The following is a 57444-nucleotide window of genomic DNA, read 5'->3' on the forward strand; positions in this document are numbered from 1 at the left end:
GGCAACGGGGTCGGCGACGGGGTGCTCGGCAACAGCGTGGGCGCCTGCGTGGTCGACGGCGAGGGTGTCGGCGACGGCGTAGACGACGGGCTCGGCGAATCGCTCGGCGAGGTCGGTGGCTCGCTCGATGGCGACGAGGGCGAGGTCGGTTCGCTCGCCGACGTCGTATCCGACGCTGCCGAGGTCGTCGTCGCATCCGACGGCGGCGTGTCAAGCACGGTGACCGGGATGTCGGGGAACGTCGGCAACGGGGCGCCGGGCGGCACGGTCGCCGCCGGGTCCTGCGCCTCCACCTTCACCGTCAGCTCCTGCCACTGGGTGACGAGCTCTTCCTTACGTTCGGTGTCGCCGACGGTGGCCACCGTGGTGGTCAGCGTCTCGAGCTTGTCCTGGGCGGCTTGCCACTGCCCCTGGTCGATGAGCTGCTGCACCTCGGCCATCTGGGTCTGGGCGGCGAGCACGACGGCGTCGTCGCGCTGGCTGTGCTGTTCACCGAACAGCATCGTGCGCAGGCCGTAAAGCGCATCGCCGGGACCGGATCCGGCGACCACTGCGCCGAAACCGCCGAGGCACAGCACTGCGGCAGCGGTCGATCCCACGACTGCCAGCGAGAAGCGGGTGCGACGTCGCGATGCGGCCGCACGGTCGAGGGCCAGCACCGCGTCGCGCGGTGTCACCACCGCGGTGAGCGGGGCCTCGCGCACCTCGTCGCGCCAGCCGGCCAGCAGGTTCGCCAGTTCGGCCTCACCGGGATCGGTCGAGTACACCGGCTGCTGGTAGGCCAGCGAGTCGAGGAACCGGTCGGTGCGGTTGATCTCGTTGAGCGACGGGTCACCGCCGTTGGAAGTCCAGCGTCCGAAGTCAGGCATGGTCACGCCCCGTCGCCACGATCTCGGCCTTGAGCCGGGCCAGCGCACGGTGCTGGGCGACCCGGACGGCGCCCGCCGTGCTGCCGACCGCTTCGGCGGTCTCTTCGGCGCTCATGCCGACGACCACGCGCAGGATCAGGATCTCGCGCTGCTTCTCGGGCAGCACCGCAAGCAGCTTGTTCATCCGCTCGGATGCCTCGGAGTCCAAGGCCATCTGCTCGGGACCGGCGTCCATCGAGAACCGCTCCGGCACGACGTCGGTCGGGTCGGATCGATTCCTGGCTGCCGCGCGATGCGCGTCAGCAACCTTGTGGGCGGCAATGCCGTAAACGAAGGCCAGGAACGGTCGTCCCTGATCCTTATACCGCGGCAGCGCCGTGATGGCGGCCAAGCAAACCTCCTGCGCAACGTCGTCTGCTGAAAGCCCACTACGTTCAGTCGTACCGACCCGTGCCCGGCAGTACCGAACAACGATCGGACGAATGGTCTCCAGCACCTCCCGGAGCGCGTCCCGGTTTCCTGCCACAGCCTCAGCAACGACAGCATCGAGACGTTCTCCCGAAAATGTCATCGTGGGCGATCTCTCCAACGTTACGAACGACGCATCCCAGGCTGGGCGGCCAGCTAAACAATAACTTTCAGAACGGCGTTGACCCGGTCACCGCACCGACCACACGCCGCCCCGACGACGCACTGTATCGGCGCAGTCGTCTCGGATGGCCGCGGTGGCCGGTGTCGTATGGCGGGCGCTGCCGATGTCGGTCAGCAAGCAGGCTAACGCCCACTGCAGCGGAACCATTCCGAGCCGCTGCGTGTCGTCCAGCGCCGCATCGGCCACCGCCCGCGCAGTGTCGAGGTCTCCGGCGCTGCACCGCGCCGCCGCCAGCACCACGGCGGACTTGACGGTGTGGCGTGCCGATCCGAAGGCCTTCGCGTGGTCCACGGCGCGCTCCGCGTGACCGATGGCGGCGCTGCCCTGCCCGCGTGCCATCGCCAATTCGGCGGCCACCCAGGCCTCGCGGACCTGCAGTCGAACCTCGTCAGCGTCGGCGACCCGATCGGCCGCGCGGTCCAGCGCGCGCGCAGAGGCACCGAACCGGCCCACCCCGAGTGCGTCGGCGGCCAGCCCGATCAAGGCGTCCGCGGCCGCCTCCGGGTCCGGTCCGGCGAGCGCCAGTGCGCGCCCGTCCCACGCCCGCGCCGTCTCGTGCCAACCGAGCTGCCGGAGAAACGACGCCTGGGTGCTGCAGGCCAACGAGCCCTCGCGTCCCCCGCGGGAGTAGAGCGTCGCCAGTTCGGCGCGCGCACTCGCGTAGCGACCCTGGCCGCCCGCGGCGACGGCGCGCAGCCAACGTTGCCGCGGCGTCGCGGCGGCCGGCAGGGGCCACAGCGCCGGCGCCGAGCCGAAGGCCGCATCGGCCAACACAGTGTCTGTGGGGATGGACATCGAGTCGCGACGCTATCAACCGACCCTCGGCAGCGGTTAACAGTTGATGGGCGCGATGTTAATTCCATGTAAGCGGACGGAGATAGCTGTCGCGCGGTGAATTCGAACGAACAGGACAAATGGGCGCCGCAGTGAACCGCGGTCCGTTTGCTTAGCACCGAACTCGCTACGTGTAAGTCGCAATGATGAACGTGATGTAAATTCTGGGCCTGCGGTTATGTCTTTGAGCACATGATCGGGCTATTGACGGAATTTCGTGCTCCCCCATACTTTGTCACCACGAGTGGTCATCGGCGACTTGAGCTCGAATCGGTCTTGAGACTCACGCATCCGATTCATCGCGAAAAAGGTGCGCAGAGAGGGGTTTTCCAATGCCACAGCCGCAACAGCTTCCCGGACCCAACGCTGACATCTGGGACTGGCAAATGGCCGGACTCTGCCGAGGCGTCGATTCCTCGATGTTCTTCCACCCCGACGGTGAGCGGGGCCGCGCTCGCGCGCAGCGGGAGATGCGCGCCAAGGAGATGTGCCGGCGCTGCCCGGTGATCGCGCAGTGCCGGTCACACGCCCTTGCCGTCGGCGAGCCCTACGGGATTTGGGGCGGGCTGTCCGAATCCGAGCGCGAACTGTTGCTGAAGCGGGGTATTCGCCGCGCCTCGTAGGCTCGCGGCCTACCGGTTCACCGCGCCAGCTCCCGCAGCACGGATTCCGTGGTCGGCCAATCCATGCACTTGTCGGTGACCGACTGGCCGTAGGTCAGCGGACGAGCTTCGGGCGCCTGCGCCCCGCCGACCAGGAAGCTTTCGAGCATCACGCCACTGATGGGCGAGCCGTCCCGCACGAGCTGAGCAATCTCGGCTGCGACCTCGGCCTGTCGCACGTGGTCCTTCCCGGAATTGGCGTGGCTGCAATCGATCACGACGCGTGCGGGTAGCCCGGCAGCGGCCAGCTTGGCGGCGGTCGCGTCGATGGACTCCGCGTCGCAGTTCGGTCCGTCGGTGCCGCCGCGCAGGATCACGTGGCACTCCTCGTTACCGGCGGTGCTCACCAGCGCGCCACGGCCGAGGTCGTCCATCCCGAAGAAGACGTGTTGGGCGGCAGCGGCTTTCACGCCGTCGACGGCGACCTGGATGTTGCCGTCGGTGCCGTTCTTGAACCCGACCGGCATCGACAGCCCGGAGGCGAGCTGGCGGTGCACCTGCGACTCGGTGGTGCGGGCGCCGATCGCGCCCCAGGCGACAGCATCGGCGATGTACTGCGGGCTCGTCGGCTCGAGGAACTCGCAGCCCACCGGCAGGCCGATGTCGACGATGTCGAGCAGCAGTTGACGGGCCAGCCGCAGACCGCGGCGCACGTCGAAGGTGCCGTCCATGTCCGGGTCGTTGATCAGGCCCTTCCACCCGATCGTGGTGCGGGGCTTCTCGAAATACACCCGCATCACGATCTTGAGCTTGTCGCGGAGTTCGTCGGCGATCCGCACCAGCCGGCTGGCGTAGTCGAGCGCCGCGGCGGGGTCGTGCACCGAGCAGGGGCCCACCACAACCAACAGTCGGTTGTCGCGGCCGGCGAGGATGTCGGCGATCTCGGATCGGTCGCGGGCGACCCGCTCGGCACGCCGGGGACCGAGCGGGAACTCGGCGAGCACCTGGTGCGGGCTGGGGATTTCGCTGAAACTGCGGATCCGCCGGTCCGAGGTGGCGGGCGGGGTGGCGGTCTGCGCCGAAATCATGTCGAGGGTGCCTTCCTGGTTGTGGGCACCCGGGTGACTGCCCGGGGCCCTTGAATGACGAAAGGCAGCGACCTGATGGTCACTGCCTGGGCTCCGGGTGGATGCGTGCTTAGCGCTGCGCCTTATCGGCTCCGCCCGGAGCCTCGATAAAGCGCCAATAGCCGGCACGTCCGATGTTCACGTCGGACAGGGTATACCGCGACCTGGGCGCCGCCAAATCTGGTCCGCCGTTAGTTGCTTATGCAATCACTCACGGCAAACCTTTCGTACTCGGCTACGCAGAACGGGATTTCCCTGGCAGGCTGTGCACCGAGTGCACAACAATGGGGGGAACTATTCGCATGCCTACGCACAACCGCACCGCCGCAACCATTCTCTGGGGTATCGCCGCGGGTGCCGCCGTGGCCCTGGCGCCCGCCGCGGCCGCGCAGGACCCGCCGCCGGCCGAGCCGACACAGCAACAGCAACCGCCGGTGGATCCCGCGGGCGTCGCCACGTCGGCGATCGACGGCGCCATCGAGAACCTGCCGCCCGCCAGTCCGTATCCGACGAGCGGACCGCCCGGAGGGGTGTGCATGCGGATGAACGGCTTCCCGATCTACGTCCCGCCCGGCGGCCTGCCGAGCGAGCTCGTCGCATCCGGCGTCCCCAGCGGTCCGGTGCACGCGGGTAACTGCACCAGCGAGGACGGCCCGGTGGGCGCTGCGGCGGATGTCGCCACCGACGTGGTGGATTCCGCGATTCCGCCGGCGCAGAGTTCTACGCCGCCGCCACCGCCGCCTCCGTAGCGCCGGCTACTCCTCGGTGTAGCGGTAGGTGCCGATGCTGCACACGTCAATCCGGTTGCGCACCAGCTCTTCTCCGTCGTCGAACACCGCTTTGAAGTCGTAGAGGCATGCTTCGGTGCCGTCGTCGACGTTGATGTTGACCGACTGCCCCACCGGCAGCACCGACTCCCCGAGGATGTCCTCCTCCCAGGTGTCGCGCCCGATGTTGGAGGCGTAGAACTCCACGATCGTGTGTCGTGTCTCGTTGATGACCTCCACGTTGCGGTCCTGCGCGCCGGCCGGGGCGGCCAGCCCGACCATGACGACTGCGGCCGCCCCGATGCCGACGGTCAGCTTCTGCACGGTCTTGTCCATAAGAACCCCCTCTTTGAAAGGGAGCTGCGACTGCAGAGGCCCCCCACCACTGAGGACGGCTATCTCCCAGGCGGACGAATGTAGCCGACTAGCAGGTTCGACGACGCGGTTTCAGCATTTCAGCGAAATAATGATCTAGATTCGCGGCGCAGGCTTTACGCGGCCGCCGCCATAGAGCGGGGCACAACGCCGGGCGTCTACGGTGACCCTCCTCATTGCCAGCCTTGCGGCGACAATGTCGCTGAATTACGACTGGATGTAGTTCCGCGGGGGGTTGGTGTGCAGGGGTGGGTGGCATCGAATATGTCGATGCTGCAGGGTGTTTCGGGGGTTAGTTCGGTGAGGGTTTGTAGGGTTCGTACCACCACCATTCGGCGCGCTCACCCAGCGGCCCGTGCCAGGGCGGCACCGCCGGAGGTGGTTCGGTGGGTGGTCGGGCCAGCGAGGCGCTGGTGATCGGGTCGCCGTCGCGGTCGGTGATCACGAGTTGGTCAGCGGGGCCGCGGATGGTGATCTCGCCGCGGTGATGCATCCGGTGATGATGCGGGCACACCAGCACCAGATTGTGCAGCTCGGTCTGTCCACCGTCTTCCCAATGCACGATGTGATGGGCGTGCAGCCCGCGGGTCGCCCCGCAGCCCGGGACTGCGCAGGTGTTGTTGCGGTATTCCAGCGCCCGGCGCAACCGCCGGCTGATCACCCGCGTCGTGCGGCCGGCGCCGATGACCTGTCCGCGTTGTTCGAGCCACACCTCACAATCGGCGTCACACAACAAATACTGCCGATCCGCATCAGACAACGTCGGGCCGGCGTGGATCCAGCTGGCCCGTTTGTCGACATCCAGATGCACCATCACCGTGGTGTGCGCACTGTGCGGGCGCCGCGCGACCTCGGCGTCCCAGGCGGTTTCGACCATCCGCATGAACGCATCGGTCAACGTCGGAAACGGCGGCTTGGTGCCCTGGGCTTTTTCCCGTTCGTATTGGCCGCTGGCCGCAAAACTCGGCGCGTCAGGGTCACCGGCGGTGTCGGGGCCGTGATCGCGGCGATACTCATTGATCAACGCGTCGCGGTGCGAGGCCAACGCGGCATCGACCTTGGCCGCCTCCAGATTGGGCACGGTGATGCGGTAGGTCGTGTAGTTGTCGCCGGCGCTTTTGGAGAACGACCGCTTGAACTCGGGTTCGGGTTCGCGCTCGGGTTCAGGCCGCACCTCCAAGCTGAGCGCCTTGCGGATTTGGCGCACCGTGGCGACTGCCGCGAAATCGGCGTAGTGATCATCAGAGCCGTCGCCGGCCTGCTGGGCGATCACCCCGACCTGATCCAACGACAACCGCCCCGCACGCATCTCCGTGGTGCACCGCGGGAACTCCTCATACCGATCGGCGATCGCGGCCACATTGCCCGCGGTGGTATCCGACATCCCCAGTCTCCACGCCACCAACGCCTTGACCGACTTGAGCCCCGTGCCGGCCCACAAACCGTCGCGATCGATCTCGGCCACAATCTCCACGATCTGACCGTCGATAGCGTTGCGCTGGCCCGACAATTCCGCCAACCGCCCATACAACTCCAACAACCGGTCACCACGGCTCACCGCCGAAGCGTCATCAGAAGCCGTCACCGAAGCCATACCCGCATCATGCCAACGAGGTCTGACAAATCTTCGTCGCGCGAGCCCGGCCACGGATGAAAAAGGGTGTGTAGACGCGGTTGTCGACAGCCGCTGCTAGAGCGCGGTGCCCACCGGGGCTGACGCCACGAGGTTCACCGCGCGTTCGACGGCCGTCTGTCCGTTGAAGCTGCGCCAGTCGTGATAGTGGATGTGCGGGTTGCGTGCCAGGAAGTCGCCGACCACGATCGCGGTTCTGACGACTTTCGCGAAGGTCTCGGGAGCGTTGGCGAGGTTCAGAAGATCAAGGAACTCATTGCTCTGGATCAAGGTGAGGATCTTGAGCGCGAACGGCAGGTCGAGTTCCAAAGGGGTGAGCGCCTCGTAGCCGAGGTGCAACAGGGTGTCGTCGGTGGTTGTGGCGTACATGTCGCCGTCGAGGACGAAGTCGTATGTGCGCGCGCGGAATTGGTCTGGGGTGTAGAACCCGGCGATGCCGGCTCCCGGCGGGTTGTTGCCCACCAGCGTCGGGCCGGGCGGGCGGCAGGGACTCCCGAACTGGATGACACCGAGCAGGTCGCCGGCGCGGTGGGCCAGCGGTTGGCCGGGCAGCATCAGCCGCAACACTCGCACCACGACCTCGGCGCCCTGACTGTACCCACACAGATAGAAGCTGCCGGCGTTCATCAGTATCAGCCGGGTGAGTTCGACGACGCCGAGGGCGACCGATTCGTTGTAACTCATGAACGGGTTGGGATACAGGAAGCCGGCGGCCGGATAGCCGACCGGCTGGTTGCGCACCAGCCCGCGTTGCTCGAGTTGCCAGCCCGTGTCGAACGGGGGCCCCATGAAGGGCGTGGCCCAGGTCCCGGACGCGGTGTAGAAGAACGGACGATCTGTGGGCAGCGATGGCGGCTGATCGAAGTTGAGCCCGAGGCGGCCGAGCGTCGCGGGGCCCGCGATACCGTCGACCGCCAAGCCGGCGCGCCGTTGGAACTCTCTGACCACCGCCGTCGTCTGTGGGCCGTAGATGCCGTCGACGGTCAGCCGGGAATACAACGGGTAGTCGCGGTTCAGCCGGGCTTGAAGGAGCCGGACAAGATCATTGCTGTCGTTGGGCCGCAGTATCACCGCCATGATGCACTCCTCAGTTCGACGCGATCACCCCACAGTAGCGCTGCGCGCTGACACCAAATACTCTGCGGCTCAACCGAATATGTCGATGCATTAGCCAGCGCAGGTACGGTCAACGAGGTTCCGACCGAATAGGATCAGCTCACCGGCAGTCGATGCCCGTCAGAGCGAACGTACGCCGGATCGCGAAGATCGCACCCGGGGGTCGAGTCCGTACACCTTGACGGGAGTCGACTTTCCTTTGAGTGAGAAAGATCCCCTCTCGGTCAGTCCAGACTGTCCGGAACCTAGGGACCCGACCGACTGCTGAGTCATCAGAATCGAATCACCGGTGGTCTTGGTGAGCTGCTCCACACGGGCCGCGACGTTGACCGCATCGCCGATCAACGTGAACTCCAGCTTGCCCGCCGCGCCGATCGTGCCCGCGATCACCACACCGGTGTTGATTCCGATCCCGATCCGCAACTCTGCGCCGAAGCGCTCTGGCACCAACCGCTGAATGCTCACAGCCGCGCTCACCGCCGCATCGGCATGACCCACAAGCTCATTCGGAGCACCGAACACCGCCAATGCACCATCACCGAGGAACTTGTTGACGTGGCCACCAGCATCCACCACCGCAGGCACCACGATCCCGAGAAAGGCGTTCAACCGGGCCACCGTGTCCTCGGCGGTGTTCGACTCGGCGAACGGCGTGAAGTCACGCACGTCGACGAACATCACCGTCACCTCGCGCCGCTCGCCGGTGAAAACATCATCACCCTGCTCGAGCAACCGCGACGCCAACACCGGATCGACATAGGTCCCGAACGCCGCCTGAAGCCGTTGACGCTCAGCCAGACCCGCCTGCATCCGATTGAACGAGGCCGCCAATGCACCGAGATCATCGTCTTGGACCACCGGCAGCCGCTGACTGTAAACACCGGCCGCCACCCGCTCAGTACCCTCCGCCAGATCGCGAATCGGCTTCAGTGACGGTGAGAAGGCCGTTCCGACGGTGATCGGTACGGCGAAGCCGATAGTCAGGGCGGCGCCGTTCACCACCCAGTAGACGGGCGTCTCGCCGGCGCGTTCGAAAACGGCCGCCAGTGCCGAGCCCGCAACCGCGAAAGAGAACGCAACGGCAAGCACCGATGCGTTGGACCACGCAGCGAATGTCGGTCGCGACCGAGGCAGGTGGTCGCCGATTCCGGTATCACCGACCAGGGCAACCCTGGCCGGTCGCATCAACGCCTCCACGAGGCTGTGCACAGCGATCAGCGCCAGCGAAGCGCCCACCGACACACCGACGATTCCGTACTGGACAATCCGCGACCATGGCGCACCGGCGGCCGCGCCCACCAGTGGCCACAGCGCGCCCGACAGAATGGCGGTTCCCGCCACGCCTCTTGTCGCCGCTCCCCGCGCGAATGAATAGGTGCCCGCCAAGGCGGTGTTCCGATCGACGTTCTCACCGTCCGACCACCGCTCGACCATCCGGATGTCGCGACGCCCCGCAGGAAGGAACGCGTAACCCTGCACGAGCAGAACGATGACGACGACGACCGCGGCCTCCGGGTACACCGTCGAGTCCTCGAAGCTGACGATGAGAAACGCCACGAAGAGATAGACCGGCAACAACACCACGTACGCGATGGCCAAGATCGCCCACGAATACCTCGATGCAAACCGGTCCCAAGCCCACTGCCCGATGCGGTCCATGCCGACTACGAAACACCCCCGGCCGATTGCAGTGGGAGTGTTTCGTCGGACTGCTCGGCTGCGCTGACATTGCAACGTCACGGCGTGTGGCTGAAAACGAAAACACCCCCGGCCCAACCGGACCGGGGGTGTTTCGTCGGAACTACTCAGTGATGGTGGTGATGACCGTGGCCGTGGCCATGGCCGTCGTCCTCCGGCTCCTCCGGCTTGTCGACGACGGCGGTCTCCGTCGTCAGCACCATGCGGGCCACGGACGCGGCGTTGAGCACCGCCGAACGCGTCACCTTCACCGGGTCGACGACGCCGTCGGCCGCGAGATCGCCGTACTCCAGCGTGGCGGCGTTGAAGCCCTGCCCCGCAGGCAGTTCGGCGACCTTGCTGACCACGACCGAGCCGTCCAGGCCGGCGTTGGTGGCGATCCAGTACAGCGGGGCCGTCAGCGCGGACGCGAACACCTCGACACCGAGGCGCTCGTCACCGGAGAGGGTGTCGCGCAGCTTCTCCACCGCGCCCCGCGCCTTGACCAGAGCCGCACCGCCACCGGCGATGACGCCCTCCTCGACGGCCGCCTTGGCCGCCGCGACCGCATCTTCGACGGCTTCCTTGCGCTTCTTGAGGTCGGTCTCGGTGGCCGCACCGACCTGGATGACGGCGACGCCGCCGGCCAGCTTGGCCAACCGCTCCTCGAGCTTCTCGCGGTCCCACTCCGAATCGGTCGCCTCGATCTCGGCGCGCAGCTGAGACTTGCGCGCCTCGATGGCGTCCTTGGTGCCGCCGCCGTCGACGATGGTCGTGCTGTCCTTGTCCACGACGACGCGCCGGGCGCTGCCCAGCACCTCGAGGCCGACCTCGCGCAGCACCAGGCCGACGTCGGGGTTGATGACCTCGCCGCCGGTGACGATCGCCAGGTCGTCGAGGAACGCCTTGCGACGGTCGCCGAAGAACGGCGCCTTGACCGCGACGGCCTTCAGCGTCTTGCGGATCGCGTTGACGACCAGGGTCGAAAGCGCCTCACCCTCAACGTCTTCGGCGACGATCAGCAGCGGCTTGCCCGCCTCGGCGACCTTCTCCAGCAGCGGGAGCAGGTCCGGCAGCGAGCTGATCTTCTCGCGGTGCAGCAGCACCAGCGCGTCCTCGAGCACCGCTTCCTGGGCGTCGAAGTCGGTGACGAAGTACGCCGACAGGTAGCCCTTGTCGAAGCCGACACCGTCGGTGATCACCAGCTCGGTGCTCAGCGTCGAGGACTCCTCGACCGAGACGACGCCGTCCGCGCCGACCTTGGTCATGGCCTCGCCGACCAGGTCGCCGACGTGCGCGTCACGCGAGGACACCGTGGCGACCTGCGCGATGGCGTTCTTGTCCGACACCGGGGTCGCCGCGGCCAGCAGCGCCTCGGAGGCCGCGTCGGCGGCCTTGGAGATGCCCGCGCCGAGCGCGATCGGGTTGGCACCGGCGGCGACGTTGCGCAGCCCGGCCTTGACCAGCGCCTGCGCCAGCACGGTCGCGGTGGTGGTGCCGTCACCGGCGACGTCGTTGGTCTTGGTCGCCACAGACTTCACCAGCTGGGCGCCGAGGTTTTCGAACGGGTCTTCCAGGTCGATCTCGCGGGCGATGGTCACACCGTCGTTGGTGACGGTCGGCCCGCCCCAGGACTTGGCCAGCACCACGTTGCGGCCACGCGGCCCCAACGTCACCCGCACCGCGTCGGCCAGCTTGTCTACGCCGGCTTCCATTGCGCGGCGCGCAGTCTCGTTGAACTCAATCTGCTTGCTCATAGCTGTCTTTCTCTGGGGTGCAATAGCTACAGACGCATGCCGCCCCGGAAATCACCCGCGTAACGGGGATTCCCGGGGCGGAACACGGGTGCTTACTTGTTGACGACGGCCAGCACGTCGCGGGCCGACAGGATCAGGTACTCCTCGCCGTTGTACTTGATCTCGGTGCCGCCGTACTTGCTGTAGATGACGGTGTCGCCCTCCGCGACGTCCAGGGGGATGCGCTTCTCGCCCTCATCGTCCCAGCGGCCGGGGCCAACTGCGACGACGGTGCCTTCTTGCGGCTTCTCCTTAGCGGTGTCGGGGATGACCAGACCGGAAGCGGTCGTGGTCTCGGCCTCGTTGGCCTGTACGAGGATCTTGTCCTCGAGTGGCTTGATGTTCACGCTCGCCACGATGGAGCCCTCCACTAGTTCAGGTGTTCGACCCGGGGTCCCGGATCTCTCGATTACCAGGTGTTTCGGCATGGCGTCCGTGCCCACGCACCGTCGTCGCGGGTGCCGGCGCAGGGATTGGCCGCCTGCCACCTAGCACTCTATACATGCGAGTGCTAGCACTCAAGGCTAGCCCTCTGCCTATTTCCCGTAGGAGTGCGGGTCGATCATGAGGTGGGCCGACACGTCACCCACCATCTCGACGTCGACCCGGCGTTCGGTGAAGTACCAGCCGTCGTCATCGCAGCCGAAGGCGTCGGAGTACCGGCCGACCACGATGGGCTGCAGCGGGACCGACTCGGTGTTCTGCACGACGCAGAACGTGGACCGTGCGGTGGCCGTGCGGTCCTGGCTGATCTCGACAATCGGGTTGAGCACGAGGTGGCGGGTGCGCGGCGTATTGCCGTGCTCCGGGTAGCGCCGAGTGGTCGACGCGAACAGCCCGGCGATCGCGTCGGCGCCCGCGACCCCCATGAAGTTGCCCCGGCCGAGCAGGCGTCCGACCCCGCCGAAGTCGCCGGCGTCGATCAGCTCGGCGTAGCGGTACAGCAGTTCGGTGACGGCCAGCTTGTCGGCCAGCTTGTCTCCCGGGCTCACGCGACCTGTCCCTGCACCACCGGCAGTCCGGGATCGCTGACCGCGTCCAGCGGCGACGGCGCGGCGCCCGCGGCGATCAGGTGCGCAGCGAACGACGCGATCATCGCGCCGTTGTCGGTGCACAGCCGCGGCCGCGGGATCCGCAGCGTCAGGCCGTTGGCCGCGCAGCGTTCCTCGGCCAGCTCCCGCAGCCGCGAGTTCGCCGCCACCCCGCCGGCGATGAGCAGCGTCGAGACGTTGAGCTCCTTGGCTGCGCGCACCGCCTTGAGGGTCAGCACGTCGGCGACCGCTTCCTGAAAGCCCGCGGCCACGTCGGCGGGCGCGGCGTCGGGGTTCGCCTCGACGTACCGGGCCACGGCGGTCTTGAGCCCGGAGAAGCTGAACGCGTACGGGTCGTCGCGCGGCCCGGTCATTCCGCGCGGGAACACCACCGCATCGCGGTTGCCCTCGCGCGCCAGATCGTCGAGCACCTTGCCGCCCGGATAGCCCAGGCCCAACAGCCGCGCCACCTTGTCGTAGGCCTCCCCCGCGGCGTCGTCGACGGTGCTGCCGAGCTCGATGATCGGCTCGCCCAGCGACCGCACGTGCAGCAGGTTGGTGTGTCCGCCGGACACCAGCAGCCCGACGCTGTCGGGCAGCGGGCCGCGATCGAACACATCGGCCGCCAGGTGCCCGCCGAGATGGTTGACGGCGTAGAACGGCACCTGCCACGCCGCCGAATAGGCCTTGGCCGCTGCCACTCCCACCAGTAGCGCACCGGCCAGTCCGGGCCCGATGGTGGCGGCGACGATGTCGGGCTTGTCCAGGCCGGCCGCGTCCAGCGCGCGGCGCATCGTCGGCCCGAGCGCTTCGAGGTGGGCGCGGGACGCGATCTCGGGGACGACGCCGCCGAACCGGGCGTGTTCGTCGACGCTGGAGGCCACCTCGTCGGCGAGCAGCCGCACCGAACCGTCGGCGCCCAGTTCGGCGATGCCGACGCCGGTTTCGTCGCAGGAGCTCTCGATGGCCAGGATGATCGTCATGTCACTTCGCGCCTCATCGTATAGGCGTCGGCGCCGCTGGCCCGGTAGTAGCGCCGCCGCAGCCCGACGTTGACGAACCCGAAGCTCTCGTAGAGCTTGATCGCCGGCACGTTGTCGGTCCGGACCTCGAGGAACACCGTGCCGTCGCCCGCGTGTTCGAGCAGGTCGGTGAGCATCCGTCTGCCGATGCCGCGGCCGTGGTAGGCGGGGTCGACGCCGATCGTGTGAATCTCGTACTCGTACGGCTTCTTTCGGCCCAGGCGCGCGATTCCGGCGTAGCCGACGAGCTTTCCCTCGTCGCGTGCGGCGACGTAGCGGATGTGCTTGGCGGCGAGCTCGGCGAGGAACGCGCGTTCGGGCCACGGGTCGTCGCCGTCGAACAGCTGGGCCTCGAGCTCCGCGCACCGCGCCGCGTCGGCCGGCGTCAGCGCGCCGTAGACGATGCTCACCGCTTGGCCACCGACGGTTTGGCGTCCGGGCGCCGCAGATACAGCGGCACCAGCGGCGCAGGCGGGGCCGACCAGTCTGGCACGGCGCGCACCAGTCCCGCCGCGGTCGGATACTGCGGCTCCTGACGCGGTAGGTCGAACAGCGCGGCGTGGTCGGGCGATCCGGCGACGGCGGCGGCGCCGCCGGGGACGTCGGCCGGGGCGCAGACCGCGGGACCGTCGACGCGGCGCCCGTCGCGGTAACGCGCCCAGTACACCTCGCGACGCCGGGCGTCGGTCACCACCAGCACGTCTCCGGCGGTGTCGATGCCGATCGCGTCGAGGCTGCACACCCCGTGCACCGGGATACCCAGCGCGTGCCCGAACGCGGCCGCCGACGCCATCCCGACCCGCAGGCCGGTGAACGGGCCAGGCCCGCAACCGATCACGATCGCGTCCAGGGCGCCCATGTCGACCCCGGCGTCGCTCAGCGCGCCGACCGCGTTGGGGGTGAGTTGCTCGGCGTGCGCCCTGGCGTCGACGGTCACCCGCTCGCCGAGCACCGAGTACCCCTCGACGCGGACGACACCCGCGGTCACCGCGGGGGTGGCGGTGTCGATGGCCAGGACCAGGGTCACGGTGTGCTCCAATTCCACACCGCGGTACGCACTTCGGTATCCGAGGCGCGTTCCAGCCGCACGTCGAGGTGGTTGTCCGACAGCCGCTCGGCCAGCCCTTCACCCCATTCGACAACGACCACCGCGTCCTCCAGGTCAGTGTCGAGGTCAAGCGAGTCGAGTTCGGCGAGCAGGTCGACCGACGCATGATCGAGCAGCCGGTACAGGTCGACGTGGATCATTTCCGGCGCACCCGGCCGACGTGCCCGGTGCACCCGCGCCAGCACGAACGTCGGCGAGATGACCGGCCCGTCCACGTCGAGCGCCTGCGCGATCCCCTTCGCGAGCACCGTCTTTCCGGCGCCCAGTGGGCCGGACAGCACGACGACGTCGCCTGCGCGCAACTGCCGGCCGAGTTCGGCACCCAGCGCGATGGTGTCCTCGGCGGTCGGCAGCTCTGCGGTGCCCGCGGTGCGCTCAGCCATTTCGGACCCTCTCGCGCAGCCGGCGGGTCAGGGCGACGAGCTTGGACGGTGTCGCCCGCTCGACCAACCGGACCAGAGCCTCGTTGATCGCCTCGGGCTGCTCGAGCTGCACGAGATGCCCTGCACCGCCGACGATTCGGAGCTCCGCCTTCGGCAGTGCGGCCGCCATCGCCTGCGAGTACTCCTTGGGTGTCAGCAGATCGCGATCGCCGCACGCGACGAGCGTCGGGATCTTCGCCAGGGTGGCGAGGCCTGCGGTTTCGTTGTGCACCTCGAGTGCGTGCAGGAATTCGACCAGCGTCGCGATCGGTGTGCCGTGCATCATCTCCTCGGAGAACGCGACGACGCTCGGGCTGATCTTCTCGTCGCCGTAGGACGCGGCCCGCAGGATCGGGGCGACGACCGACTTTGCGGCGCCGCGGGTCCGGTGCACCAGCCTCGGCGCGTAGCGCACCGCGAACCGGACCGCCTCCAGCGCCGGGTTGCGCAGGATCTCACCGAGCGGCGAACGCGAAACCCCTTCGGCCGCAGACGCGATCAGCGCGGCACCCGCGATGCGCGTCGGGTACCGCTGCGGATACTGGCGCGCGTGCGAGAGCACCGTCATCCCGCCCATCGAGTGTCCGACCAGCACCACCGGCCCGGTCGGTGCGACCACCGCCAGCACGCTCTCCAGGTCCTGGCCCAGCTGGGTCACGGTGTAGGTGTCGGGTGGCGCCTCGTCGGACTGGCCGTGGCCGCGCTGGTCGTAGAACACCATCCGGACCTGGTCGCCCCACTGCTGCGTCAGCCGGACGCGCTGAAAGTAGAACGCCCCCATGCGAAGGCAGAATCCGTGCGCGAACACGACGGTCAGCGGCGCATCCTGCGGGCCGACCTCACGCACCGCCAGCGAGATCCCGTCCGGGGTGGTCACCACCGAACTGCGGTCGACGTCGAGCAGCTCGAAATCCTCGTCGGCGTACTGATCGTAGGCGGTGAGCCGGCGGCGCAGCGAGCGCGCGGCCGACAACCCGGCAGTGGCACCGACCGCGGACAACCCCGCCGCGCCCGCCAACCACCGCGCGTTCGAGTTCCGCCCGACCGGCAGCGGGATCACGGGTTCGCTCACCGGTCGCCCTTCGCGGCGGAGTCGATGTAGGTCCGCACGATCCGGTTGCGCGGGCTGGTCACCACCTCGTAGTTGATGGTGCCCAACAGATCTGCCCAGTCCTGCGCGGTGGGCTCGCCGCGGGTGCCCGGGCCGAACAGGATCGCCTCGTCGCCTTCGGCGGCCGCGCCGTCCGGCCCCAGGTCGACGACGAACTGGTCCATGCAGATCCGCCCGACATTGCGGTAGAGCCGGCCGTTGATCAGCACCTCGAAGCGGTTGCTCAGATTGCGGAAGATGCCGTCGGCGTAGCCGACCGGCAGCAAGGCGACGGTGGTGTCGCGGTCGGCGACCCAGGTGTGCCCGTAGGAGACGCCGTCGCCCGCGCGAAGCGACCGCACAAGCGTCACCGGGCATTTCACCGTCATCGCGGCACGCAGGCCCATGTCGCCGCGCTGCGGGATGGGTGTCTGCCCGTAGACCGCGATGCCCGGCCGGACCAGATCGAAGGCCAGGTCGGGACGCGTCATGGCGGCCGGGGAATTGCTCAGGTGCGCCACCTCGAAGTGCACACCCTGCTCGGCGGCGTAGCGCCGCATCTCGGTAAGCCGTTGCGCCTGTTGATCATTGAAGGGGTGCTCCGGCTCGTCACCGTGCGCCAGATGCGACATCAGCCCGCGCACCCGGATCGTGCCGTCGGCATGGGCGCGCTTGATCGCGGCGACGAGCTCAGGGAAGTCGGCGGCGCCGACGCCGTTGCGACTCAACCCGGTGTCGGCCTTGACGGTGACGGTCGCGGGGCGGCCGGCGCGCCGCACACCGTCGAGCAGTTCGCCGAACTGCCGCACCGAGGACACCGCGATCTGCACGTCGGCGCTGACCGCGGGCGCGAAGTCGGTGCCCGGCGGGTGCAGCCAGGCGAGCAGCGGGGCGGTGATGCCATCGCGCCGCAGCGCCAGTGCCTCCGTCACGGTCGCGACGCCCAGCTCGGCGGCGCCCGCGGCCAGCGCGGCCCGGCCGACCTGCGCGGCGCCGTGGCCGTAACCGTCGGCCTTGACGACCGCCATCACGTCCGCGCCGCCCGCGAGCTCACGCAGCAGGCGCACGTTGTCGGTGATCGCGCCGAGGTCGATCACCGCCTGCGGGGCGGCGATCGTCGCCGGTGTCGTCAGCTCGGTCGTGTGCATGGTCTCCTCACCACGGCCGATTGTCCCAGACGCGCGCTCGAGGCAGGTGCGTCGGTCAGTGCGCGAACGGCTGTTCGCCGTTGAAGTGACCCTGCGGCTTGAGCTCGTCGAGGTGGGCGATCACCTTGACCAGGTCGTCGTGCAGGGCTCTGGCCAGGTCGGCGGAGAACCCTTCACGCACCACGATGCGCAGCATCGTGACGTCCTCGGCGCCCTCGGGCATCGTGTACGCCGGCACCTGCCAGCCGTAGCCGCGCAGCGCCTGGGACACGTCGAACTCGGTGTAGCCGAAGTCGCCGGAGAGCTTGAAGCTCACCACCGGGATCGCCGAACCGTCGGCGACGACGTCGAAGTGCCGACTCTCGCGCAGCTGATCGCCGAGCCAGCGCGCGGTCTCCGACAGGCAGTGCATCACCTGCGTGTAGCCGGCGCGGCCCAGCCGCAGGAAGTTGTAGTACTGCCCCACCACCTGATTGCCGGGCCGCGAGAAGTTCAGCGTGAACGTCGGCATGTCGCCGCCGAGGTAGTTGACGTGGAAGACCAGGCCCTCGGGCAGGTACTGCGCGTTGCGCCACACCACGAATCCGATTCCGGGATAGGTCAATCCGTACTTGTGGCCGCTCACGTTGATCGACACCACCCGCGGCAGCCGGAAATCCCACTCCAGGTCCGGATGCAGGAACGGCACCACGAAACCACCGCTGGCGGCGTCCACGTGCACCGGGACGTCCAGGCCACCATCACCGGCCAGTTTGTCCAGCGCCGCGCAGATCTCGGCGATCGGCTCGAGTTCACCGGTGTAGGTGGTGCCCAGGATCGCGACCACGCCGATGGTGTCCTCGTCGACGGCGTCGAGCACCTGCTCGGGGGTGATGACGTAGCGGCCCTCGGCCATCGGCAGATACCGCGGCTCGACATCGAAGTAGCGGCAGAACTTCTCCCACACGACCTGGACGTTGGCGCCCATCACCAGGTTCGGGGTGCGTCCTTTCCAGTTCTCGCCGACCTTGTCGCGCCACCGCCACTTCATCGCCAGCCCGGCCAGCATCACGGCCTCGCTCGACCCGATCGTCGACACCCCGATCGCGCTCGACGGGTCGTCGCGCAGGTCCTCGGCATGGAACAGGTCGGCCACCATGCACACGCAGCGCTGCTCGATCGCCGCGGTCGCCGGGTACTCGTCCTTGTCGATCATGTTCTTGTCGAACGTCTCGGCCATCAACCGCTCGGCCTGCGGGTCCATCCACGTCGTGACGAATGTCGCCAGGTTCAGCCGCGAACTGCCGTCGAGCATCAGTTCGTCGTGGATGAACCGGTAGGCAGCGTCGGGATCCATCGCGTCGTCGGGCAGGCGCAGCGACGGCACGGGCGCCATCGCCAACCGTCCGGTGTAGGCGGGAGCAACCTGCGGCGCGTGACTGCGCGTGGGCGACATGGTGATTCCTTTCGTTGCGATTACAGACCTGCGATGGCGGAGCGGACGTGCGCGAGGATGCGGGACGACGACGTCGGTGCCGGACGGGGCCCGGGGTCGCGGGCGGCCAGGTCGGCGGCGCGGGCGTGGACGAACGCCGCGGCCGCGGCGGCCTCACCGGGCGGCAGGCCCGCGGCCAGTAGCGCGCCGATGACACCGGACAGCACGTCACCGGAACCGGCTGTCGCGGCCCAGGATTGGCCTGCCGGATTGAGATACACCGGGCCGTCGGGTTCGGCGATGACGGTGACGTTGCCTTTCAACAGCACGGTGACGCCGAGGCGGTCGGCCAGCCTGCGTGTGGCGGCGACGCGGTCTTCACCGGGCGGCGCACCGGCCAGGCGCGCGAACTCGCCGGCGTGCGGGGTCAGCACCGTGGGCGCGTCGCGGCCGGTGACGAGGTCGGGATGCGCCGCGACGATCGTCAACCCGTCGGCGTCCACGATCACCGGCAGGCCACTGTCCAACGCGAACCACAGCGCCGCCGCGCCGGTGTCGTCGGTGCCCAGACCCGGCCCGACGACCCAGGACTGCACGCGCCCGGCGGCACTGGGGCTGCTGGTGGCGATCACCTCGGGCCATTGCGAAAGCACTTGTTGGGCAGCGGTTCCCGCGTAGCGGACCATCCCCGACGTGGCGGCCACGGCGGCTCCGGTGCACAGCACCGCGGCCCCGGGATAGGTGGCCGATCCGGCGAGTATGCCGGTGACGCCCTGGGTGTACTTGTCGTCGGTCGGCCCGGGCATCGGCCAGCGCGCGGCAACGTCGGCAGCCTCCATGCCGACCATGGCCGGCTCCGGCAGGGTCAACCCGATGTCGACGAGCTCGACGCGGCCGCACTCCCCCAGCGCGTGCACGGGCTTGAAACCGCCGAAGGTGACGGTCAGCGCGGCCCGCACATGCGGCCCATCGGCGGCCCCGGTGTGCACATCGATACCGCTGGGGATGTCGACGGCCACCACCGGAATACCCGCATCGTCGACCGCGGCGAACACCTCGGCGGCGGCGGGTCGCAACGCACCGGATCCGGAGATGCCCACCACGCCGTCGATCACCAGATCGGTTGCCGCCGGGACGGTTTCGACGATGCGGCCGCCGGCACCGGTGAAGGCCGCCAACGCCTTCGCGTGGGCGCGTTCCGGATTGAGCAGGACCGCGGAAGCGCCGGCTCCGCGGCGGCGCAGGAACGTCGCGGCCCACAGCGCGTCGCCGCCGTTGTCGCCGGAGCCGACGACCGCGCACACCCGGCGCCCGCTGACGCCGCCGGTGCGCCTCACGAGCTCGCGGACGACCGCATTGGCCAGGCCGGTGGCGGCGCGTCGCATCAACACGCCGTCGGGCAGCGCCGCCAGCAGGGGTGCTTCTGCTTCCCGGATCTGCTCGGCGGAGTAGTAGTAGCGCATCGAGGTCAGGATTCCACGTCGAGCGCGTTTCGGGTCGTCGACAAGCCCAATACGTTTGACGCCGCCGTCATCCCCGCGCCGAACAGCAAATTCCGACGTCAAACGAAGTCGCTATCCGCTGCGCGAATTATAACGATTTGATAACAGCGCGCGACGGCGGGCCGCGCGTCGAAAATTTGCCCTTTGCGCTGGATGATCGCCGGATTCGCGATGGTGGCGAGCGTTAACTAGGCCCCCTCGTCGCTTGATCAGCAATGCGTAAGTGTGCTTTGGTCGGCCTACCGATGACGTGACGTAGTGGTTCGAGACTTTTGATCGGCGGTGAACAGCTAACTGTTATGAGCGTGCGTGTTCCCAAACCTGGGAAAACCGGCCTGCAAACTCCCGAAATTCGCCTGCGTCGGCCGCGAGCCGCCGACGCCCTGGCCATGCATCGCGTGGCGGAGGCGACCGAGGTGCTCGACCTCAACTCCACCTACGCCTATCTGCTCTGGGCGACCGACTTCGCCGACACCTCGATCGTGGCCGACGCCGACGGCGAACTGGTCGGCTTCATCACCGGGCATCGCCCTCCGCCACGCCCCGACGTGCTGTTCGTCTGGCAGGTTGCCGTCGACCCGTCCGCTCAGGGCAGAGGATTGGGCAGTCAGATGCTCGACGGTCTGCTCGCCCGGGTCCTTGCCGACCGCCGCGGACAGCCGGTGACGGTGGAGGCCACCGTGGCGCCGGGCAACGCGCACTCACGCGCGCTGTTCGGCGGGTTCGCGCGCCGTCTCCGCGTGCCGCTCGTCGAACACGAACACTTCACCGCCGACCTCCTCGCCGCCGATGGTGGACACGAGGACGAACCGATCCTTCGGATCGGCCCCATCGCCGAACCCCCCAACTGAAACGGAGACGCAGTGTCGCTTCTCGAAACCAACATCCCCACAACCGATTCCGGGCTGCCCGAGGTGTTCGCCTCGGTCGAGTCCGAAGTGCGCAGCTACTGCCGCAACTGGCCCACCACCTTCGAGACCGCGCAAGGGCCGTGGCTGACCGACACGACCGGCAGGCGCTACCTCGACTTCTTCGCCGGAGCCGGCGCGCTGAACTACGGGCACAACAACCCGGTGCTCAAGCGCGCGGTGCTGGACTACCTCGCCGGTGACGGCATCGTGCACTCGCTCGACATGGCCACCACCGCCAAGCGCGAGTTCCTCGAGACCTTCTCGGCACTGGTGCTCGAGCCCCGCAACCTCGACTACAAGGTCCAGTTCCCCGGGCCGACGGGCACCAACGCCGTCGAATCGGCGCTCAAACTCGCCCGCAAGGTGACCGGGCGCGAATCGATCATCAGCTTCACCAACGCGTTTCACGGTATGACGCTGGGCTCGCTGTCGGTGACCGGTAACTCCATGAAACGGGCGGGCGCCGGTATCCCGCTGGTGCACGCCACCCCGATGCCGTACGACAATTACTTCGGTGGGGTCACCGAGGACTTTCACTGGTTCGAGCGGGTGCTCGACGACTCGGGCAGCGGCCTGAACCAGCCGGCGGCGGTGATCGTCGAAACCGTGCAGGGCGAGGGCGGACTGAACGTCGCGCGCGTCGAGTGGCTGCAGGCGCTGGCCGAACTCTGCCATCGCCGCGAGATCCTGCTGATCGTCGACGACGTGCAGATGGGTTGTGGCCGCACCGGGCCGTTCTTCAGCTTCGAGGCGGCCGGCATCGTGCCCGACATCGTCACGCTGTCGAAGTCGATCAGCGGATACGGCTTGCCGATGGCGCTCACGCTGTTCCGCCGCGAACTCGACGTCTGGGCGCCCGGCGAGCACAACGGCACCTTCCGCGGCCACAACCCGGCCTTCGTCACCGCCACCGCGGCGCTGCAGACCTACTGGGCCAACGACAGCCTCACCGCGGCCACGACGGCCAAAGGCGAACTGGTCCGCGACCGGCTCGAGGTGATCGCCGACAAGTACGATGGCGTATCGGCCCGGGGACGCGGCATGGCGCAGGGCCTGAAGTTCGAGCAGGCCGACCTGGCCGGCGAGGTGGCGCGGGCGGCGTTCGACCGCGGCCTGCTCACCGAGACCAGCGGTCCCGCCGACGAAGTCGTCAAACTGCTTCCCCCGCTGACGATCTCGGAACACGACCTGATGTCCGGGCTGGACATCCTGGCCGAGTCCGTCGCCACCACTGTCTGACCCGAAGGGAGTTCATCGCATGATTGTCCGAACCACCGAGGAGATCACCGGCACGGACCGCGACGTCGACGGCGGGAACTGGCGGTCCAAGCGCATCATCCTGGCCGGCGACGGTGTGGGCTTCTCGTTCCACGAGACCACCATTCTCGACGGCGCGGTGTGCGAGTTCCACTACCAGCACCATGTCGAGGCGGTGTGGGTCGTCGAGGGGGTCGGCACCCTGACCAACCGGGAAACCGGTGAGCAGCACCAGCTTTCCGCAGGCACCATGTACCTGCTCAACGGGCACGAACGCCACACCGTGACGTGCGAGCGGCAGCTGCGGATGTTCTGTGTGTTCAATCCGCCGGTCACCGGCCAGGAAGTGCACGACGAGACGGGCGCCTACCCGCCGCCCGCACCGGCAGCGTGACCGCGATGCTGAGCACGCTCGACCACTACCCCACCCGGCTCGATCGGCCGAGCGCGCCGATCCCGCGGATCGAACCGACGGTCTGGGGCGAGCCGGTGCACGGACCGCTGGACCAGGCCGCGCTCAACAGCTTCGCCGAACAGGGTTACCTCGTGCGGCCCCAGACCGTCGGCGAGGACTGGCTGCCCGCGCTGAGCCGCGAGCTGGAGCGTGTCGGTGCCGATGTCGACGACGCCGATCCCCGGGTCATCCGTGAGCCCAACGGGGCCGTGCGCTCGGTGTTCGAGCCGCACCTGCTGTCGGATCTGATCGCCCAGGTGGTCGCCCTCGACACCGTGCTGCCCGTCGCACGCCAACTGCTGGGCAGCGACGTCTACATCCACCAGGCGCGGATCAACTTCATGCCGGGCTTCACCGGGACGGGGTTCTACTGGCACTCCGACTTCGAGACCTGGCACGCCGAGGACGGCATGCCCGCGATGCGTGCCGCTTCGTGTTCGATCGCGTTGACCGACAACTTCTCCTACAACGGTTCGTTGATGGTGATGCCCGGCTCGCACCGCACCTTCTATCCGTGCGTGGGCGCCACGCCGGAGAACAACCACAGCAAGTCGCTGGTCCGGCAAGAGCTCGGGGTGCCCGACCGCGCGGTGCTCACCGCTGCCGCCGAGCGGTTCGGGATCAACCAGTTCACGGGTCCGGCGGGGACCGCGCTGTGGTTCGACTGCAACCTGATGCACGGTTCCGGTTCGAACATCACCCCGTTCCCGCGGTCGAACATCTTCCTGGTGTTCAACTCGGTCGAGAACGCGTTGACCGAACCGTTCGCCGCACAGCGGCCGCGCCCGGAGTTCCTGGCCGCGCGTCAGATCCGGCCGGTCGGGGCCTCCGTCCCCGCGGACTGAGCCGACGCCGGCGGCGTTACTGTGGTGCGATGATGCGCGCGCCGCTCGCGGCTCTGGCGGCTGTGGCGGCCGTCGTGCTGGCCGGCTGCGCGCAAGTCGTGACCGGGATGCCGAAGGTGCCCGCCGCCGTGTTGCCGGCGATCACCTCCACACCCGCCCCCGACGCCGTCGTCGAAGCCGCGCGGCACAGCGTCGTGAAAGTGCGCGCGCCGGCGGGCGATTGCGGCAGGCTGCTCGGCGGCACCGGGTTCGTCGTCGCGCCGAACAGGGTGCTGACCGCCGCGCATGTGGTGGCCGGCAGCGACAGCGTCTCGATCAGTGCAGACGACACCGTCCTTGACGGACAGGTGATTTCGTATGACGCCGCCGCCGATGTGGCGATCATCGACGTGCCCGGGCTGGCGGCGGCGCCGCTGAACCTGGCCGGGCTGCCGGTCGCGCCGGCCACCGAGGCGGTGGCGCTCGGCTTCCCCGACGGCGGCGCGTTCACGGCACTGCCCGCGCGGGTGTCGCAGGTGGTCGACCTCACCGGCCCCGACATCTACCGGACGACGACGGTGACGCGCGCGGTGTACATCGTCTCGCTGCCGGGTGGCCTGCCGGCGGGGGCGAGCGGCGGTCCGCTGGTCGACCGATCCGGGCGGGTGCTGGGCATCATGTTCGGCAACGACGTCGAACACGCCGACACGGGTTTCGCGCTCACCTCGGTCGAGTTGGCCCGCCACACCACCGCGCTCACCGGCGGCCTGCCGGTGTGGACCGGCGACTGCGTCAGCTGACCGGGCGGTCCACGTCGGCCCAGAATGCGGCGGCGCGCTCGGCGATCTCGGCGGCGTATTCGCCGTTGATCGCGTGTGAGGCGTCAGGCCAGAGCTCGATCTGGCCGTGCCGCAGCGTCTCTCGTGCCCGCTTCGCAGCCTTGCCCGGATTGTGCATCACGCTGCGCCCGGCGATCAGGGCCAGCACCGGGATGTCGAGCCCGCGCAACTGCGCATCGGTGATCATCTTCGGCATCGCCTTGCGCAGCGCGTAATCGGTTGCCGCGGCGTCGATCAGCGTCGCCTCGGTCTCGGCGGTATCGAGGTCGGCGCCCCCGGAGATCCAGCGCAGCACCCGCTCGCGCACCGCCTTCGGCACACCCGGCACGAACAGGGCGGGTGAGGCCAGCACCGCCTTGACCGTGATCGGGGCGAAGGTGAACACGGGGTCCAGCAGGACCAGCGAGGCGGCCCGGCCCGGCCTGCGGACCGCGTAGTTGGCGGCCGTCCATCCGCCGATCGACACGCCCATCAGGTGCACGCGGTGCGATCCCAGCCCGGCGAGCGTCTCGTCGAGCCACTGGGCTTCGTCGTCGGGTCCGGTGATCGGGTCGTGCTGCACCGACATTCCCGCCTCACCGAGCAGGTCGACACCGATCACCGACCGGCGGGTCAGCAGCGGTCCGATGTTGCCCCGCCACATCGGGGTCGACGCGTTGCGTCCCGGCAGCAACACGACGGGCGCCCCGTCGGCGGGGCCGGTGAACCGGTATACCCGAACGGTGCCGAAGGACGTTGGCACGTCCTGTGTTTCGCTGATGGCGGGAAGTTCGGCCAGCGCGGCCCGGTACACCCTGAGGAAGTGGGCACGGGCCGACTCGCTCTTGAAGTCCCCGACCCGGCCCGGCACTACTCGACGGTGACCGACTTGGCGAGGTTGCGCGGCTTGTCGACGTCGTACCCGCGGGCCTGCGCGACGCCGGCGGCGAACACCTGCAGCGGGATCGTCGACAGCAACGGCTGGAACAGTGTGGAGACCGCGGGGATCTCGATGAGGTGGTCGGCGTACGGGCGCACCGTCTCGTCGCCCTCCTCGGCGATAACGATGGTCACCGCGCCGCGGGCCTGGATCTCGCGGATGTTGCTCAGCAGCTTGGCGTGCAGCATCGGCGAGTTCTTCGGCGACGGCATCACGACGATCACCGGCAGGTCGTCCTCGATCAGCGCGATCGGGCCGTGCTTGAGCTCGCCTGCGGCGAAGCCCTCGGCGTGCATGTACGCCAATTCCTTGAGCTTGAGCGCACCTTCGAGCGCGACCGGGTAACCGACGTGCCTGCCGAGGAACAACACGGTCTGGGATTTGGCGAAGCGGTGCGCCAGCTCGAACACCGGGTCGATACCGTCGATCACCCGCGCCACCAGCTCCGGCATGGCCTCCAGATCGTGGTACTCGCGAGCGACCTCGTCGGGGTACTTGGTGCCGCGCGCCTGCGCAAGCGCCAGCCCGACAAGGTAATTCGCGGCGACCTGCGCCAGGAACGTCTTGGTCGACGCCACGCCGATCTCGGGTCCGGCGCGGGTGTAGAGCACCGCATCGCACTCACGGGGGATCTGGCTGCCGTTGGTGTTGCAGATGGCCAGCACCTTGGCCTTCTGTTCCTTGGCGTGCCGGACGGCCTCGAGCGTGTCGGCGGTCTCACCGGACTGCGAGATCGCCACCACCAGCGTGTGCCGGTCCAGAACCGGGTCGCGGTAACGGAATTCGCTGGCCAGTTCGGCCTCGACCGGCAGCCGTGTCCAGTGCTCGATCGCGTACTTGGCCAGCAGCCCTGAGTGGTAGGCGGTCCCGCACGCGACGACGAACACCTTGTCGACCTCGCGCAGTTCCTGATCCGAGAGCCGCTGCTCGTCGAGCACGATCCGGTTGTCGACGAAATGGCCGAGCAGCGTGTCGGAGACGGCGGCCGGCTGCTCGGCGATCTCCTTGAGCATGAAGTACTCGTAGCCGCCTTTTTCGGCCGCCGAGATATCCCAGTCGATGTGGAACGGGCGAGCGCTTCCGGCGTCGTCGGTGCCGTAGAAGTCGGTGATGCGGTAGCCGTCGGCCGTGACGACCACGGCCTGGTCCTGCCCGAGTTCGACTGCGTCGCGGGTGTGTTCGATGAACGCCGCGACGTCGGAGCCGACGAACATCTCGCCGTCGCCGACACCCACCACCAGCGGTGTGGAGCGGCGCGCGGCCACGATCGTGCCGGGGTCGTCGGCGCTGGCGAACACCAGCGTGAAGTGGCCCTCGAGCCGCGGCAGCACGGCGAACACCGAGGCGACGAAATCGCCGGCGCTCGGCCCGTGGTGGTACTGCCACGACACCAGGTGCACGGCGACCTCGGTGTCGGTGTCACTGGCGAACTCGACGCCGGTCGTCTCGAGTTCGGCGCGCAGCGCGGCGTAGTTCTCGATGATGCCGTTGTGGACGACGGCGATCTTGCCTGCGGCGTCGCGGTGCGGGTGGGCGTTGCGGTCGGTGGGCCTGCCGTGGGTGGCCCACCGGGTGTGGCCCAGGCCGGTGCTGCCCGCCAGACCGGCGGTGTCGGTGTCGGCCAGCGCGGCCTCGAGATTGGCCAGCCGGCCGGCGCGCCGACGGACGGTGAGACCGCCCTGGCCGTCGAGCAGCGCGACCCCCGAGGAGTCGTATCCGCGGTACTCCATCCGGCGCAGCGCGTCGACGACGATGTCGCAGGCAGGGCGCTGCCCGACGTAGCCGACGATTCCGCACATAAGCCTTCAGGGTAGTGCAAGACCCCCTGGGGGCCCGGTGAGCTACGGTCATCGGGTGGCCAGCACGAAGAAGCTCTTCAAGGCGTTGACCCGCCGCGGCCCCCACCGCGTTTTGCGCGGTGACCTGGGCTTTGCCGGCCTGCCCGGCGTGCTCTACACCCCGGAGGCGGGGATGAACCTGCCCGGCGTCGCGTTCGGGCACGACTGGGTTGCCGCCGCGGACCGCTACGAGGGCACGCTGGAGCATCTGGCGTCCTGGGGGATCGTCGCCGCGGCACCGGCCACCGAGACCGGCCTGGCGCCGTCGGCGCTGAATCTGGCCTATGACCTGGGCACGACGTTGGACATCATCGCCGGGGTGCGGTTGGGCTCCGGCGACATCAGCGTGCACCCGCACAAGCTCGGCCTCGTCGGCCACGGATTCGGGGGTTCGGCGGCGGTGTTCGCCGCGGCCGGGATGCCGGTCAAACCGAAGTCCGTCGTTGCGATTTTCCCCACACTGACCGCCCCACCCGCCGAGGAGCCCGCGGCGACGCTGCAGGTGCCGGGGCTGGTGCTCAGCGCACCGGGTGACCCGATGACGCTGCGCTCGAACGCCGTCGAGCTGGCGCGGGTGTGGCGGACCGCGACACTGCGGACCGTGCACAAGGCCAAGGCCGGCGGTCTGATCGAAGGGCGCCGGGTGGCGCGGGCGCTCGGCCTGCCGGGCGCCGATCGCAGCACCCAGAAAGTGGTTCGCGCGCTGGTCACCGGCTATCTGCTGTACACGCTGACCGGGGACAAGACCTACCGCGATTTCGCCGATCCGGAAGCGGTGCTGCCGAAGGCCCCGCCGGTCGACCCGTTCGCCGAGGACCCGGTGGACCTGGAGAACAAGGTCGTCGCGCTGCTGAAGCCGTGACGCCCCACCGAGTGCCAACCAACCGGTTGGGTGTATAACTCGAGGATGCGCACCGGGATCTTCCTCAACTACACCGACGGCTTCCTCGACGCGGTGGACCAGGTCGTCGAACTCGAGAAGGTCGGCGTGGATCTCGCGCTGGTGGCCGAGGCGTACTCCTACGACGCGATCAGCCAACTCGGCTTCCTGGCCGCCAGGACGTCGCGCATGGAACTGGGCACGGGCGTGGTCCCGATCTACGTGCGCACCCCCACACTGCTGGCGATGTCGGCGGCGGGCCTGGACTACGTGTCGGGCGGAAGGTTCCGGCTCGGCATCGGCACCTCGGGACCGCAGGTGATGGAGGGCTTCCACGGCGTCCCGTTCGACGCGCCGCTGGGCCGCACCCGCGAGGTGGTCGAGATCTGCAGGCAGGTCTGGCGGCGCGAGCGGGTCCAGTTCGACGGCAAGCACTACCAGATTCCGCTGCCTGCCGATCGGGGCACCGGGTTGGGCAAGCCACTGAAGCTGATCAATCACCCTGTGCGGGACCGCATTCCGATCACCATCGCTGCGCTCGGCCCGAAGAATGTCCAGCTGACCGCTGAGATCGCCGAGGGCTGGCAGCCGGTGTTCTTCTATCCCGAGCGCGCCGACGACGTGTGGGGCGAGTCGTTGCGCGCGGGCTTCGCCAAGCGGGACCCGGCACTGGGCCCGCTCGATGTGATGGTCAGCGCCGCGTTGGCCATCGGCGATGACGTCGACGAGCGGCTGTCCTGGGTGAAGCCGCAGCTCGCGCTCTACATCGGCGGAATGGGCGCGCGGGGCCGCAATTTCTACCACACGCTGGCCACCCGGTACGGCTACGGCGAGGTCGCCGACCACATCCAGGATCTCTACCTCGCGGGCAAGAAGGCCGAGGCGATCGCGGCGGTGCCGGATGAGCTGGTGCGCAACGTGTCTCTGGTCGGCCCGCGGGGCTTCGTCAAGGAACGCCTGGCCGCGTTCGCCGAAGCGGGCGCGACGACGCTTCTGCTGCAACCGCTTTCGGTCGACCGTCGTGAGATCGTCGGTTTCGTCGAGGATCTGCAGGGCCTGCTGCCCTAGCCGGATTACGCAATACCGCCGCGCACCTGTACAGTGGTCGTAGCGGCATCTTCTGTTCTGCCTTTTGTCGCTTCTCGATCGTCACACCGAGCGCCGCGGATTCACCGCGCCGGGCAGGACGACCACACTACCTTTTTTCGGAGTATTTACTTGTCTGACCAAAACGTAAGTGGCACAACCGTGCCCACGTTCGCCGACCTCGGTCTCCCCCAGTCCGTCGTCAGCGTTCTCGCCGCCAACGGCATCGACGCCCCCTTCCCGATCCAGGCAGCGACGCTGCCCGACTCACTCGCCGGACGCGATGTGCTCGGGCGCGGCCGCACCGGATCCGGCAAGACGTACGCGTTCCTGCTGCCGTTGGTGACGAGGCTCACCAACAACCCGGCCAAGCGCGTTCCCGGCCGGCCGCGCGCGCTGATCCTCGCGCCGACCCGCGAACTGGTCGCGCAGATCAACGAGTCGCTGGCGCCGCTGGCGGCTGCCACCAACCTGCGGTCGGTGACCATCATCGGCGGTGTCGGACCGAACCCGCAGATCCAGGCGCTGCGCCAGGGCGTCGACATCGTCATCGCCTGCCCCGGCCGGCTCGAAGACCACGTGAAGTCCCGCCACGCCGACCTGTCGGCGATCGAGATCACGGTGCTCGACGAGGCCGACCACATGGCCGACCTGGGCTTCCTGCCGCCGGTCAAGCGACTGCTGGACAAGACTCCCCGCGACGGCCAGCGGATGCTGTTCTCCGCGACACTCGACGGCGGCGTCGACGTGCTGGTCAAGCGGTACCTGACCGACCCCGTCGTGCACAGTGTCGACTCGGCGCAGTCGCCGGTCGCCGCCATGGAGCACCACGTGCTGCACGTCGAGAAGGCCTCACGGCTGAGCGTGCTGACCGATCTGGCCGCATCGCCGGGCCGGACCATCGTGTTCGCCCGCACCAAGCACGGCGCCAAGAACCTTGCTCGCCAACTCAATTCGCGGGGCGTGCCGGCGGTCGAGTTGCACGGCAACCTGTCCCAGAATGCGCGCACCCGCAACCTGGCGGCGTTCTCCGACGGGACGGCCGCGGTCCTGGTGGCCACCGACATCGCCGCGCGCGGCATCCACGTCGACGACGTGAGCCTCGTCGTGCACGCCGACCCGCCCGTCGAGCACAAGGCGTATCTGCACCGGTCGGGTCGCACGGCGCGCGCGGGCAACGACGGCACCGTGGTCACGCTGATGCTCGACGAGCAGGTCTCCGACGTCCGGCAGCTGACGCGCAAGGCCGGCGTGAAGCCGACCATCACCCGGTTCAGCGGTTCGACGCACCCGGTGTTGACCGAAATCGCCCCGGGCGAACGCACGTTCGGCGAACCGATCGTCGCGGCCAGGCCCGAGCCCACGCGGCCGCACCGGCCGTCGGCGGGCAGGGGTCAGCAGCAGCGTCGGCGTCGTCCGACGCGGTCACGCCGCCCGGCCAACGCCTGACCGGCGCCTGACCGCGATCTCGGCCAGCAACGCGACCACCACGCCGAACGCGAAGTACAGCGGCACCAGCCACGGCCCGACGCCGAACAGGCCGTCGCTGGCTTCGTGATAGGCGAACACGTCGGCCTGCGCAAGCACGATCTCGACGATCGGGCCGATGACCGCGGCGAGCGCACCGCAGATCACCGACGGCCCGTCACCCAGTGCGCACCACGTGATGGCTGCCATCGCGATGATGAGCACGGTGGCCGGGACCGCCGGCGCGGTGTGCACCAGCGCCGTGGCGACATAGATGCCGAGCACCGCGGCCACACCGGCCACCCCCTGCCGGACCGTGACGTCGGTTCGCGGTCTGGGCAGATGGAGACGCAGTTCCGCCAGGGACGCCGTCGCCAACGCGACCAGTACCGGAAACCAGACCGGGCTGCTCCACACGAACGGCACGGCATCGGTGAAGTACACCGTGGTGCCGGTGACGACGTGGCTGTGATCGCCGACGAGCGACGCCACGGCGCCGACCACGAAGAGCACCAGTAACTCCGGCCAACGCAGTTTCACGCGGGCAACGCTATCGCGCGCGTCTACGTCTCCCTTCGCGAGTTCTACACCAGGGCTGTGAAAAACGCCGAAGCACGACCCTCATGTCGATCTCGCGGTCACTCGCCGACCTGCGGGAGTTCATCGGCGGCGATCTCGCACGGCGTCCCGTCGGCGACCGGCTCAGCCGGCGGCTCCGCTGGAGGCTCCTCCGGCGGGATCAGCGGTGGCTCGGGTGGCGGCGTCGCGGCGGGCTCCTCCTCCGGCGGTGGGCAGACAGGCTCGGCGGGTGGGTCCTCGACCTCGGCGGCGGGGTCTTCAACCGCTGCGGGGTCGACCGGCTCCTCATCCTCCGGTATTTCCTCGTCGAGCGCCTCCTCGTCGAGTTCTTCGTCGTCGACCACGTCCTCGGCGGGATCCTCGAGGGCCAGGTCGTCGGGTTCCGCGAGCGCGCCGTCGCCCATCAGGCCGCCGAGCAATTCGCCCAGCTGCTGCCCGAACGACGATAGACCGCCGCCGATTTCGGGCATCCCGCCACCCAGCGACGGCATCGAGGGCATCGACGGCCCCGACATCGGCGCCGCGGCCGCCGGATCCGCGGCTGCCGCCGGTGTGACCGGCCCGGGCTCGACGGCCGCCACCGGTGCGCTCGGCGGTGGCGCCGCGGGCGAACTCCATGACGCCGGCGTTGCGGGTGCCGCGGCCGGTGCGAATGCGGCGGGCGTCACGGGCGTCGGGGCGGTCGGCGACGTAGGGAGTTCAGCCGGTGCCGGCACAGGTGTCGGCCCGAGCTCATCCGGCACCTCGAACGTCGCCTCGGACGACCCGAATGACGCGACGGCCTCCCGGTATGCGGCCTCGACGGCCTCGGTGGCGGCCTGCACCGCGGTCACGAACTGGCCGCCGATCACGTTGTCCACGAACGGTTTCACCTCGTGGTCGACCAGTTCACTGGCCACCGCGCGGTCACCTGACCCCGTGTTCACGGTCTGCGCGGCCGCCAGCCAGTCCGCGCGCCGCGACTGCGCGCCGTCCCCGATCGCCAGCACCGTGCCGGCCTTCTCGTCGACCGCCTGCCACAGTCGATCGCGCAGATCGGCGAGCGCGGCGGCGGCAGCACGGACTGCGTCCGCGGCGCGCCGAGACGATTCGCCGTGCCGGGTCAGAAATGCCCGCGACGCGTCGGCACCGACGCCCCGCCATGCCGCGACGAGCACGCCCAGTTGGGCGTCCTGCCGAGCCAGCGCGTCGTCGGCAGCCGCCGCAACCGTTTGCAACGCGGCACAATCGGCGCCCAACGCCCGCAGATCCATCCCGTCCTCGCGCAGGTAGCGCTCGCGGACCTGGCCCGGATGCGCGGTCAGGTCCGGATGCTCATAGCCGAGCGACCGGCACGCCGACACGTACTGTTCGATGTCGGTGACGCCGGGCAGTCCATCCGCCAATCGCCCTGTGGCGTCGTATCTTTCGGCCACCGTCAGCCCATCCGTCCAACGGCGCGCAGATCGGCTTCGGCATACCGGTCGGCTGACGCACGAAGCGCGCCGGCGATCTCCGACGCGGCCCGCGACCACCGCCACAACTGGTCGGCGACCTCTTCCACCGCCCTTCGCACGGCGTCGCCGTGAGCGACGTACGCCTGTCCCGCAGCGGCCCCGTCGAAGCTCAGTGCGGCCAGGTGCGTGCGCGCCGCGGCGGCGACGATGTCGGCGGCGGTCTGGTACTGCGTGGCGACGCTCGCAAGAGCCGTAACGTCGACGCGCGCGGCGTCGGTTCCTCCCATGTGAAGGTTGGACGCGTCGGGCGGCCCGACGGTTCCACGATCAGCGTTGCGCGCTGACCTGTTCGGCGACCCGGACCGCCATCTGCCGCGCGGTGTCCTCGTCGGCGGCCTCCACCATGACGCGGACCACCTGCTCGGTCCCGGAGGGCCGCAACAGGATCCGTCCGGTGTCGCCGAGTTCGGCCTCGACCTCGGCGACCGCCGTGCGAACGGACGGCGCGTCGGCGACGGTGGCCTTGTCGGCGACCTCGACGTTGATGAGCACCTGCGGCAGCGTCTGCATCGGTTCGGCCAGCGCGGCCAGCGGCATGCGGGTCTGCGCCATCCGCGACATCAGCCGCAGGCCGGTGACGATGCCGTCGCCGGTCGTGCCGAAGGCGGGCATGACGATGTGGCCGGACTGTTCGCCGCCGAGCGTGTAGGCACCGGCTCGCAACTCTTCGAGCACGTAGCGGTCCCCGACGCTGGTGGTGCGGACCTCGACGCCCGCCGCCCGCATCGCCAGGTGCAGCCCGAGGTTGCTCATCACCGTGGCGACCAGGGTGTTGCCCGCCAGTTCGCCGGATTCGCGCATGGCCAGCGCGAGGATCACCATGATCGCGTCGCCGTCGATGACCCGACCGTCGGCGGCCACGGCCAGGCAGCGGTCCGCGTCGCCGTCGTGGGCCAGGCCGAGGTCGGCCCCGTAGGACACCACCGCCGACCGGAGGGCGTCCATGTGGGTCGACCCGCAGCCGTCGTTGATGTTGAGCCCGTCGGGCGCGGCGTTGATCGTGATCACGTTGGCTCCCGCGGCGCGGTAGGCCTGCGGTGCGGCGGTCGATGCGGCGCCGTTGGCGCAGTCGACGACGACGGTGAGCTCGTCGAGCCTCGTCGTGACCGCCTTGCCGGCGTGGCGCAGATACCGGTCGAGTGCGTCCTCGGCGTCCACCACGCGGCCGATACCCGCGCCGGTGGGCCGACCACCGGGGCCTTGCGAAACGAGTTCCTCGATGCGGTCCTCGGTGGCGTCGTCGAGCTTGTGCCCGCCGGGACCGAAGATCTTGATCCCGTTGTCGGGCATCGGGTTGTGCGACGCGCTGATCATCACGCCGAAGTCGGCGTCGTATGCGCTGGTCAGATACGCGACGGCCGGCGTCGGCAGGATCCCGACCCGCAGGGCGTCGACGCCCTCACTGGTCAGTCCGGCGATCACGGCGGCCTCCAGCATCTCGCCGGAGGCGCGCGGATCCCGGCCCACCACGGCCACCCGACGGGCGTGTCCACCGGTGCTGGCCAACCGCCGGGCGGCCGCCGAACCGAGCGCCAGCGCCAACTCGGCGGTCAGGTCCTGGTTGGCGACGCCGCGCACTCCGTCGGTGCCGAACAGTCGAGCCATGCCGACAAACTTCTCATACCGGGCCGCCGGAGGGCCAACCGCCGGCGTCGGCAGCCGTGCCGTCGCCGAATCGGTACCCGGACGCGACTCACCGCCCGCATCCGGGTGGACACGGGCGGTGAGGTTTCGCTGATTAGCTGCCGTCTTCGGCAGTGGTCGGCTCAGCGGGTGCCGGCGTCTCCGACGTCGGCGTCTCCACCGAGTCCTGCGCCTGACCCGGCGCGTTCTCCGACTGGCCGGGGCCGTTCTGCTGGATCACGATCGTGCCCACGGTGTTCGTGCACGCGGTCTGATCGGTGCCCTCGGTGTCGGCGGCCTGCGCCAGCTCGTTCACCGCGGCCACGTCGGTGTCGCACACCCCAGCCGCGATCTGCGCGGCGGTGGCCACCTCGACGTCCTCGAGGACTCCGGCGTTGCCGACGGCGACGTTCACACGCCCGTCGTCAGCGGTGTCCGGCTGCGCGAGGGCCATACCCATACCGGCGGTGAACAGCAGCGAGCCGCCCAGCACAGTTCCGGCGCCCAGGGTCTTCACGGTCTTCGCGACGTTCCTCATGCATTGCTCCTTCTCAGTCGGGAAGCGACGGTCCGGTCCCCCAACGAGGTGACTGCCTCGAACCGGTGGCAGGAGCGGCCTGCCGCGCACGCAGCGCCGCCGCCTCCAACCTGATTGGTTTTACGACGCGCCCGCGATCCAAACGGATCTGGCCCAAATGTGACCCAGCACGCACCCACGTGAATGCAAAACCGCCGGGTGTGCGGTTGCACACCCGGCGGTTTCGCAGGTCGATCAGCGCTTGCTGTACTGAGGCGCCTTGCGGGCCTTCTTGAGGCCGTACTTCTTGCGCTCGATGGCCCGCGGGTCGCGGGTCAGGAAGCCGGCCTTCTTCAGCGCGGGCCGGTCCTCCGGCTGCACCAGGATCAGCGCGCGGGCGATCGCGAGGCGCAGGGCGCCCGCCTGGCCCGACGGGCCGCCACCATCGAGGTGGGCGTAGATGTCGAAGCTGTCCAGCCGGTCCACGGTCACCAGCGGGGCCTTGATCAGCTGCTGGTGCACCTTGTTCGGGAAGTAGTCCTCGAGGGTGCGCCCGTCGAGGTTGAACTGGCCGGTGCCCGGCACGAGCCGGACGCGGACGACGGCCTCCTTGCGGCGGCCGACGGTCTGGATGGGCCGGTCGATGTAGACGGGCTCGCGCGGCGCCGCATCCACGGCGGCGTCGGTCACGGCCTCGACATCGGTGGTCTCAGGGGTCGTATCCACGGTCTCGGTCACTGGGCCACCTGCTTGATTTCGAACGGAATCGGCTGCTGCGCGGTGTGCGGATGCTCCGGCCCGACGTAGACGCGCAGCTTCTTCTTGATCTGACGACCCAGCTTGGTGTGCGGGATCATGCCGAGGATCGCGCGCTCGACGACGCGGTCGGCGTGCTTCTGCATCTCCTCGTTGAGCGACCGCTTCCGCAGCCCACCGGGATAACCCGAGTGACGGTAGTGGAATGTGCGGTCCGCCTTGTTACCGGCGATGGAGATCTTCTCTGCATTGATGACGATGACGAAGTCACCGCCGTCGACGTTCGGCGTGTACGTCGGCTTGTGCTTGCCGCGCAGCAGATTCGCTGCCTGAACGGCGAGCCGGCCGAGCCGCACGTCGGTGGCGTCGATGACGTACCACGAACGTGTGGTGTCACCCGCCTTCGGCGTGTACGTAGGCACAGCGCTACCTCTCTTCTATCGGGTTTCGTGTCCCGGTGACCCGGGTGCCGGTCAGGCATGGGCGGTGAGGTGATCTCGGCGACCGACAGTGACCCGAGGACCCGTGCGTACCGCACGCCAACGAGGCAGCTTACCCGGCGGCGTCGTCGCTGGTCAAAACGCCCTTCGGCCGGCTGACCCGGCACTCGACGCAATCGTAGGGAAACCCCGGATTCCTTTCGGACGCCGCGGCCCTAGCGTCGTGCCGGGACAGCGACCGGCCTGGTCGCCGTCCGCCGGGGGAAAACACCATCAAATCGGAGTGAAATGTTTCGTGCACTGATCATCGCCGTATGTGTCGTGGGGGCGACGGCCGCGGGCGCCGCGACCGCACATGCCGACATCTATTACAAGAACTGCTCGGCGGCCCGCGACGCCGGCGCGGCGCCGATTCTGCAGGGTCAGGACGGCTACGGCGAGCACCTGGACCGCGACGGCGACGGTATCGCCTGCGAGTGAGGGTTTGCGCCACCGTGGCCGTCTCTCCTACGGCCACGGTGGCGCGAACTGCGCGGTCCCCGGCTCCCCTCCTGCGGAACCACGCAGGCTTGTGGTCAGCCGCCCCAAGCGCGGGCTGCGCTGCGGTCGGTCAGCGCCACGTCGTCGGCGCCGTCGCGGACCGCGTTACCCAGGCTGAACAGAATCTCGTTGAGCCCACCGGCGGCCTGCTCCCAACGGGCCTGCTCGATGCGGTAGGCCTCGGCGGCCTCTCGCGTCCACACCGCCTGAAGCGGGGCGATCTGGGCCCGCAACTCGTCAAGTGCGGCGTTGAGGCGGGCCGACGTGGCGTGGATCTCCTGCCGGACGCCGAACTCGATCTCATCGAAGTTGTACGACAGCACATGGTCCATGGCGCGCTCCTCACAGGTGGTTGGCGACCGCACCGATCTGGTGCGAATGGCTCTCGGTGGCCTCACGCAGCGTCTGCGCGTTGAGGCGGATGTTCTCGGCGATCCGCTCGAGGGCCGCGTGCAGTCGCAGCGACTCGGCGTTCCACCGGTCGACGACGTCGCGGAACCGGGCCGCGGCGGCCCCACCCCACACCGACGGCGGCACCGTGCTCATCCGTCCGATGAACGACTGAAGCATCGCGCGGATCTCCTCGTTGCGGGCATCGGTCTTGCTCGCGACCGCGGCCATCAGGTCGAAGTCGGTGTTCAGAGCGCCGCCTGCCGGTGTTGTCATGGGCGTCCTTTCGTCGGGTGTTGTTTGGTTCGACGCAGCGGGTCTTCGTTCGGTTCCATTCGGGTCAGGAATGCGCCCGCGCCGACCTGATCGCCTGTTCGCAGGCGTCGCGCACATCGGCTTCGCGCCCTGGCGCACTCTGGCACCCGATGGCGATGCGCACACCGGACTCGACGAGCACCGTCCAGGCGACCTGACGACCGGCCCGCATCTCCCGGTAGGTCACGGCGGGGCGACCGGCCCGGGTGTCGGCCGGGGTGAAGTCGACGAACACCCCGTCGGGTTCGTAGGCGAGCGCGGCGGACAGCGCTTCGGCGGTCTGCGCGAGATCGGGGCCGACGGACTGTGTCAGGTGCAGTGCGACGTCGCCTCCTGACGGTGAAATTGCCTGCAGCCGAGCCGAACCCGGCCCCGAGGTGATGCGCCGCACCGGCCAGTCGGCCGGGACCAGCACGCCGATCCGGCCCTCGACCAGCAGCCGTGCAGCGCGGTCCGGCGGCTCGTCGACGGGACCCCGCAGCCCGAAACCGGCGCACACCGCGACGGTGACGCCGACTCCGGCCAGCACCGCTGCCCTCGGCCGACGACCGGCGCGCTGCGGCACCACCGCGGTGGGCGCGAACCGCCCAGCGGCGTACCGCTGCACAACTCCTTCGTCGACGCTGCGCACCGCGACACCCGAGGCCCTCAGATGCTCGGCAATGCAGTCCGCGGCGATGCGGGTACGCGGACCGGCGGGTCGATCGATCGTCACCGGGCCGCGGCCGGCGACCGCGGCGGCGACCCGCCGGGCAACATCTGTCACGTCGTCGGCGACCGGGTGGACGACGGTGCGGGCGTCGGAGGTGACGACGACGAGGTCGGGCGAGACTTCGACGACAGGACCGGACAACTCGTCGAAACACTCTGCGCGCCGGATGATGTCGACCTCGGTCGTCAGCACAGTGACCGCGGCGAGTATCCGGTCGATGCGCGTGTCCGACCACCAGGACGGGCAGATGAGCACGATCGCGTCGGCCCCGGCACTGACGGCGCGCAGGACGTCGACCCAGATGTCCTGGACGGGCACCGCGCGCTCGTCGAGCAGCGCAAGATCGTCGTCGATGCAGTCGAGTGCCGTCGAGATCAGTTCGGGTGCGGCCGGTTCCGGCCCGCGGATGTCCTCGGGTCCCACCTCGACCACGATCGGGTTCACGGTGACCAGCCGACCTGGATGAGTTGTTCACCGTCGCCGCGGGTGATCAGCGTGCCCCGGCCGGGCGGCTGTGGAGCGGGCCGGACCGCCCCCAGCAGCACACCCTCGTCGGGGCTTGCGCTCATCATCAAACCCGCGCAACTCATTTCGCGCAGCCGCGCCAGCACCGGGTCGAACATGGCCCGCGCCGCGCCCCCGCTGCGCCGGGCCACGACGACGTGCAGGCCGAGATCAGTGGCGTGCGGGAGCAGATCGGCGAGCGGCACCAGCGGGTTGCCGGTCGATGCGGCAACCAGGTCGTAGTCGTCGATGACCAGGACGAGGTCCGGGCCCGACCACCAGGAACGCTCCCTGAGTTGCTGCTGGGTGACGGTGTCACCGGGCATGCGCTGCTCGAGCCGGGCCAGCAGCTTCGGCACCCTGGCGGTCAGCGCCGCGGGCGAGGCGGTGTAACCGGACAGGTGGTCGGACTCGACGACGCCGAGCAGCGCGCGGCGGAAGTCGACGATCTCGAGTTGGACGTCGGCCGGGTCCGCGGTGCGCATGAGCTCGCGACAGAGGAGGCGCAGCAGGGCGCTCTTGCCGCAGCCTGTTTCGCCGAGCACCAGCAGATGCGGTTGCTCGTTGAAATCGATTGTCACCGGCGCGAGTTCACGCTCACCGACCCCGACCACGATACGACGCCCTGGCGGCGCGGAGGCGATCAGATCACGGTGGCTGACCTGGGTCGGCAGCAGTTCGATCCGCGGGGCCCGCAATCCCGCCCAGTCTGTGCGCCGCCCGACAGCGGACGGGTCCGCGATCACGAGTTCCCGGCCGTCTGCGGTGATCCCATGCCCGGGCGCGAGGTTGGGCAACATGCGGGCCCGGCGCCGGTCCATCTCGGAGTCGGCCGGGTCGCCGAGCCGCAGTTCGACGCGGGTGCCGATCTGGTCCTTGAGCGCGGGCCGCAGTTCGGCCCACCGCGACGCGGTCACAACCACATGGACACCGAACGCCAATCCCTGCGAGGCGAGCGCCGTGACCGGAGCTTCCAACGCCTCGAACTGCTGGCGGAACTGCGCCCAGCCGTCGATGACCAGGAAACCGTCGCCGTAGGAGTCCTCACCCGCGACCGCGTCGCCGGCCGCGCGCCGTTTCTCGCGCGAGCGCAGCACCGACTCCACGACAGCGATGATCCGTCGGCACAGATCCGCGTCCGCGCGGCCCGCCACCGCCCCGACATGCGGCAGCTCGGCGAGCGTCGACAGTGTGCCGCCGCCGAAATCCAGGCAGTAGACCGTCACGTCCGCCGGGCTGTGGGTTTCGGCCAGGCCGGTGATCAGCGTGCGCACCGCGGTCGACTTGCCGGAACGCGGCGCCCCGACGACCGCGACATTGCCCCCGGCCCCGCCGAGCGCCGCGGTCAGCACGTCGTGGCGTTGCGCGAACGGGCTGTCCACCAGTCCGATCGGGACGCTGAGGTCTCCGCCGGCCGCGTGGCCGTGGAGCAGCGCGTCCAAGGGCGGCGAAACGGTCAACGGCGCCAACCACACCGGATGAGCGGCCGGCCCGCGGTCCGCGATGCGGTCGAGCACGGTGTCGAGCACCGTGGGTAAGGCCGCCGGGTCGTCGCGTCGCTGCGGTTCGTGTTGACGCGTCGCTGTGGCCGTGAACAGCGTCGCTCGCGGCGACGTGGGTTCGGTCTCGTAGCGGACGTGCGGACAGGCGCCGGAGACGAACGCGGTCTGGAAGCGGGTCAGCTCCCCGCCGGCCGTCTTCAGGTACGCCGCGCCGGGCGTTGCGGGCAGGTGGTGTGCGTCGGGCACGCCCAGGACGGCGCGCGACTCGCCGGCCGAGAACGTCTTGAGGCAGATGCGATAGGACAGGTGGGTGTCGAGCCCGCGCAGCCGGCCCTCGTCGAGTCGTTGACTGGCGAGCAGCAGGTGAATACCCAGTGACCGACCCAGCCTGCCGATCGCCAGGAACAGGTCGGCGAAGTCCGGGTGCTGGGTCAGCAGTTCGGAGAATTCGTCGACGACGATGAACAGCGCGGGCAGCGGCGGCAGTGCGGCGCCCCGCGACCGGGCCTGCGCGTACGCGGCCGTGTTGACGAAATTGCCCGCCGCGCGCAGCAATTCCTGCCGACGGTGCAGTTCACCGGCGAGTGCGTCGTTCATGCGGGCGACCAGATGCGACTCGTCGGCCAGGTTCGTGATCACCGCGGCGACGTGTCGCGCACGCTCCAGACCGAGAAACGTCGCACCGCCCTTGAAGTCGACGAGCACCAGGTTGAGGACGTCGGGCGGGTGGGCCGTGATCATGCCGAGCACAAGTGTTCTCAGGAACTCCGACTTGCCCGACCCGGTCGCGCCCACACACAGTCCGTGCGGACCGATACCGCCGTGGGCGGGCTCGTTGATGTCGATGCGCACCGGCGCTCCGGACTCAGACACACCGACGGGTACGGCGCGGAGCCGGCTCGTTATGCTCCAGTACTTTTCGATACTCAGTGTGTCGATGCCCATTTCGATGCCCATCAGCTCGAGCCAGCCGCGCGCGCCCGGCGCCCTGGCCGCGGTGTCGGCGGTGCGGAAGCGGGCCAGTCGCCGTGCGCACGCGCTGGCCTGCGACAGCGTCAGCGCGTCTGGTCGGCTCAGCGTGTCCACGTCCACGCGCAGCGCGTCCACCGACGGGATCTCGCCGAGCGAGACGACCGACACCGTGTCGGCGGGCGCCGTTTCAGCTGGGGCGCCGTCGGCGATCACGATCAGGTGGCGGTCACCGGGTGCGGACTCGGCTTCGCCGTAGTGCGGCAGCCATTTCAACCACTCCCAGTGCTCGCGCTGCTCCGGCCCGGTCGCGGCCGCGACCGCCACGGTATCCGGGCCGTGCAGCACCACCAGTTCGCACACCATCGCCCGCAGCACCGCCCTGGCGCGGTGATGGTCCCCGGTGAGCGTCACGAACCGGTGCTGCAGCAGCGGAACTACCGTCGGCAGCTGCGCGACGGTGCCCCGGCGCCGGATCAGGGTCCGCATGGCCGACACGGTCACCGGGTCCTGGTCGTCGGTGTCGACCTCCGGTTCGCGCAGCGGCGGGCGCAGCGACTGGTCAGCGAGACCGGTTCGCAGACAACCGAAGACCGCGTCGTTGCGCCGGCGTTCCCACATCCGGTCGGTACCCACCAGTGTCCACAGCACTTCCGGTGCCGGATGCACACGGTGCTGCGCGTAGTGCTGAGCCGCGGTGGCGTCGGCGAGCTGGGCGTCCAGCGTGTCCAGGTACCGCAGATAGCTGCGCCGGTTCTCGTCGATCTCGGCGGCTCGGCCTGCTCCGCCGCGCGCGCCGTAGGCCACGGTGCCGAGCACCGACATGAGCATCATCACCGGGAAGAACATGAACATCGGGCTGCGGGCGGTGCCTGCGCCGGAGGTGAGGTAGACCGCCATCATGCCGCCGCCGGCGACCAGCACGGCCACCGGAAGTAGCCGGGCGACCGGATTCGACGCGACCGGTTTGGGCAGCGCCGGTGGCGGTTTCACCACCAGCTCACCGGTGGGCGGTTGTGGCCTCACCTCCCGATAGACGCACCGGAGGTCCCCACGGTTCCATCCCCAGCCCGCGAAATTGCCGCTCGGCCGCCCGCACGAGCCGGGTTACCGTGGGCACCCGGGGGGATACGATGAGGGACTCGATGCGCCGGGTGACGGTACACACCGACAACGACACCATCAGCCGCACAATTGATCTCGCGGTGCCGGCGACGGTGTGCCTCGATGAGGTGCTGCCGTCGATCGTCGGCATGGCATACGGCGGCGCACCGCCGAGCGCGCGGTGGCGGCTGCGCCGGGTGGGTGGTTCGCCGCTCGACGAGTCGCTGTCGCTGCGCGACAACCGGGTGGACGACGGCGAGCTGCTCTGGCTGACCGCCGACGAGGTGCCCGAACCCGCGTGGTCGGACCGCGACGGGTTTCACACGGCGGCAACACAACTCACCGACGGCCCGGTTCCGCCTCTTCTCTGGGTGGCCGTCAGCGTGTCCGCCGCGGCGCTCGCCGCCGCCGCGTTGGCATCGGCAGCCCGTACCGCGGCGCCGCCGGTGGCGATCGCCGCAGTGGTGGCTGCCGCCGCGGCCGCCGGTGCGTTGGTGGCGCACCGCGCGCGTCCTGAGCAGCCGCTGCTGGTCACGACCGTGGGGATGGTCGCGGTGATGTTCGGGGCGATCAGCGGGGCGCTCGCGGTGCCGGCCGGCCCGGTGGCGGCCCACGTGCTGCTCGCCTCGGCCGCGGCGATGTCGGTGGCGACGCTGCTGCTGCGGCTGACGATCGGCGCGGCCACCCCGTTGACCGCCACGGCGGTTGCCGCGCTGCTGACATCCGCGGCCTCCGCCGTCGCGCTGGCCGGGCGCCTCGATGCCGGCACTGCGGCTGCGATTCTCGCGACGCTGTCGGTGGTCACGCTCGGCGCGGCGCCCCGGATCGCGATGGTGGTGGCGCGCATCGGGCCCGCGCCGCCCGACGTGGACGAACCCGAGATCGTCGACCGGTTCCGCGCCGCGTTGGCCCACGAGACGCTCACCGGCCTGGTGACCGGTGCGACGGTGACCACGTCCGCTGCCGTCCTGCTCCTCGCGGGTACAGGACACTCGGCGCCGCCGGCGACCGCATTGGCCGTCGCGCTCGGCGCGATCCTGCTGTTGCGGGCGCGCACACATGTCGGCACTGGTCGGCGCTGCGTACTGATCGTCGGCGGGTTCGTCTGTCTTGCTGCGGGTTTGGCGATGACGGTCACCGCCGCGCCCGAGTACGCGGCGTGGATCGCGCTGGTGGCGCTGGCCGGCGGTCTCGCCGCGACGGCACCGCTGCTCGGCATGACGGCCGGCCCCGGCGCGCGTCGGGCCGCCGATGTGGCCGAGTGCCTCGTGCTGGCGGCGGCGGTCCCGCTGGCGTGCTGGATCGCCGGGGTCTACGGCCTTGTACGCGATGCGGGGCTGTCATGAACACACCGGCCGGGACGGTCCTGCGGATCGGCATGGTCGCCGCCCTGACGCTGCTCCCGCCGCTGGCGGCGCCACCCGCGGCCGCGGTCACCCCACCGGAGGTCGACGACACCCTGCTGCCCGACGCCGGACCCGCGGCGCCGCCGACCCGCACGGAGCAATCCGAGCCGTGCGTCGCGTCCGCGGATGTCGACGACGCCTCGGGCGGGCAACTCGGCGACATCGATCTGCCGTCGGTGTGGCGCCTGACCCGCGGCGCCGGTCAGACCGTCGCGGTGATCGACACCGGGGTGGCGCGTCACCGCCTGCTGCCCCATCTGGTGCCCGGCGGCGACTTCGTGTCCGACGGTGACGGCACCGAGGACTGCGACGGCCACGGCACGATCGTCGCCGGCATCATCGGCGCGGCGCCCGACTCCGGGTTCAGCGGTATCGCACCGGACGCCACTGTCATCGGAATCCGGCAGTCCAGCAACAGGTTCCGCGCCGCCGACGGTCCGGGCGGAAGCGGGTTCGGTGACGTCGAAACGCTCGCGCGTTCGGTGCGCGCCGCCGCGGACATGGGCGCGACGGTCATCAACATCTCCACCATCGCGTGCGTCGGGGCCGACGAGGGGCTCGACGACCGGGCCCTCGGCGCCGCGCTGGCCTACGCCGTCGACGTCAAGAATGTCGTCGTGGTCAGCGCGGCGGGCAACGTCGGCGCGCCCGGGCAGTGCCGCGAGCAGAATCCCGTCGGGGCAGGCCGACCGGACTGGACCGACGTCCGTGTGGTCGTGAGCCCGGCGTGGTACGACGACCACGTCCTCACGGTCGGGTCCGTCGGCCCGGACGGGACACCGTCGCCGTTCAGCGCCGCGGGCCCGTGGGTCGATGTCGCGGCTCCGGGTGAGCGGGTGGTGAGCCTGGACCGCGACGGCGAAGGCCTTGTCACCACATTGGCGACACCCGACGGTGCCAAGCCGATCGCGGGAACGAGTTATGCCGCACCGGTTGTCGCCGGTATCGCGGCGCTGCTGCGGTCGCGGCATCCGCAGCTGACCGCCCGCCAGGTCATGCAGCGGCTCGAGCAGACCGCGCGCCCTCCCGCCGCCGGATGGGATCCCGTCGTCGGCCACGGCCTCGTCGACGCGCTTGCGGCGGTGACGAACGGGACGGCACCCACCGCGGAGCAACACCGCCATGCCACGATCTCGGTCGCGGCCGCGGCGTCCGATGAGCAGCCGACGTCTCGAGTCGCGGTGGCCGGTGCGGCGGTCTGCATCGCCGTGACGGCTGCGGTGATCGCGCTGACGTTGTCGGTCAACCGGTTACGACGTCGGACCGGCGGTGTCCCGCGCGATTGACGCCTCCGGCACGCTCAGTTCCGGACCGCGCGGAAGATGTGCGAGCAGGGGCCACGGTGCGGGGACCGGCGGTGCGGACAGCCCGAGGCGCTCGGCTGCCTCGTCGTCGCGGACTCCGTACAGCACGCCCTCCTCGGTGAGCAGGTAACGGGTCCCGGTGCGCGCACCGTCACCGCTGACCCCGGCGGCGCGGACGAGCGCGCTGTGCCCCGGGGTCACCGTCACCTGATCGACTCGGGCGCCCGACTCGTCGGCCTGTGCCAGCCGCACCGGTGTCGCCCCGTGCAGCGGGATGGCGCGGGCCGTGGTGACGGCCGTGTCCGGCGCGCCCGTTTCATCCGACCACCGCCAGCGGGCGCAGACGACGGGCTCGGTCACCGTCCCGGGGCGAGCGGGGAACAGTGCCACCGGGAGGGTGTCGACCGTCGGAACACCGCCCAGCACGCCGGGTTCGACGGTGACGATCTCGCGCGATCCGTGGGACTGGCTGAACCGGATCAGGTCGGCCGCCACCTCACCGATCCGCTGCACTCCCGTCGCGAGCACGACGTGCAGTTCGGCGGCGCCGGCGCGGGCGACCCGGATGACGGTGCCGACCCGGATCCCGTGCAGGGCGGCGGGTCCCGGCTGCCCGGCAGCGGGGATGCTCGGCGCGGCGATCTCGGGAACCTCGGGCAGGGTGTCCAGAAGTGCACGCGAGACCGGTTGCGGCACAACACTGTCCAACCGCAGCGCCCGCACGACCGCGGGGCTGCGCAGGTCCACCCGGGCGCGCCGGCCGTCGTACAGCAGGTAGGTCGCGGCGCCGCCCTCCCCTCGGGCGCTGACCAGAATGCTGTCGGAGGCCGCGGGTGGGGCTTGATCGCGGCCGACGATCAGCGTCGTCGACGCCGCGTCGTCGCACACCTGCCAGCCAGACTGCTCGGCGCTCAGCGGCGCGGCGATCATGTCCGGCGCACCGGGGATGCCGACGGCAGGGCCGCGACGAGCCCCGGCGACCGCGGCCGCGTTCACCAGCCGCGGTGTGACCGCACCGGCTACGAGCCGCGCCGACGCGAGGTTCGGCACCGGATGCCAGGTGTCGTCGACGCGGACGTACAGCGCCCCCGAGTCCCGCACCATCACCACCGTGGTGTCGCCGAGCGAGCCGCGCGGCTGCAGAAAGGCGAGCACGGCGCAGACCGCGACGCCGATCACCGCCAGCACGCAACCGGCGACCATCGCCGTGGACTGCGACCGCAGCGGATCGTCGAGCATCCGGACGTCGCCGCGTACCAACGCATGCGCCATCCGCCTTTTCAGAAACCGGTGGCCGCTGATCAGCAGCCTGGTGCTCGAATGCTCAGCCATCGCTCCCCCGGGGCCAAGCCTAATCGGGTTGCGCGAGTGCCCGACTCACCAATTTGCGGCCGGTCAGCGCCAGCGCGCCCACACGTACGGCACCAGTGCCCGCAGGAAGTCGAGGTCCGGTCCCGGCTGCGCATCGGCGAAGGCCTGCTCGAAGTACTGCTCGGCAACCATGAGGATGCCTTCGGCGTACTCGATGGTGAACGCGATGCTGCCGTAGGTGTCCATCAACTCGCGGATCGCGCGCACGGTGTCCGCCGAGCGTTCGGCCCGAGATCGGCGCAGATGATCGCGCACGAGGTCCAGGTCGGCGCCCCGCGCCGACGACAGCAGGTGGACCAACGCCAGTGTGCGCTTGCCCTCGTACAGGTCGCCGAGAATCTCCTTGCCATAGGCTCGTTCGTCACCGACGAGGTTGAGCAGGTCGTCGCGGATCTGGAACGCCGCGCCGAAGTGGAATCCGAACCGCACGAGCGGCGCGAGATCCACGGTTCCGCGGGACCCGACGATCGCGCCCACCCGCAGCGGGTGGATCGTGGTGTACCAGCAGGTCTTGTGCATGATGAGGTTGAGGTAGTCCTCGGGGCCGACGTCCTCGACGTTGTCGATCTGCCAACCGACCTCGATCGCCTGCCCCTCCAGCGTGCGCAGCGCCATGGTGTCGAATTCGCCCCACACCAGGTCGGCGAGATCGCGGTCCAGCGTGCGGGTCGCGCGGCGCAACACCCCGCTGGCCACGATCGCGAGCCCGTCGCCGGCATTCAGCGCCGCGGCCATCCCGTGGGTCGACGCCAACGTGGGCCTGCCGCGACGCATCTCGCTGCCGTCGGCGATGTCGTCATGAACCAAAAAAGCGTTGTGCAGTAACTCGATTGCGGTGGCGATGCCGAGCAGCTCGTTGGGATCGGCACCGAACGCGCGGCCCGCCGACAAGCACAGCGCCGGCCGCAGCGCCTTGCCCGGGCGAGACGGATACTCGCGCATCGGGCCGTACAGCCATCGGACCGGTTCCCCGTCGGGCATCGCGTCGAGCATGGAACGCCGGACCGTGCGCGCCACCCGGCGGAGCCGGCTCTCGACGTCGTCGATCAGGCCGGCCCGCTCGACGGTCCCGGTCATCCGGCCCGGGCCACAGTCAGCGCGACCGGCAGCCAGACGTCCGGGTGCCCGTCGGCCAGCACGGTGCCGCGGTAGCAGCCGGGCGAGACGTTGTCGGCCACGTCGATGTCGACGACGACCCCTCGGCTGCAGCGGGCGAACACCGGAACCGGGTTGGGTGCGAACCGGACGGCGGCCGCCGCGATGACGGCGCCGTCGTGGGACAGCAGATCGCTGCAGCGCAACCGGATGTCCCCGAGGTCGGCGGCGCCGCCGTTGTGCAGCCATACCTCCGACGACGCAGTGCCGGGGCCGTCGCAAACCAGCGCGACTCGCCCGCTGGCCTGATCCCCGTCGAAATCTACACGCGCAGTGTCTGATTCAGCCGTTCGAACCGACGTGTTCAGCGAAACCAGCAGCCGATCGGCAAGTTTGCGCCATGCCGCGAGGACACGCTCCGCGTCGCTGCCCGGAGAATTCGGCGAACTGTCGGGCTCACTACGGGGTTCGGAGTCGGTGTCGGGTTCGGCGAGCCGCACGAACCGGTTGACCACCTCGGTGGCCGCTCGAAAACCGCGCGCCTGCACCGAGCTGAGCACCCGTGCGTTGGCCGCGGGGTCGAACGCCGCGGCCCACGGCAGGTCCGCGGTGCTGCCGTCGTCGAGTATCTGCCTGCTGACCACCCGATTTCCTCCCCGAATTCGCCCCAGTTCCGGGCGCGCCCACCGGTATGCTAAGTCGTCACATGGCGAAAGGCGGGGGCAATGGCCATACGTCAATCCGTGCTGGCCCTCTACGGCGCGATCTCGGAGGGACTCGACGCGCTGAACCGAGGACTTACCACTCCCAGCGAAGATCCTGAAGATCTGCGCACGGTGGCGGCGGAGCTCACCGGACTCACGGGCAGCGCGGGAGAGCGCGGCTGGTACGGCGAGCTGCTCCGGTACTTCGACCAGAACCGCATCGGCGACGACCGCGTCACACCACCGACATGGGACGACATCATCGGCGACCTCACCTCGACCGAGGAAGACCAACGGCTCACGCCGATGTGGGCGCACCGCGCGATCGGAGCCGCCTACGTGCTGGACCGGCTCGCGGAGGCCGGCGCCGGCCCGCGCGAGAACGCCGACCTGCTGGCGCTGGTCATCGCGGCCGCGCCCGCCGAGGGCGCGGGCCAGCGAGGTGTGGGACGGCTCAGGAGTCTGCGGGCCGCGCCTGATCGAGTCGGACTCGATCGCGCCACCGAAATCGCCGCCTCGATGCTGCAGACCCGCATCAATCACCGCGTACCGTTCTGGGAACAGCTGCAGGCCAAGTCGGGAACGCTGGCGACCGCCGTCACCTCGATCCGGAGCACGTCGCGGCTACGCAAGGTCAAACGTGAGTACTGCAGCGTCGTCAGCACCACCGCCGAATGGCCCGACATCAGCTACGCAAAGCTGAAATCGGTTATCGAACCGACCAATTGGAGCAGCTTCTACAAACAATTCTTCTGCGCGATGCAGGCGGTCACCCCCGACGACGCCTTCGGCTGGTCGCGCATCCGCGAGTCGGTGAGCGGCGACTGCGACCGCTACCGTCTCGACACCGCGCTGAAATTCTGGAAAGAGGAACGCTCCGGTGGGCTGTTCCTCAACTACGACATGGACGCCGACCGCACCGGCACCGACCCGCTGGTTCTGGTGGACAATGGCTATATCGGGATCCGACCGATCGATCCGGCCAAACCCGACAAGGGCGTGAAAGTTCGCACCAGCAAGCAACTGTTGATCAGCGGGATGAGCGCCACCGCGATGACCAAGCTGGCCGAGACCCTCGGCTGGGCGGGCAATGCCACCGACATGTTCTATTACGCCGCCCAGTACAAGGGCCCTTCAACCCAGTTCGCGAAGTCACAGATCCTCAAGCCGCCCCAACCCGACACGTCGACGACGTGGCCCGTCGTCGTGCCATGCCTGCCGCCCGATCTGCGCGGCGAATACGCCTCCGACGCAACCGAATGGCTGAAGAAGCGATTCGACTTCGCCAACGACTTCTCCCAGGAGTTCGCCGAACGCTGGAAGGACGGCCTCGACCTCGCCGAGATCGACGAACTCAACGACATGATCACCGCGGAGGTCAAGACCGCCGGCAAGGAAGCGCTGGACACCGCGACCGACAATTTCCGCCCCAAGGCACCCACACCCTGACGCGAGCAGGAGGAACCGATGGAAGACCCCAGCGTCGTCGCGGCCCGCCTGACCGCAACCGCCAAGGATGTCACCGAGCAGGCCAAGAAAATCGCCCAAGAGGCGATCGCCGACACCGCGGACCCTGACAACGTCACCGCGGCCAAGCTGATCGGCAGCTACATGAAGATGGTCGACCTCGCGCTGACGGGCGGGGTGCAGGCGACCAAGCATGTGCTCGGCGTGGACACGCCCAGCACGTCGGCCGACGCCGACGCCGCCGAGGGCCGTCGCCTGGTTGCCGACGCGATGGAGGCGATCACTCGCCGGATGCTGCGGCAGTCGAGCGTGGTGGCCCAGGAGACCGCCGACCTGCTCGACAAGAAACCCGCCAGCCCGAACGTCTGGGCTCAGGCGATGGTCAAGCTGGCCGACATCACCATGCTGGGCGCCACGGAACTGGCCGAGACCGCGCTGATCGGGCCTGCGCCCTTCGAACGGGAGCCGGCGCGCTCGGACCCCTATCAGGTCGGCGGCAAGGGCCCCCGCACGCTCGTCGTCAAGGCGCCGGGACTCATGCGTCCGGGCACCGCGGACGCGGTGCCCGCCGCCAACCTGAAGTTCATGGCGCCGATCGACGCCACGACCGGCAGAGAACTCGTCGGCGGCGTCCTGGCGAGCACCGACGACGAGTTCTACCTCATCGCGAACCCGGCGGGCATGATCAGCGGAATTTACATCGGCACCGTCGACGTGAAGGCTGCCGACGGCAGCGTCCTGCAGTCGATCGCGGTCGAACTTCCTCTGTGACAGCCGGATTGCGCCGCCGGTGAGCCGGCGGAAGGAACGCGTCGCGATCCTGGGCGGCGGGATGGCGGGGCTGACCGCCGCCTGGCGGCTGAGTGAGCCCGGCTGGCGCGAGCAATTCGAGTCGATCACCGTCTACCAACGCGGGTGGCGCCTGGGCGGCAAGGGGGCGTCCAGCCGCGGCCCGCACGGTCGTATCGAGGAGCACGGTCTGCACGTGTGGATCGGCTCCTACGAGAACGCGTTCACCCTGATCCGCCAGTGCTACGCCGAACTCGACCGCGCCATCACCGATCCGTCGGCGCCGGTCCAGACGTGGGATCAGGCATTCGTCCCCGCCAACGACGTCGGTGCGACCGACCGGTGGCAGGGTGAGTGGCGGCTGTGGTTGGGCCGATTCACCGGCAACGAGTTACTGCCCGGTGAGCCCGACGCACCCGATCGCGGATTGACCGTCACCGACTTCGTCGAGCGCGCCCTGCAGCTGATCCTGGACTTCACCTCCTCGCTGCGCACCATGGGCGATGCCGGGCTGATGCTGTCGGCTTCGGCGCAAAGCCCTGCGTCGCAACGCAATCTGGACACCGTGCAACGGGCGGTGCTGGCCGCGCTGATCGCGCTGACCGAGACGGGGCCGGCCACCGATACCCAACTCGGCCCGCTGGGCCACGCCCTCGACGCGATCCGCGACACCCTCGACTACGAGCACCGGGCCGATCACCGGCTGTCGTGGACGCTGTTGTCGCTGTTGACCGCAACGGTGCGCGGTGTGATGGCCGACGGCCTGCTGACCGACCCGCGCGGTTTCCGGTCCGTCAACGACGAGGACTATGCGATGTGGGTGCTGCGCCACGGGGCCCACCCGGAAGTGCTCGAGTTTCCGGTGCTGCGCGCGATGTACAACATGGTGTTCGGCTACGAAAAGGGCCACCTGCAGCGCCCGACCGTCGCGGCGGGGGTCGGGATGCTTCTCGTCGGCTTGATGTTCTTCACCTACAAGGGCGCGATCTTCTGGAAGATGACCGCCGGCATGGGCGAGATCGTCATGGCCCCGCTGTACGAGGGATTACGCAGACGCGGAGTCGATTTCGAGTTCTTCCACCGCGTCGACGCGCTGCACCTCGACGAGGCGCGCCACAACGTCGAGGCCATCACGATGGGCAGGCAGGTCGACCTCGCCCCCGGAGTGGACCGCTATGAACCGTTGACCCGGGTGCGCGGGCTTCCGGTCTTCCCCGACCGGCCGCTCGCCGACCAGATCGAAGACCGGGCGGACATCGACGGCCTGGAATCGCATTTCGGGTCCCGGGACGACGCCGAGACGCGGGTGCTGCGCCGCGGCATCGATTTCGACCGGGTGGTGCTGGCCGTGTCGCTGGGAATGCTGGAGGTGGTCGCGCAGGAACTGATCGCCGACCGGCCCGAGTGGCGTGACATGACCACGCACGTGCGCACCATCGGCACGCTGGGCCTGCAGATCTGGCTGCGGGCAGACCACGACGAACTGGGGATGGCGGCGCCGGCCATCACGACGAGCGGCTACATCCCGCCGATCGACACCTTCTCGTCGATGCCCCAAACACTGTGGGCCGAGGACTGGCCTGCCACCGACAATCCGCGGGCGGTGGCCTACTTCTGCGGGGCCCTCGACGTCGACTGGACGCCCGACGGCGACCAGGACGCCTACGTCCGCAAGTGCAGCCACCTCGCCGAGACCGAGGCGCTGAACTTCCTGGACAACCTCGTCGGGGTGCACCTGCCCGGCGCGGTGACCGAACACGGTTTCGCCTGGCACCTGCTGGCGGGAGCAGACGGGCAGCGCGACGCCGAGGCGCTGGCCACCCAGCATCTCAGCGTGAACATCGACCCGTCGGACCGCTACGTGCTGTCGATCCCCGGCACCGACGACTACCGGCTGCGGCCCGACGAGTCGGGCTACGACAACCTCGTCCTGGCCGGTGACTGGACCGACTCCGGATTGAACTCGGGGTGCATCGAGTCGGCCGTGCTGTCCGGTCTGCAGGCCGCCAACGTCCTGCTGGGCCGCGGCCGGTTCCACCGGATCCGGGGGCTGTATCTGCCATAGCTGCACGTCGCCGACGTCCAATGGCACGCAATTTTCGGTTCCGGCGGTCACAATTGATGGCGTGACCGACCCCGGACGCAACCGGTCGGCGATCGACGAGATGCTCGATCGGGCCGTACGCGCCATCAACAGCGGCGACCGGGCCACCGCTGACGCACTCGCCGGGCGGGTCCTTGCCTTCGATCACGCCAACGTCGATGCCGAGGAACTGCTGGCGGCACCGGCAGACCATGGCGAGCTCAGACGGATCACGATCCTGTTCGCCGACCTCGTCGACTCCACCGCGTTGTCCACGCGCATCGAACCGGAGACCTACCGCACCGTCGTCGGGCACTACCGCGACGAGGTCATACGTCTGGTCAACGAATACGAAGGTCATATCGGCAACACCAAAGGCGACGGCCTGCTCGCCGTCTTCGGGCATCCGATCGCGCACGAGGACGACGTGCGCCGTGCCGTCCAGTCGGGCCTCGACATCACCCGGGCCGTCGCTCGGTTGAGCGAGCGGGTGCAGCGCCGGTTCGGCTTCGACATCGACGTCCGGGTCGGAATCCACCGCGGCCTGGTGTATCTCGACACCGCGCAGGACGACGTCTACGGGTTCGCCGCCAACCTCGCCGCCCGGATGTGCAGCATCGCCGAACCCGGCACGGTCGCGGTGTCCGAGGCCGTCGAACGGCTGATCCGCGACACCTTCCACCTCGAGCGCGGGGCGGCGACGAAGGTCAAGGGGGTCGAGGCCGAGGTCATCCCGTTCCGGGTGGTCACCGAACGCGAGATATCCACTCCCGCAATCGGTCCCCTGGTCGGCCGTCAGCGCGAGGTGCTCTACCTCGAGTCGGCCCTGGAGATGGCCAGGGCCGGCACGCTGCACATTCCAGGGGTTGCGTTCTGCGGCGATCCGGGTATCGGTAAGAGTCGACTGGCCCGTGCGGTGATCACCATGGCCGAGCGATCCGACGACGTCGTCCTGCAGGTGTTCGGTTCGCCATTTCACACCGACGTCGGCCTGCATCCGATCCGCAAGCTGTTGGAGCGTCGGTGCGGAATCACCCGCGCGGCAACACCACACGACCGGCTCGTCAAGCTGAGGTCAGAACTCGAAAGCCAGCACTTGAACGCCGAGAACCTGGTGCCCTGGCTCGCGCCGGTGCTTGGGCTCGGCCCCGAAGTCGGTTACGACCCCGCACCCGCCGAAGGGCACAAACTCCACGAGCACATCACCGCAGCCGTCACCGAGTACCTGTTGGCCTGTTCCACCGGACGGTGCGGCGTCATCGTCGCAGAGGACATGCACTGGTTCGACCCCTCGACGACCGACGTCGTACGAGCGCTGCTCAGTACGAAGACCGGCGGGATCCTGGTGGTGATGACCTCACGCGAACTGGACACCCTGCCCGGTGACCGTACTGAAAGCCATGTCTTCCAACTGGATCCGCTCACCGACAACGAGACCGACATCCTGGTCTCCGCGCTGCACCCCGACATGCCGGCGGCCGCGCGCGACACCGTCCGCCGACGGTGCGACGGGGTCCCCCTCTACATCGAGGAAGTGGTCGCCAAGCTCAAGGCGCAACCCGACGACGGCGGCGAATCGACGACGGTGCCGGACTCGCTCTACGAGGCGTTGTTCGCGCGGCTGCGTTCCAGCGAGGCCGACATCCGGGTGATTCAGGCGGCCGCCACGATCGGCAGCACGTTCGACCACACGTTGTTGGCTGCCGTGGTGGAGGCTGACCACGGGCAGCTGGACGGCGCGCTCGACGCGCTGCGCGATCACGCTGTGCTGGAACAGATCAGCGGTGACAGTTGGCGGTTCCGCCACGAACTGCTGCGCGAGGTCGCCGCCGAGTTGGCACCGCCCAGCATCCGGCAACGCCTGCACGGGCAGGTCGCCGATGCGCTGATCGCGGCGGCATCCCAGGACTGGCCGTTGATCGCGAACCATTTCGAGCAGGCGCACCGCTTCGGCGACGCCGTGTCGGCCTATCGGCAGGCGTCGGCGGTGGCCCGGCAGCGCGGGGCGCTCGACGAGGCCCGCAGATACCTGGATCGGGCGCTGCAGCAGTTCGACCGGCTGTCACCCGGACCCGACCGCGACGAGTTGGAGATGGACCTGCGGCTGCGCCACGGGTTCCTGGTCGCCGCCGCGGACGGGCCTGGAAGTGCCGAAACCGCAGCCGATTTCGAACGTTGTCTGCAGCTGTGCGGCACCGACCCCGACGCCGACGGCTTGTTCGCCACCCTGATGGCGCTGTTCACCTACTACGTCACCCGTGCCGATTTCATGCGCGCCCGACAGATCGTCGACTCGCTGCGGTTCGGTGTCGACGCGGGCCGCGAGTGGTGGCGCGCCGAGAACCTGGGCGGCGCCGCGACCGTGGCGTGGTTCGCCGGTGACTTCGCGGAGGCGTTGGAAAAGCAAGAGCAGGCCGACCGGTTGCTGGTCTCACGCGGCCAGCGCGACGTGGACGCCGAGTGGTTCATGCCCCACGACCCGATCGTGCTCGGCCTGTGCAGCCTCGGACTTGCGCGGTGGACGCGTGGGGATACCTGCGGCGCGGACGAGGCGTTGGCGCGCAGCGAGTCCCGGGCCACGGAGCTGAAGTTCCCGCAGGGCCCGTTCAGCCTCTGCTACCTGCGCTATCCGCAGATCTGGATCGCCCTGGAGTCGGGGTGCCTGGACCGGGCCGCCGAGTTGGCCGCCGACATGACCGAACGCGCGGAGCGTTACGGCTTCGATCAGTGGCGGGTGCTCGGGATGACGTTCATGAGCCTTTCGCCTGCGTTGGCTGCGCTGGAGGCCGGCCGTCGCGACGGTCCGGAGATATCGGCGGCCATCGGCGCAGTGAGCGCGTGGGTGCAGGCATGCCGGTTCCTCGGGGCGACCGTGTTCGTCCCGTCCTTCGACGGCCATCTCGCGCGGTTGCACATCGCCGCCGGCCGGCCGGCCGAGGCGCGCGTTCAGATCGACGCGGGGCTGCGCCTCGCCGAGCAGACCGGCATGCATTTCTACGACGCTGAACTGCTGCGACTCCGCGCCGCAACCCATGACGAGCCCGAGGCGCGCCGAGGGGATCTGGGCGCGGCGTTCGAGCTGGCCCGCCGGCAGGGGGCTGCCGTTTTCGCGATGCGCGCCGCGCTCGACGCGCAGCAGCTCAGCGCGGACACGCGGCTGCTACAGGAGGCGGCCGGGATGTTCCCGACCGACAGCGGATGCCGCGAATTGCAGCGCGCCAGAACAATTCTGGCGTCCTAGACGGACCGGTACACCTCGTACTCGACACCGAAACCCTCGCGGCACCGGCCGCGAGCGAGGAACACGCTCTGCTGCATCCACGCATACCGTGGGTCGCCGGTTTCGACCCGCGGGGTCGTCCGGAAGTACTGGTCCTCGAACGCGGTGGCGCTACCCGTCGCCAACGCCTCGGCGACCGCGGCGTTCATCTCGAGCAACCCGGTGTAGTGCATGTAGACGTGCGCACCATCGTCGGTGGCGAGCTGGAGCCGGACATCGATGCGCCCGAAGCCGTCGGGGGCGATGAGCAGCCAGTCACCGCCGCCGCCGACCGCGCGGGCGTTGAACCTCGCGCCCGTGGCCTCGCCCTCGATGACCTCGGCGTAGACCCGCTGCCCGAGTGGGCCGGCGCCGAAATCGATGGGCGGCTTGAGCGCGGCCCACAACGAGAACTCGTGCTGCATCTCGAGACCCATGACCCGCCCCCTCGCCCCCCCGGTTACCGGCGCCTCACACGATACGTCGTCACCCTTCTTTCGCGCGGCGTTCGCGATACGCGGCGACATGTTGGCGATTGCCGCAGTTTCCGGTGTCGCAGAACTTCCCGGAGCGGTTGCGCGACAGGTCGACCAGCACCGCGTCGCAGTCCGAGGCCGCGCACGTTTTCAGCCGGCGTAGTTCGCCGATGCGGATCAGGTCGGCCAGGGCCATCGCCATCTCCGCGCCCATGCGCTGCCACAGCGGGTCGTGCACCGACGCCAGGTGCAGATGCCACTCGGGCATCTCGGCGTGGCGGGTCAGCCACGGGGAGGCCTTGGTGTCGCTGAGCAACGCGTTGACCTGCCCGACGGTGCGCTCCTCGTCGTCGGCGACCGCCCAGATCTTGCCCAGCCGCGTGCGCAGCCGGTGCACCGATTCCAGCTCGGCGTCGTCGTGGTCGCGCCGCCCGGTCCAGCCGAAGCTGTCGAGGTAGGTGTTCAGCGACGGCATGTCGCCGAGTTGTTCACCGTCCACCCGGTTGCTGTTGATGAGCACGCAAGCCGCCCGAAGTGTGAGCTCGGTGTCATGACTGAAAAGCATTTGACTCATGACGCCTCTCGTCGCTAGTGTCAGGACCAAAGCTGATTTTACTCATTACATCTCTGGAGGTGCCGCAATGGCGGTCAAACCGCAGGACACCCGCCCGGCCGCGGACCATTTCCGGCTCGGACTGGTGCTCGCCGTCGCCTCGGCGCTGGCGTTCGGTTGCTCGGGACCGTTCGCCAAGGCGCTGATGGGTGCGGGCTGGAGCCCCACCGCGGCCGTCGTCGCCCGACTGGCGGGCGGCGCGCTGGTGATGGCCGTCGTCGCCACCGCGGTCCGGCGGGACTGGATACGCCAGGCGCTGCGCCATCCCGCGACCGTCGTCGCCTACGGCGCGATCCCGATCGCCGGCGCGCAGCTGTTCTACTACAACGCGGTCGCGCACCTGTCGGTCGGCGTCGCGCTGCTGCTGGAGTACACCGCGCCGATCCTGGTCGTCGGTTGGGTGTGGGCCACCAGCCGACGGCGCCCGACCGCGCTGACCCTGGCCGGCGTGGCGGCGGCCGTCGCGGGGATGACGCTGGTGCTCGACGTCTTCGCCGGCGCGCACATCAACCTCGTCGGTGTCGGCTGGGGTCTGGCCGCAGCGGTGTGTGCGGCCTGCTACTTCCTGATGTCGGCGAACGCCAACCACGCGCCCGGCGACGAGGGCATCGACCCGATCACGCTGTCGGCGGCGGGCCTGATCGTCGGTTCCGCCGTCGTCACGCTGCTCGGCGTCAGCGGCGTGATGCCGCTGACCTTCACCGCCAACGACACCGTCGTGGCCGGTCACACAGTGTCGTGGATCGTGCCGGTGATCGCGCTCGGCGTCA

The 57444-nt window shown here is 69.4% G+C and carries 55 protein-coding genes (2 of these 55 running past the window's edge); 18 read left to right on the top strand and 37 right to left on the bottom strand.

Annotated elements, in window-relative coordinates:
- The 3 genes from BLW81_RS28410 to BLW81_RS28420 all read right to left on the bottom strand — a co-directional run.
- Nucleotides 1–869, bottom strand: the 5' portion of a protein-coding gene (locus BLW81_RS28410) for an anti-sigma-D factor RsdA (protein ID WP_083410107.1). Its footprint begins 262 nt before the window's first position; 869 of the gene's 1131 nt are visible here — the first part of the coding sequence; the start codon lies at nt 867–869; its stop codon lies off the left edge, out of view.
- Nucleotides 862–1440, bottom strand: a complete 579-nt coding sequence (locus tag BLW81_RS28415; protein WP_083410108.1) for a sigma-70 family RNA polymerase sigma factor — start codon at nt 1438–1440, stop codon at nt 862–864. Before BLW81_RS28415 ends, BLW81_RS28410 begins: the two co-directional genes overlap by 8 nt.
- An 87-nt stretch (nt 1441–1527) precedes the next feature.
- On the bottom strand, nt 1528–2316 hold the full coding sequence (locus BLW81_RS28420; protein WP_083410109.1) for a tetratricopeptide repeat protein: 789 nt from the start codon (nt 2314–2316) through the stop codon (nt 1528–1530).
- Nucleotides 2317–2687: 371 nt separating this feature from the next.
- On the opposite strand from BLW81_RS28420, the gene BLW81_RS28425 reads away from it, so the two are divergent.
- Nucleotides 2688–2978 (top strand): WhiB family transcriptional regulator, encoded by a 291-nt coding sequence (locus BLW81_RS28425; protein ID WP_069417027.1) that lies wholly within the window; start codon nt 2688–2690, stop codon nt 2976–2978.
- Between the two features lie 17 nt (nt 2979–2995).
- Here the strand turns inward: BLW81_RS28425 and BLW81_RS28430 are convergent, their stop codons facing one another.
- Nucleotides 2996–4045, bottom strand: a complete 1050-nt coding sequence (locus BLW81_RS28430) for a 3-deoxy-7-phosphoheptulonate synthase (protein ID WP_083410110.1) — start codon at nt 4043–4045, stop codon at nt 2996–2998.
- Nucleotides 4046–4386: 341 nt separating this feature from the next.
- On the opposite strand from BLW81_RS28430, the gene BLW81_RS28435 reads away from it, so the two are divergent.
- Nucleotides 4387–4833 (top strand): hypothetical protein, encoded by a 447-nt coding sequence (locus BLW81_RS28435; RefSeq protein WP_083410111.1) that lies wholly within the window; start codon nt 4387–4389, stop codon nt 4831–4833.
- Between the two features lie 6 nt (nt 4834–4839).
- Here BLW81_RS28435 and BLW81_RS28440 read toward each other — a convergent pair whose 3' ends face one another.
- The 15 genes from BLW81_RS28440 to BLW81_RS28510 all read right to left on the bottom strand — a co-directional run bounded on the left by BLW81_RS28440 (nt 4840) and on the right by BLW81_RS28510 (nt 20146).
- Nucleotides 4840–5187, bottom strand: a complete 348-nt coding sequence (locus BLW81_RS28440) for a hypothetical protein (protein WP_083410112.1) — start codon at nt 5185–5187, stop codon at nt 4840–4842.
- Nucleotides 5188–5518: 331 nt separating this feature from the next.
- Nucleotides 5519–6820, bottom strand: a complete 1302-nt coding sequence (locus BLW81_RS28445; protein WP_083410113.1) for an HNH endonuclease signature motif containing protein — start codon at nt 6818–6820, stop codon at nt 5519–5521.
- 96 nt (nt 6821–6916) lie between these two features.
- On the bottom strand, nt 6917–7936 hold the full coding sequence (locus tag BLW81_RS28450; protein ID WP_083410114.1) for a peptidoglycan-binding protein: 1020 nt from the start codon (nt 7934–7936) through the stop codon (nt 6917–6919).
- A 159-nt stretch (nt 7937–8095) separates the two neighbouring features.
- Nucleotides 8096–9634, bottom strand: coding sequence for an adenylate/guanylate cyclase domain-containing protein (locus BLW81_RS28455; RefSeq protein ID WP_083410115.1), 1539 nt, complete (start codon nt 9632–9634; stop codon nt 8096–8098).
- Nucleotides 9635–9780: 146 nt separating this feature from the next.
- Nucleotides 9781–11409, bottom strand: coding sequence for a chaperonin GroEL (gene groL, locus BLW81_RS28460; protein ID WP_083410116.1), 1629 nt, complete (start codon nt 11407–11409; stop codon nt 9781–9783).
- 92 nt (nt 11410–11501) lie between these two features.
- A complete protein-coding gene (gene groES / locus BLW81_RS28465; RefSeq protein ID WP_069416845.1) occupies nt 11502–11804 on the bottom strand; it encodes a co-chaperone GroES in 303 nt (100 codons plus the stop codon).
- A gap of 180 nt (nt 11805–11984) precedes the next feature.
- On the bottom strand, nt 11985–12440 hold the full coding sequence (locus tag BLW81_RS28470) for a nuclear transport factor 2 family protein (RefSeq protein ID WP_083410117.1): 456 nt from the start codon (nt 12438–12440) through the stop codon (nt 11985–11987).
- On the bottom strand, nt 12437–13462 hold the full coding sequence (gene tsaD, locus BLW81_RS28475) for a tRNA (adenosine(37)-N6)-threonylcarbamoyltransferase complex transferase subunit TsaD (protein WP_083410118.1): 1026 nt from the start codon (nt 13460–13462) through the stop codon (nt 12437–12439). Before tsaD ends, BLW81_RS28470 begins: the two co-directional genes overlap by 4 nt.
- Entirely contained in the window at nt 13459–13911 is a 453-nt protein-coding gene (gene rimI, locus BLW81_RS28480) for a ribosomal protein S18-alanine N-acetyltransferase (protein WP_083410119.1), read from the bottom strand. Before rimI ends, tsaD begins: the two co-directional genes overlap by 4 nt.
- Nucleotides 13908–14528: a tRNA (adenosine(37)-N6)-threonylcarbamoyltransferase complex dimerization subunit type 1 TsaB gene (gene tsaB, locus BLW81_RS28485; protein WP_235632120.1), complete on the bottom strand. Its 621-nt coding sequence runs from the start codon at nt 14526–14528 to the stop codon at nt 13908–13910. The genes rimI and tsaB overlap by 4 nt, the downstream gene beginning before the upstream one ends.
- The gene (gene tsaE / locus BLW81_RS28490; RefSeq protein WP_083410120.1) at nt 14525–14992 is read right to left on the bottom strand and encodes a tRNA (adenosine(37)-N6)-threonylcarbamoyltransferase complex ATPase subunit type 1 TsaE; all 468 of its coding nucleotides are present in this window, start codon (nt 14990–14992) and stop codon (nt 14525–14527) included. Before tsaE ends, tsaB begins: the two co-directional genes overlap by 4 nt.
- Nucleotides 14985–16103: an alpha/beta fold hydrolase gene (locus BLW81_RS28495; protein WP_235632121.1), complete on the bottom strand. Its 1119-nt coding sequence runs from the start codon at nt 16101–16103 to the stop codon at nt 14985–14987. Before BLW81_RS28495 ends, tsaE begins: the two co-directional genes overlap by 8 nt.
- Nucleotides 16100–17290, bottom strand: coding sequence for an alanine racemase (gene alr / locus BLW81_RS28500; protein WP_407662366.1), 1191 nt, complete (start codon nt 17288–17290; stop codon nt 16100–16102). The genes BLW81_RS28495 and alr overlap by 4 nt, the downstream gene beginning before the upstream one ends.
- 34 nt (nt 17291–17324) lie before the next feature.
- The gene (locus tag BLW81_RS28505) at nt 17325–18704 is read right to left on the bottom strand and encodes a glutamate decarboxylase (RefSeq protein WP_083410122.1); all 1380 of its coding nucleotides are present in this window, start codon (nt 18702–18704) and stop codon (nt 17325–17327) included.
- A gap of 20 nt (nt 18705–18724) precedes the next feature.
- A complete protein-coding gene (locus BLW81_RS28510) occupies nt 18725–20146 on the bottom strand; it encodes an NAD(P)H-hydrate dehydratase (protein ID WP_083410123.1) in 1422 nt (473 codons plus the stop codon).
- Between the two features lie 338 nt (nt 20147–20484).
- On the opposite strand from BLW81_RS28510, the gene ectA reads away from it, so the two are divergent.
- Genes ectA through BLW81_RS28535 form a run of 5 tightly spaced genes read left to right on the top strand, consistent with a single transcriptional unit; the run spans nt 20485 to nt 24431 of the window.
- A complete protein-coding gene (gene ectA, locus BLW81_RS28515) occupies nt 20485–21036 on the top strand; it encodes a diaminobutyrate acetyltransferase (RefSeq protein WP_083410124.1) in 552 nt (183 codons plus the stop codon).
- Between the two features lie 12 nt (nt 21037–21048).
- Nucleotides 21049–22335: a diaminobutyrate--2-oxoglutarate transaminase gene (ectB, locus tag BLW81_RS28520; RefSeq protein WP_083410125.1), complete on the top strand. Its 1287-nt coding sequence runs from the start codon at nt 21049–21051 to the stop codon at nt 22333–22335.
- A gap of 19 nt (nt 22336–22354) precedes the next feature.
- Nucleotides 22355–22747 (top strand): ectoine synthase, encoded by a 393-nt coding sequence (locus BLW81_RS28525; protein ID WP_083410126.1) that lies wholly within the window; start codon nt 22355–22357, stop codon nt 22745–22747.
- 5 nt (nt 22748–22752) lie between these two features.
- The gene (thpD, locus tag BLW81_RS28530) at nt 22753–23652 is read left to right on the top strand and encodes an ectoine hydroxylase (protein WP_083410879.1); all 900 of its coding nucleotides are present in this window, start codon (nt 22753–22755) and stop codon (nt 23650–23652) included.
- 29 nt (nt 23653–23681) lie between these two features.
- On the top strand, nt 23682–24431 hold the full coding sequence (locus BLW81_RS28535) for a trypsin-like peptidase domain-containing protein (protein WP_083410127.1): 750 nt from the start codon (nt 23682–23684) through the stop codon (nt 24429–24431).
- Here the strand turns inward: BLW81_RS28535 and BLW81_RS28540 are convergent.
- Both BLW81_RS28540 and glmS read right to left on the bottom strand, forming a co-directional pair.
- Nucleotides 24424–25320, bottom strand: a complete 897-nt coding sequence (locus BLW81_RS28540) for an alpha/beta fold hydrolase (protein ID WP_083410128.1) — start codon at nt 25318–25320, stop codon at nt 24424–24426. The two genes, BLW81_RS28535 and BLW81_RS28540, sit on opposite strands and share 8 nt — an antisense overlap.
- Nucleotides 25320–27188, bottom strand: coding sequence for a glutamine--fructose-6-phosphate transaminase (isomerizing) (gene glmS, locus BLW81_RS28545; RefSeq protein ID WP_083410129.1), 1869 nt, complete (start codon nt 27186–27188; stop codon nt 25320–25322). The genes BLW81_RS28540 and glmS overlap by 1 nt, the downstream gene beginning before the upstream one ends.
- Before the next feature lie 55 nt (nt 27189–27243).
- Between glmS and BLW81_RS28550 the strand changes: the two genes are divergently transcribed.
- The 3 genes from BLW81_RS28550 (at nt 27244) to BLW81_RS28560 (ending at nt 30642) form a co-directional block, all read left to right on the top strand.
- Nucleotides 27244–28089 (top strand): dienelactone hydrolase family protein, encoded by an 846-nt coding sequence (locus BLW81_RS28550; RefSeq protein WP_083410130.1) that lies wholly within the window; start codon nt 27244–27246, stop codon nt 28087–28089.
- Nucleotides 28090–28134: 45 nt separating this feature from the next.
- The gene (locus tag BLW81_RS28555) at nt 28135–29175 is read left to right on the top strand and encodes an LLM class F420-dependent oxidoreductase (protein WP_083410131.1); all 1041 of its coding nucleotides are present in this window, start codon (nt 28135–28137) and stop codon (nt 29173–29175) included.
- A gap of 180 nt (nt 29176–29355) precedes the next feature.
- On the top strand, nt 29356–30642 hold the full coding sequence (locus BLW81_RS28560) for a DEAD/DEAH box helicase (protein ID WP_083410132.1): 1287 nt from the start codon (nt 29356–29358) through the stop codon (nt 30640–30642).
- Here BLW81_RS28560 and BLW81_RS28565 read toward each other — a convergent pair.
- The 7 genes from BLW81_RS28565 to rplM all read right to left on the bottom strand — a co-directional run bounded on the left by BLW81_RS28565 (nt 30619) and on the right by rplM (nt 36053).
- Nucleotides 30619–31200: a diacylglycerol-binding protein gene (locus tag BLW81_RS28565; RefSeq protein ID WP_083410133.1), complete on the bottom strand. Its 582-nt coding sequence runs from the start codon at nt 31198–31200 to the stop codon at nt 30619–30621. The two genes, BLW81_RS28560 and BLW81_RS28565, sit on opposite strands and share 24 nt — an antisense overlap.
- Nucleotides 31201–31298: 98 nt before the next feature.
- Nucleotides 31299–32624, bottom strand: coding sequence for a hypothetical protein (locus BLW81_RS28570; RefSeq protein ID WP_235632122.1), 1326 nt, complete (start codon nt 32622–32624; stop codon nt 31299–31301).
- A 32-nt stretch (nt 32625–32656) separates the two neighbouring features.
- On the bottom strand, nt 32657–32962 hold the full coding sequence (locus tag BLW81_RS28575) for a DUF7162 family protein (protein WP_083410135.1): 306 nt from the start codon (nt 32960–32962) through the stop codon (nt 32657–32659).
- Between the two features lie 40 nt (nt 32963–33002).
- The gene (gene glmM / locus BLW81_RS28580; protein WP_083410136.1) at nt 33003–34340 is read right to left on the bottom strand and encodes a phosphoglucosamine mutase; all 1338 of its coding nucleotides are present in this window, start codon (nt 34338–34340) and stop codon (nt 33003–33005) included.
- 133 nt (nt 34341–34473) lie between these two features.
- Nucleotides 34474–34896: a hypothetical protein gene (locus BLW81_RS28585; protein WP_083410137.1), complete on the bottom strand. Its 423-nt coding sequence runs from the start codon at nt 34894–34896 to the stop codon at nt 34474–34476.
- Nucleotides 34897–35130: 234 nt separating this feature from the next.
- Nucleotides 35131–35601 (bottom strand): 30S ribosomal protein S9, encoded by a 471-nt coding sequence (gene rpsI, locus BLW81_RS28590; RefSeq protein WP_157898021.1) that lies wholly within the window; start codon nt 35599–35601, stop codon nt 35131–35133.
- A gap of 8 nt (nt 35602–35609) precedes the next feature.
- Nucleotides 35610–36053 (bottom strand): 50S ribosomal protein L13, encoded by a 444-nt coding sequence (gene rplM, locus BLW81_RS28595; protein ID WP_083410139.1) that lies wholly within the window; start codon nt 36051–36053, stop codon nt 35610–35612.
- A gap of 306 nt (nt 36054–36359) precedes the next feature.
- Between rplM and BLW81_RS28600 the strand changes: the two genes are divergently transcribed.
- Nucleotides 36360–36551, top strand: a complete 192-nt coding sequence (locus tag BLW81_RS28600; protein WP_083410140.1) for an excalibur calcium-binding domain-containing protein — start codon at nt 36360–36362, stop codon at nt 36549–36551.
- Nucleotides 36552–36646: 95 nt separating this feature from the next.
- On the opposite strand, the gene BLW81_RS28605 is transcribed toward BLW81_RS28600, so the two are convergent.
- The 4 genes from BLW81_RS28605 to eccCa all read right to left on the bottom strand — a co-directional run bounded on the left by BLW81_RS28605 (nt 36647) and on the right by eccCa (nt 42029).
- Entirely contained in the window at nt 36647–36943 is a 297-nt protein-coding gene (locus BLW81_RS28605) for a WXG100 family type VII secretion target (RefSeq protein ID WP_083410141.1), read from the bottom strand.
- 10 nt (nt 36944–36953) lie between these two features.
- A complete protein-coding gene (locus BLW81_RS28610) occupies nt 36954–37277 on the bottom strand; it encodes a WXG100 family type VII secretion target (protein WP_083410142.1) in 324 nt (107 codons plus the stop codon).
- A gap of 64 nt (nt 37278–37341) precedes the next feature.
- Nucleotides 37342–38472, bottom strand: coding sequence for a type VII secretion-associated protein (locus tag BLW81_RS28615; protein WP_157897861.1), 1131 nt, complete (start codon nt 38470–38472; stop codon nt 37342–37344).
- A complete protein-coding gene (gene eccCa, locus BLW81_RS28620; protein ID WP_083410144.1) occupies nt 38469–42029 on the bottom strand; it encodes a type VII secretion protein EccCa in 3561 nt (1186 codons plus the stop codon). Before eccCa ends, BLW81_RS28615 begins: the two co-directional genes overlap by 4 nt.
- 107 nt (nt 42030–42136) lie before the next feature.
- On the opposite strand from eccCa, the gene eccD reads away from it, so the two are divergent.
- A complete protein-coding gene (gene eccD, locus BLW81_RS28625; protein WP_083410145.1) occupies nt 42137–43453 on the top strand; it encodes a type VII secretion integral membrane protein EccD in 1317 nt (438 codons plus the stop codon).
- Entirely contained in the window at nt 43450–44799 is a 1350-nt protein-coding gene (gene mycP, locus BLW81_RS28630) for a type VII secretion-associated serine protease mycosin (protein ID WP_083410146.1), read from the top strand. Before eccD ends, mycP begins: the two co-directional genes overlap by 4 nt.
- Here the strand turns inward: mycP and eccB are convergent.
- From eccB to BLW81_RS28645, 3 genes are all read right to left on the bottom strand, one after another.
- On the bottom strand, nt 44764–46149 hold the full coding sequence (gene eccB / locus BLW81_RS28635) for a type VII secretion protein EccB (RefSeq protein ID WP_083410147.1): 1386 nt from the start codon (nt 46147–46149) through the stop codon (nt 44764–44766). The genes mycP and eccB overlap by 36 nt on opposite strands.
- A 63-nt stretch (nt 46150–46212) precedes the next feature.
- A complete protein-coding gene (locus BLW81_RS28640) occupies nt 46213–47265 on the bottom strand; it encodes a polyprenyl synthetase family protein (protein WP_083410148.1) in 1053 nt (350 codons plus the stop codon).
- The gene (locus BLW81_RS28645; RefSeq protein WP_083410149.1) at nt 47262–47927 is read right to left on the bottom strand and encodes a hypothetical protein; all 666 of its coding nucleotides are present in this window, start codon (nt 47925–47927) and stop codon (nt 47262–47264) included. The genes BLW81_RS28640 and BLW81_RS28645 overlap by 4 nt, the downstream gene beginning before the upstream one ends.
- A gap of 81 nt (nt 47928–48008) precedes the next feature.
- On the opposite strand from BLW81_RS28645, the gene BLW81_RS28650 reads away from it, so the two are divergent.
- The 4 genes from BLW81_RS28650 (at nt 48009) to BLW81_RS28665 (ending at nt 55567) form a co-directional block, all read left to right on the top strand.
- Nucleotides 48009–49436 (top strand): hypothetical protein, encoded by a 1428-nt coding sequence (locus tag BLW81_RS28650; RefSeq protein WP_083410150.1) that lies wholly within the window; start codon nt 48009–48011, stop codon nt 49434–49436.
- An 18-nt stretch (nt 49437–49454) separates the two neighbouring features.
- Entirely contained in the window at nt 49455–50225 is a 771-nt protein-coding gene (locus BLW81_RS28655; RefSeq protein ID WP_083410151.1) for a hypothetical protein, read from the top strand.
- A 19-nt stretch (nt 50226–50244) separates the two neighbouring features.
- Nucleotides 50245–52308: an FAD-dependent oxidoreductase gene (locus BLW81_RS28660; protein WP_083410152.1), complete on the top strand. Its 2064-nt coding sequence runs from the start codon at nt 50245–50247 to the stop codon at nt 52306–52308.
- 61 nt (nt 52309–52369) lie between these two features.
- The gene (locus BLW81_RS28665; protein WP_235632123.1) at nt 52370–55567 is read left to right on the top strand and encodes an ATP-binding protein; all 3198 of its coding nucleotides are present in this window, start codon (nt 52370–52372) and stop codon (nt 55565–55567) included.
- Here the strand turns inward: BLW81_RS28665 and BLW81_RS28670 are convergent.
- Together BLW81_RS28670 and BLW81_RS28675 are read right to left on the bottom strand one after the other, a co-directional pair.
- The gene (locus BLW81_RS28670; protein WP_083410153.1) at nt 55564–56022 is read right to left on the bottom strand and encodes a DUF3237 domain-containing protein; all 459 of its coding nucleotides are present in this window, start codon (nt 56020–56022) and stop codon (nt 55564–55566) included. The two genes, BLW81_RS28665 and BLW81_RS28670, sit on opposite strands and share 4 nt — an antisense overlap.
- Before the next feature lie 49 nt (nt 56023–56071).
- Nucleotides 56072–56626, bottom strand: a complete 555-nt coding sequence (locus BLW81_RS28675; protein WP_083410154.1) for a CGNR zinc finger domain-containing protein — start codon at nt 56624–56626, stop codon at nt 56072–56074.
- A gap of 76 nt (nt 56627–56702) precedes the next feature.
- Between BLW81_RS28675 and BLW81_RS28680 the strand changes: the two genes are divergently transcribed.
- On the top strand, nt 56703–57444 hold the 5' portion of the coding sequence (locus tag BLW81_RS28680; RefSeq protein ID WP_083410155.1) for an EamA family transporter. The gene runs 278 nt beyond the window's last position; 742 of the gene's 1020 nt are visible here — the first part of the coding sequence; its start codon is at nt 56703–56705; the stop codon falls past the right edge of the window.

It is taken from the genome of Mycolicibacterium rutilum, from assembly GCF_900108565.1.
Classification (GTDB): domain Bacteria; phylum Actinomycetota; class Actinomycetes; order Mycobacteriales; family Mycobacteriaceae; genus Mycobacterium; species Mycobacterium rutilum.

Bases quoted from the DNA above. Each gene is read 5' to 3' on its own strand.
- BLW81_RS28420 (WP_083410109.1), bottom strand. From the start codon at position 2,316: ATGTCCATCCCCACAGACACTGTGTTGGCCGATGCGGCCTTCGGCTCG.
- BLW81_RS28650 (WP_083410150.1), top strand. From the start codon at position 48,009: ATGGCCATACGTCAATCCGTGCTGGCCCTCTACGGCGCGATCTCGGAG.
- BLW81_RS28670 (WP_083410153.1), bottom strand. From the start codon at position 56,022: ATGGGTCTCGAGATGCAGCACGAGTTCTCGTTGTGGGCCGCGCTCAAG.
- BLW81_RS28435 (WP_083410111.1), top strand. From the start codon at position 4,387: ATGCCTACGCACAACCGCACCGCCGCAACCATTCTCTGGGGTATCGCC.
- BLW81_RS28450 (WP_083410114.1), bottom strand. From the start codon at position 7,936: ATGGCGGTGATACTGCGGCCCAACGACAGCAATGATCTTGTCCGGCTC.
- BLW81_RS28675 (WP_083410154.1), bottom strand. From the start codon at position 56,626: ATGCTTTTCAGTCATGACACCGAGCTCACACTTCGGGCGGCTTGCGTG.
- BLW81_RS28585 (WP_083410137.1), bottom strand. From the start codon at position 34,896: ATGAGGAACGTCGCGAAGACCGTGAAGACCCTGGGCGCCGGAACTGTG.
- glmS (WP_083410129.1), bottom strand. From the start codon at position 27,188: ATGTGCGGAATCGTCGGCTACGTCGGGCAGCGCCCTGCCTGCGACATC.
- glmM (WP_083410136.1), bottom strand. From the start codon at position 34,340: ATGGCTCGACTGTTCGGCACCGACGGAGTGCGCGGCGTCGCCAACCAG.
- thpD (WP_083410879.1), top strand. From the start codon at position 22,753: ATGCTGAGCACGCTCGACCACTACCCCACCCGGCTCGATCGGCCGAGC.
- BLW81_RS28505 (WP_083410122.1), bottom strand. From the start codon at position 18,704: ATGTCGCCCACGCGCAGTCACGCGCCGCAGGTTGCTCCCGCCTACACC.
- BLW81_RS28655 (WP_083410151.1), top strand. From the start codon at position 49,455: ATGGAAGACCCCAGCGTCGTCGCGGCCCGCCTGACCGCAACCGCCAAG.
- BLW81_RS28430 (WP_083410110.1), bottom strand. From the start codon at position 4,045: ATGATTTCGGCGCAGACCGCCACCCCGCCCGCCACCTCGGACCGGCGG.
- tsaE (WP_083410120.1), bottom strand. From the start codon at position 14,992: ATGGCTGAGCGCACCGCGGGCACCGCAGAGCTGCCGACCGCCGAGGAC.
- BLW81_RS28455 (WP_083410115.1), bottom strand. From the start codon at position 9,634: ATGGACCGCATCGGGCAGTGGGCTTGGGACCGGTTTGCATCGAGGTAT.
- BLW81_RS28415 (WP_083410108.1), bottom strand. From the start codon at position 1,440: ATGACATTTTCGGGAGAACGTCTCGATGCTGTCGTTGCTGAGGCTGTG.
- BLW81_RS28555 (WP_083410131.1), top strand. From the start codon at position 28,135: ATGCGCACCGGGATCTTCCTCAACTACACCGACGGCTTCCTCGACGCG.
- ectA (WP_083410124.1), top strand. From the start codon at position 20,485: ATGAGCGTGCGTGTTCCCAAACCTGGGAAAACCGGCCTGCAAACTCCC.
- groL (WP_083410116.1), bottom strand. From the start codon at position 11,409: ATGAGCAAGCAGATTGAGTTCAACGAGACTGCGCGCCGCGCAATGGAA.
- BLW81_RS28600 (WP_083410140.1), top strand. From the start codon at position 36,360: ATGTTTCGTGCACTGATCATCGCCGTATGTGTCGTGGGGGCGACGGCC.
- BLW81_RS28510 (WP_083410123.1), bottom strand. From the start codon at position 20,146: ATGCGCTACTACTACTCCGCCGAGCAGATCCGGGAAGCAGAAGCACCC.
- BLW81_RS28440 (WP_083410112.1), bottom strand. From the start codon at position 5,187: ATGGACAAGACCGTGCAGAAGCTGACCGTCGGCATCGGGGCGGCCGCA.
- tsaD (WP_083410118.1), bottom strand. From the start codon at position 13,462: ATGACGATCATCCTGGCCATCGAGAGCTCCTGCGACGAAACCGGCGTC.
- BLW81_RS28525 (WP_083410126.1), top strand. From the start codon at position 22,355: ATGATTGTCCGAACCACCGAGGAGATCACCGGCACGGACCGCGACGTC.
- BLW81_RS28605 (WP_083410141.1), bottom strand. From the start codon at position 36,943: ATGGACCATGTGCTGTCGTACAACTTCGATGAGATCGAGTTCGGCGTC.
- BLW81_RS28445 (WP_083410113.1), bottom strand. From the start codon at position 6,820: ATGGCTTCGGTGACGGCTTCTGATGACGCTTCGGCGGTGAGCCGTGGT.
- BLW81_RS28610 (WP_083410142.1), bottom strand. From the start codon at position 37,277: ATGACAACACCGGCAGGCGGCGCTCTGAACACCGACTTCGACCTGATG.
- eccB (WP_083410147.1), bottom strand. From the start codon at position 46,149: ATGGCTGAGCATTCGAGCACCAGGCTGCTGATCAGCGGCCACCGGTTT.
- BLW81_RS28425 (WP_069417027.1), top strand. From the start codon at position 2,688: ATGCCACAGCCGCAACAGCTTCCCGGACCCAACGCTGACATCTGGGAC.
- BLW81_RS28535 (WP_083410127.1), top strand. From the start codon at position 23,682: ATGATGCGCGCGCCGCTCGCGGCTCTGGCGGCTGTGGCGGCCGTCGTG.
- eccD (WP_083410145.1), top strand. From the start codon at position 42,137: ATGAGGGACTCGATGCGCCGGGTGACGGTACACACCGACAACGACACC.
- BLW81_RS28640 (WP_083410148.1), bottom strand. From the start codon at position 47,265: ATGACCGGGACCGTCGAGCGGGCCGGCCTGATCGACGACGTCGAGAGC.
- BLW81_RS28575 (WP_083410135.1), bottom strand. From the start codon at position 32,962: ATGGGAGGAACCGACGCCGCGCGCGTCGACGTTACGGCTCTTGCGAGC.
- mycP (WP_083410146.1), top strand. From the start codon at position 43,450: ATGAACACACCGGCCGGGACGGTCCTGCGGATCGGCATGGTCGCCGCC.